General features: G+C 39.5%; 51 protein-coding genes and 4 pseudogenes (1 of these 55 running past the window's edge). 20 read left to right on the top strand and 35 right to left on the bottom strand.

Annotated features, from left to right (window positions below):
- Positions 1–364, top strand: partial view of a DNA polymerase III subunit alpha gene (gene dnaE, locus ACT8YW_RS03800; RefSeq protein ID WP_444104058.1) — the 3' portion only. It extends 3,443 nt beyond the left edge of the window; the window shows 364 of its 3,807 coding nt (coding positions 3,444–3,807); its start codon lies off the left edge, out of view; the stop codon is at positions 362–364.
- 286 nt (positions 365–650) lie between these two features.
- On the opposite strand, the gene ACT8YW_RS03795 is transcribed toward dnaE, so the two are convergent.
- The 6 genes from ACT8YW_RS03795 to ACT8YW_RS03770 are packed head-to-tail and all read right to left on the bottom strand — an operon-like array spanning position 651 to position 11,681.
- Positions 651–2,993: a glycoside hydrolase family 3 C-terminal domain-containing protein gene (locus ACT8YW_RS03795; protein WP_074638008.1), complete on the bottom strand. Its 2,343-nt coding sequence runs from the start codon at positions 2,991–2,993 to the stop codon at positions 651–653.
- 16 nt (positions 2,994–3,009) lie between these two features.
- Entirely contained in the window at positions 3,010–4,689 is a 1,680-nt protein-coding gene (locus ACT8YW_RS03790; RefSeq protein ID WP_444104057.1) for a sulfatase family protein, read from the bottom strand.
- A 45-nt stretch (positions 4,690–4,734) separates the two neighbouring features.
- Positions 4,735–6,225, bottom strand: coding sequence for a sulfatase (locus tag ACT8YW_RS03785; RefSeq protein WP_081352717.1), 1,491 nt, complete (start codon positions 6,223–6,225; stop codon positions 4,735–4,737).
- A gap of 19 nt (positions 6,226–6,244) precedes the next feature.
- Positions 6,245–7,972, bottom strand: a complete 1,728-nt coding sequence (locus ACT8YW_RS03780) for a sulfatase family protein (RefSeq protein WP_074638009.1) — start codon at positions 7,970–7,972, stop codon at positions 6,245–6,247.
- Between the two features lie 7 nt (positions 7,973–7,979).
- A complete protein-coding gene (locus ACT8YW_RS03775; RefSeq protein WP_074638011.1) occupies positions 7,980–9,383 on the bottom strand; it encodes a sulfatase-like hydrolase/transferase in 1,404 nt (467 codons plus the stop codon).
- Positions 9,384–9,410: 27 nt separating this feature from the next.
- The gene (locus ACT8YW_RS03770; RefSeq protein ID WP_074638013.1) at positions 9,411–11,681 is read right to left on the bottom strand and encodes a hypothetical protein; all 2,271 of its coding nucleotides are present in this window, start codon (positions 11,679–11,681) and stop codon (positions 9,411–9,413) included.
- Positions 11,682–11,952: 271 nt separating this feature from the next.
- On the opposite strand from ACT8YW_RS03770, the gene ACT8YW_RS03765 reads away from it, so the two are divergent.
- The 4 genes from ACT8YW_RS03765 (at position 11,953) to ACT8YW_RS03750 (ending at position 18,144) form a co-directional block, all read left to right on the top strand.
- The gene (locus tag ACT8YW_RS03765) at positions 11,953–15,975 is read left to right on the top strand and encodes a hybrid sensor histidine kinase/response regulator transcription factor (RefSeq protein ID WP_444104056.1); all 4,023 of its coding nucleotides are present in this window, start codon (positions 11,953–11,955) and stop codon (positions 15,973–15,975) included.
- Positions 15,976–16,009: 34 nt separating this feature from the next.
- Complete coding sequence (locus ACT8YW_RS03760) at positions 16,010–17,239, top strand: anaerobic sulfatase-maturation protein (protein WP_444104055.1); 1,230 nt, start codon at positions 16,010–16,012, stop codon at positions 17,237–17,239.
- A gap of 215 nt (positions 17,240–17,454) precedes the next feature.
- The gene (trxA, locus tag ACT8YW_RS03755) at positions 17,455–17,769 is read left to right on the top strand and encodes a thioredoxin (RefSeq protein WP_004306576.1); all 315 of its coding nucleotides are present in this window, start codon (positions 17,455–17,457) and stop codon (positions 17,767–17,769) included.
- Between the two features lie 39 nt (positions 17,770–17,808).
- Positions 17,809–18,144 carry a hypothetical protein gene (locus ACT8YW_RS03750; RefSeq protein ID WP_004306577.1) on the top strand — a complete coding sequence of 112 codons (336 nt, stop codon included), beginning with the start codon at positions 17,809–17,811 and terminating at the stop codon, positions 18,142–18,144.
- Positions 18,145–18,357: 213 nt separating this feature from the next.
- Here ACT8YW_RS03750 and ACT8YW_RS03745 read toward each other — a convergent pair whose 3' ends face one another.
- Positions 18,358–19,083: an RDD family protein gene (locus ACT8YW_RS03745; RefSeq protein WP_444104054.1), complete on the bottom strand. Its 726-nt coding sequence runs from the start codon at positions 19,081–19,083 to the stop codon at positions 18,358–18,360.
- Positions 19,084–19,184: 101 nt separating this feature from the next.
- Here ACT8YW_RS03745 and ACT8YW_RS03740 point away from each other — a divergent pair, with 101 nt between their 5' ends.
- The 6 genes and pseudogenes from ACT8YW_RS03740 (at position 19,185) to ACT8YW_RS03715 (ending at position 25,446) form a co-directional block, all read left to right on the top strand.
- Entirely contained in the window at positions 19,185–20,147 is a 963-nt protein-coding gene (locus ACT8YW_RS03740) for a stage II sporulation protein M (protein ID WP_004306579.1), read from the top strand.
- Positions 20,128–21,066 carry a hypothetical protein gene (locus ACT8YW_RS03735; RefSeq protein ID WP_004326239.1) on the top strand — a complete coding sequence of 313 codons (939 nt, stop codon included), beginning with the start codon at positions 20,128–20,130 and terminating at the stop codon, positions 21,064–21,066. Before ACT8YW_RS03740 ends, ACT8YW_RS03735 begins: the two co-directional genes overlap by 20 nt.
- A gap of 16 nt (positions 21,067–21,082) precedes the next feature.
- Positions 21,083–21,700 (top strand): DUF4129 domain-containing protein, encoded by a 618-nt coding sequence (locus tag ACT8YW_RS03730; protein WP_444104053.1) that lies wholly within the window; start codon positions 21,083–21,085, stop codon positions 21,698–21,700.
- A complete protein-coding gene (locus tag ACT8YW_RS03725) occupies positions 21,697–22,968 on the top strand; it encodes a DUF4350 domain-containing protein (protein WP_444104052.1) in 1,272 nt (423 codons plus the stop codon). Before ACT8YW_RS03730 ends, ACT8YW_RS03725 begins: the two co-directional genes overlap by 4 nt.
- Positions 22,969–22,979: 11 nt before the next feature.
- Positions 22,980–23,954: pseudogene (locus ACT8YW_RS03720) on the top strand (AAA family ATPase).
- Between the two features lie 181 nt (positions 23,955–24,135).
- Positions 24,136–25,446, top strand: a complete 1,311-nt coding sequence (locus ACT8YW_RS03715; protein ID WP_444104051.1) for a DUF58 domain-containing protein — start codon at positions 24,136–24,138, stop codon at positions 25,444–25,446.
- On the opposite strand, the gene ACT8YW_RS03710 is transcribed toward ACT8YW_RS03715, so the two are convergent.
- The 6 genes from ACT8YW_RS03710 to ACT8YW_RS03685 all read right to left on the bottom strand — a co-directional run bounded on the left by ACT8YW_RS03710 (position 25,441) and on the right by ACT8YW_RS03685 (position 28,075).
- Positions 25,441–25,818 (bottom strand): HepT-like ribonuclease domain-containing protein, encoded by a 378-nt coding sequence (locus ACT8YW_RS03710; protein WP_004299262.1) that lies wholly within the window; start codon positions 25,816–25,818, stop codon positions 25,441–25,443. The genes ACT8YW_RS03715 and ACT8YW_RS03710 overlap by 6 nt on opposite strands.
- On the bottom strand, positions 25,802–26,095 hold the full coding sequence (locus ACT8YW_RS03705) for a nucleotidyltransferase family protein (RefSeq protein WP_004299263.1): 294 nt from the start codon (positions 26,093–26,095) through the stop codon (positions 25,802–25,804). Before ACT8YW_RS03705 ends, ACT8YW_RS03710 begins: the two co-directional genes overlap by 17 nt.
- 71 nt (positions 26,096–26,166) lie before the next feature.
- The gene (locus ACT8YW_RS03700; RefSeq protein ID WP_004299265.1) at positions 26,167–26,394 is read right to left on the bottom strand and encodes an immunity 17 family protein; all 228 of its coding nucleotides are present in this window, start codon (positions 26,392–26,394) and stop codon (positions 26,167–26,169) included.
- Positions 26,391–26,804 carry a tRNA (adenosine(37)-N6)-threonylcarbamoyltransferase complex ATPase subunit type 1 TsaE gene (tsaE, locus tag ACT8YW_RS03695; RefSeq protein WP_004299267.1) on the bottom strand — a complete coding sequence of 138 codons (414 nt, stop codon included), beginning with the start codon at positions 26,802–26,804 and terminating at the stop codon, positions 26,391–26,393. Before tsaE ends, ACT8YW_RS03700 begins: the two co-directional genes overlap by 4 nt.
- A gap of 13 nt (positions 26,805–26,817) precedes the next feature.
- Positions 26,818–27,627, bottom strand: coding sequence for a metal ABC transporter permease (locus ACT8YW_RS03690; protein ID WP_004307944.1), 810 nt, complete (start codon positions 27,625–27,627; stop codon positions 26,818–26,820).
- Between the two features lie 4 nt (positions 27,628–27,631).
- Positions 27,632–28,075 (bottom strand): hypothetical protein, encoded by a 444-nt coding sequence (locus ACT8YW_RS03685; protein WP_004299271.1) that lies wholly within the window; start codon positions 28,073–28,075, stop codon positions 27,632–27,634.
- Between the two features lie 114 nt (positions 28,076–28,189).
- Between ACT8YW_RS03685 and ACT8YW_RS03680 the strand changes: the two genes are divergently transcribed.
- Positions 28,190–29,317, top strand: coding sequence for a leucine-rich repeat domain-containing protein (locus ACT8YW_RS03680; RefSeq protein WP_444104050.1), 1,128 nt, complete (start codon positions 28,190–28,192; stop codon positions 29,315–29,317).
- Positions 29,318–29,353: 36 nt separating this feature from the next.
- A complete protein-coding gene (locus tag ACT8YW_RS03675) occupies positions 29,354–30,355 on the top strand; it encodes a M28 family metallopeptidase (RefSeq protein ID WP_444104049.1) in 1,002 nt (333 codons plus the stop codon).
- A gap of 56 nt (positions 30,356–30,411) precedes the next feature.
- On the opposite strand, the gene ACT8YW_RS03670 is transcribed toward ACT8YW_RS03675, so the two are convergent.
- From ACT8YW_RS03670 to ACT8YW_RS03635, 8 genes and pseudogenes are all read right to left on the bottom strand, one after another.
- Positions 30,412–31,161 (bottom strand): GNAT family N-acetyltransferase, encoded by a 750-nt coding sequence (locus tag ACT8YW_RS03670; protein ID WP_444104048.1) that lies wholly within the window; start codon positions 31,159–31,161, stop codon positions 30,412–30,414.
- A gap of 190 nt (positions 31,162–31,351) precedes the next feature.
- Positions 31,352–31,813, bottom strand: a pseudogene (locus ACT8YW_RS03665) (SDR family NAD(P)-dependent oxidoreductase); the annotation flags it as partial.
- A 31-nt stretch (positions 31,814–31,844) separates the two neighbouring features.
- Entirely contained in the window at positions 31,845–32,357 is a 513-nt protein-coding gene (locus ACT8YW_RS03660; RefSeq protein ID WP_444104047.1) for a DUF4251 domain-containing protein, read from the bottom strand.
- A 71-nt stretch (positions 32,358–32,428) separates the two neighbouring features.
- Positions 32,429–33,076, bottom strand: coding sequence for a hypothetical protein (locus ACT8YW_RS03655; RefSeq protein WP_444104046.1), 648 nt, complete (start codon positions 33,074–33,076; stop codon positions 32,429–32,431).
- A 495-nt stretch (positions 33,077–33,571) separates the two neighbouring features.
- Positions 33,572–33,676, bottom strand: a pseudogene (locus ACT8YW_RS03650) (Crp/Fnr family transcriptional regulator); the annotation flags it as partial.
- A 99-nt stretch (positions 33,677–33,775) separates the two neighbouring features.
- Positions 33,776–34,492: an SDR family NAD(P)-dependent oxidoreductase gene (locus tag ACT8YW_RS03645; protein WP_444104045.1), complete on the bottom strand. Its 717-nt coding sequence runs from the start codon at positions 34,490–34,492 to the stop codon at positions 33,776–33,778.
- Between the two features lie 74 nt (positions 34,493–34,566).
- A complete protein-coding gene (locus ACT8YW_RS03640; RefSeq protein WP_444104044.1) occupies positions 34,567–35,136 on the bottom strand; it encodes a Crp/Fnr family transcriptional regulator in 570 nt (189 codons plus the stop codon).
- Between the two features lie 12 nt (positions 35,137–35,148).
- On the bottom strand, positions 35,149–36,378 hold the full coding sequence (locus tag ACT8YW_RS03635; protein WP_444104066.1) for a 3-phosphoshikimate 1-carboxyvinyltransferase: 1,230 nt from the start codon (positions 36,376–36,378) through the stop codon (positions 35,149–35,151).
- A gap of 207 nt (positions 36,379–36,585) precedes the next feature.
- Between ACT8YW_RS03635 and ACT8YW_RS03630 the strand changes: the two genes are divergently transcribed.
- Positions 36,586–37,638 carry a winged helix DNA-binding domain-containing protein gene (locus ACT8YW_RS03630; protein WP_008650113.1) on the top strand — a complete coding sequence of 351 codons (1,053 nt, stop codon included), beginning with the start codon at positions 36,586–36,588 and terminating at the stop codon, positions 37,636–37,638.
- A gap of 586 nt (positions 37,639–38,224) precedes the next feature.
- Here ACT8YW_RS03630 and ACT8YW_RS03625 read toward each other — a convergent pair.
- Positions 38,225–38,896: a DUF1349 domain-containing protein gene (locus tag ACT8YW_RS03625; RefSeq protein WP_181884944.1), complete on the bottom strand. Its 672-nt coding sequence runs from the start codon at positions 38,894–38,896 to the stop codon at positions 38,225–38,227.
- Between the two features lie 87 nt (positions 38,897–38,983).
- On the opposite strand from ACT8YW_RS03625, the gene ACT8YW_RS03620 reads away from it, so the two are divergent.
- Complete coding sequence (locus ACT8YW_RS03620; RefSeq protein WP_074559156.1) at positions 38,984–39,763, top strand: response regulator transcription factor; 780 nt, start codon at positions 38,984–38,986, stop codon at positions 39,761–39,763.
- Between the two features lie 74 nt (positions 39,764–39,837).
- Here ACT8YW_RS03620 and ACT8YW_RS03615 read toward each other — a convergent pair whose 3' ends face one another.
- The gene (locus ACT8YW_RS03615; RefSeq protein WP_004316267.1) at positions 39,838–40,530 is read right to left on the bottom strand and encodes an HAD family hydrolase; all 693 of its coding nucleotides are present in this window, start codon (positions 40,528–40,530) and stop codon (positions 39,838–39,840) included.
- A 187-nt stretch (positions 40,531–40,717) separates the two neighbouring features.
- Here ACT8YW_RS03615 and ACT8YW_RS03610 point away from each other — a divergent pair, with 187 nt between their 5' ends.
- Complete coding sequence (locus tag ACT8YW_RS03610; RefSeq protein ID WP_444104043.1) at positions 40,718–41,782, top strand: DUF2027 domain-containing protein; 1,065 nt, start codon at positions 40,718–40,720, stop codon at positions 41,780–41,782.
- Between the two features lie 65 nt (positions 41,783–41,847).
- Here ACT8YW_RS03610 and ACT8YW_RS03605 read toward each other — a convergent pair whose 3' ends face one another.
- The 10 genes and pseudogenes from ACT8YW_RS03605 to hemW all read right to left on the bottom strand — a co-directional run bounded on the left by ACT8YW_RS03605 (position 41,848) and on the right by hemW (position 50,997).
- Positions 41,848–42,204: a hypothetical protein gene (locus ACT8YW_RS03605; RefSeq protein WP_004299310.1), complete on the bottom strand. Its 357-nt coding sequence runs from the start codon at positions 42,202–42,204 to the stop codon at positions 41,848–41,850.
- 292 nt (positions 42,205–42,496) lie between these two features.
- Complete coding sequence (locus ACT8YW_RS03600; RefSeq protein ID WP_004326224.1) at positions 42,497–43,105, bottom strand: lysine exporter LysO family protein; 609 nt, start codon at positions 43,103–43,105, stop codon at positions 42,497–42,499.
- A complete protein-coding gene (locus tag ACT8YW_RS03595; protein ID WP_118032508.1) occupies positions 43,102–43,389 on the bottom strand; it encodes a LysO family transporter in 288 nt (95 codons plus the stop codon). Before ACT8YW_RS03595 ends, ACT8YW_RS03600 begins: the two co-directional genes overlap by 4 nt.
- A gap of 2 nt (positions 43,390–43,391) precedes the next feature.
- Positions 43,392–44,162 (bottom strand): hypothetical protein, encoded by a 771-nt coding sequence (locus ACT8YW_RS03590; protein WP_444104042.1) that lies wholly within the window; start codon positions 44,160–44,162, stop codon positions 43,392–43,394.
- A pseudogene (locus tag ACT8YW_RS03585) lies at positions 44,159–45,153 on the bottom strand (DUF4249 domain-containing protein). The gene ACT8YW_RS03590 and the pseudogene ACT8YW_RS03585 overlap by 4 nt, the downstream one beginning before the upstream one ends.
- 7 nt (positions 45,154–45,160) lie before the next feature.
- The gene (locus ACT8YW_RS03580) at positions 45,161–47,863 is read right to left on the bottom strand and encodes a TonB-dependent receptor domain-containing protein (RefSeq protein WP_444104041.1); all 2,703 of its coding nucleotides are present in this window, start codon (positions 47,861–47,863) and stop codon (positions 45,161–45,163) included.
- A 1-nt stretch (position 47,864) separates the two neighbouring features.
- Positions 47,865–48,743, bottom strand: a complete 879-nt coding sequence (locus ACT8YW_RS03575) for a FecR family protein (protein ID WP_444104040.1) — start codon at positions 48,741–48,743, stop codon at positions 47,865–47,867.
- A gap of 27 nt (positions 48,744–48,770) precedes the next feature.
- Positions 48,771–49,205 carry a hypothetical protein gene (locus ACT8YW_RS03570; protein ID WP_004299320.1) on the bottom strand — a complete coding sequence of 145 codons (435 nt, stop codon included), beginning with the start codon at positions 49,203–49,205 and terminating at the stop codon, positions 48,771–48,773.
- Between the two features lie 87 nt (positions 49,206–49,292).
- Positions 49,293–49,847: an RNA polymerase sigma-70 factor gene (locus ACT8YW_RS03565; RefSeq protein WP_008650130.1), complete on the bottom strand. Its 555-nt coding sequence runs from the start codon at positions 49,845–49,847 to the stop codon at positions 49,293–49,295.
- A 19-nt stretch (positions 49,848–49,866) separates the two neighbouring features.
- Positions 49,867–50,997, bottom strand: a complete 1,131-nt coding sequence (gene hemW, locus ACT8YW_RS03560) for a radical SAM family heme chaperone HemW (protein WP_444104039.1) — start codon at positions 50,995–50,997, stop codon at positions 49,867–49,869.
- Positions 50,998–51,545: 548 nt separating this feature from the next.
- Here hemW and ACT8YW_RS03555 point away from each other — a divergent pair.
- From ACT8YW_RS03555 to rprY, 3 genes are all read left to right on the top strand, one after another.
- Positions 51,546–53,702, top strand: a complete 2,157-nt coding sequence (locus ACT8YW_RS03555) for an elongation factor G (protein WP_151934592.1) — start codon at positions 51,546–51,548, stop codon at positions 53,700–53,702.
- Positions 53,703–54,046: 344 nt separating this feature from the next.
- The gene (locus ACT8YW_RS03550; RefSeq protein WP_004299325.1) at positions 54,047–55,603 is read left to right on the top strand and encodes a sensor histidine kinase; all 1,557 of its coding nucleotides are present in this window, start codon (positions 54,047–54,049) and stop codon (positions 55,601–55,603) included.
- Position 55,604: 1 nt separating this feature from the next.
- Complete coding sequence (gene rprY, locus ACT8YW_RS03545; RefSeq protein ID WP_004306608.1) at positions 55,605–56,306, top strand: response regulator transcription factor RprY; 702 nt, start codon at positions 55,605–55,607, stop codon at positions 56,304–56,306.
- Positions 56,307–56,383: 77 nt separating this feature from the next.
- On the opposite strand, the gene ACT8YW_RS03540 is transcribed toward rprY, so the two are convergent.
- Positions 56,384–56,560, bottom strand: coding sequence for a hypothetical protein (locus ACT8YW_RS03540; protein WP_004299327.1), 177 nt, complete (start codon positions 56,558–56,560; stop codon positions 56,384–56,386).
- 140 nt (positions 56,561–56,700) lie between these two features.
- The gene (locus tag ACT8YW_RS03535) at positions 56,701–57,147 is read right to left on the bottom strand and encodes a MarR family winged helix-turn-helix transcriptional regulator (RefSeq protein ID WP_004299328.1); all 447 of its coding nucleotides are present in this window, start codon (positions 57,145–57,147) and stop codon (positions 56,701–56,703) included.
- 160 nt (positions 57,148–57,307) lie between these two features.
- Here ACT8YW_RS03535 and rpsF point away from each other — a divergent pair, with 160 nt between their 5' ends.
- Positions 57,308–57,652 (top strand): 30S ribosomal protein S6, encoded by a 345-nt coding sequence (gene rpsF, locus ACT8YW_RS03530; protein WP_004299329.1) that lies wholly within the window; start codon positions 57,308–57,310, stop codon positions 57,650–57,652.
- The last annotated feature ends 19 nt before the right edge of the window (positions 57,653–57,671 follow it).

The following is a 57,671-nucleotide window of genomic DNA, read 5'->3' as shown; positions in this document are numbered from 1 at the left end:
ATATCTCAATGAAGGGACGTTCTTGTATATCAAGGCACGCTGTCAGGCCAAGCAATGGCGGCAGGATGAACTGGAAGTGAAAATCACCTCTATGGAACTTCTTCCCGACGTGAAAGAAGAACTGGTGCAGAAGATCACGATCGTCATTCCCCTGTCTGTCTTGAACTCGGCCTTGGTCACTGAACTAGCTACTCTGACGAAAGAACATCCGGGAAATACGGAACTATACTTCAAGGTGACAGATGATGCTGATATAACTCATATGTCGGTTGATTTGATTTCCCGTCCGGTTAGACTTTCAGTAGGCCGAGATTTAATAACATATTTAAAGGAACGTCCCGAACTGGGATTTCATATAAATTGAGTATTTAATAATAATCAGTCATACATAATTTATTTCAATGATAATTAGATTGTCTATTAGTTATTATTGATTGAAGTAAATTGTGAATACATTTGGATAGAGAAAGCGAAGGGAGACAAATGTTGTGTAAAAGCACTTGTCTCCCTTTCTTTATTTATAGTTTTATGTTTATATAATAATGAGGGTCTTTTACAGTAAAACTGAGGTGTTCTTACCAATTAAATAGAGTAAAGTGTTGGTTGTCTGTTATGGGTAAACTTAGTAATCATAACACATTGGAATATTGTTAATTACTTAAACGTCTAAAAACGGTTCGTTGTTTTAAAATATCATTTACATTTTTTTTCTGCATATCAACATTTGCCTCTAAGACGGCTTTGATATCTTTGGAAGAAGTTCCCAATTTGAATTGATAAATGCCGGTATCAATCACCCATGAATGGGATGTTTCTTCATAAGATGCTAAGTCTGTAGCTTTCACCTTTAAGGCAACAACTATCTTTTCTCCCGGTTTCAAGCTCGTTGTTTTAGCGAAATCTTTTAGTTCTTTTTCAGGCTTGGACAAGGTTTTACTGTGCGGTGCTGAAACATACAATTGTACAACTTCCTTTCCCTCATAATTACCCTTGTTTGTTACCTCAATTGTTATGGTGAAAATACCATCTTTTTGTTCTAATTTGGGGTTTGAATATTCAAAGGTAGTGTAAGAGAGCCCGTAACCGAAGGGATAGGAAACTTTTTTGTCGTATGTATCAAAGTAGCGGTATCCTACATAAATATCTTCCTCATAATTTGTGTAATCCCAATTCTTAATTTCGTCCTTTTTTGCACCATGATCATCTAAATTCAAATCTCCAGTTTTTCCTTCTGTTGGGAAATTGTTGGCAGATGATACATCTTCATAGCAAACAGGAAAGCTCATTGTCAATTTTCCGGAAGGAGATACTTTGCCACTTAAAATATCGGATACACTATTACCTCCTTCTTGTCCGGCTTGCCAAGCTAAGAGTATAGCATCCGGCATATTTTTCCATGAAGCTGTTTCAATAACCCCGCCGATATTTAATACTACAACCACTTTTTTTCCTTGTGCATGAAATGTTGTACAAACATTTTCCAGCATTTTCTTTTCAGATGGTTTCAGATTGAAGTCTTCGAGTGTACGGTCCACAAATTCACCAGAGGTTCGTCCCAATGTAATCAATGCAACGTCTGTTTCTTCGGCCAGTTTTTTAAGTTCGTCAGAGGTGAAAGATAATTCGTTAGGACGAGGTACTGGCATATAAGAAGCTATCTTATCTTTAGGTTGTTTTCTTTGCCGATTGACTGATGTAATATGTTGTTCATAATTTTTTCTCAAATCATCATTCAGTATATATCCGGCCTTTTTTAAACCATCAAGTAACGAAACGGTATAGGCGCGGTTCACATTTCCCGAGCCGGTGCCACCTGCTATGAAATCATAAGAAGTACAACCAAACAATGCTATTCTTTTTATTTGGTTGGAAAACGGCAATATCTGTTTTTCATTTTTAAGCAATACCATTCCTTCTGTAGCTGATTGTCGTGTCACTATGGCGTGAGCTTTCAAATCTGGTTTGTTTGAGTATTTATATCCTTTGAAACGAGGAGTCTCTAATATCATTTCCAATATTCTCTTCACATTTCTATCCAATATAGTCTCATCCAATTTTCCTTCGCGTAATGCCTTGATAATCATATTATACTGCTTGGACGTTCCCGGTTGAAGCATGTCGTTTCCTGCTTCCATCTGTGCAACAGCATTTGTACCACCGAACCAGTCTGTCATGACTAATCCTCCGAAACCCCATTCATCTCGTAGGAGGGTAGTGAGTAACTCTTTATTTTCCGAAGCATAAACCCCATTCAGGTAGTTGTAAGATGACATTACAGTCCATGGCTTTGCTTCAGTTACTGCTATTTCAAAACCTTTCAGATAAATTTCTCTTAAAGCCCTTTGACTGACATGAGCATCGTTAGACATACGATTACTTTCCTGATTATTTACGGCAAAGTGTTTGATAGAGGTTCCCACTCCATTGCTTTGTACCCCACGTATATAGGCTGCAGCTATCTTACCGGATACTACAGGATCTTCCGAATAATACTCAAAATTACGCCCACAAAGCGGATTACGATGAATGTTCAGAGCCGGAGCTAACAATACGTCTGCTCCATATTCTAATACTTCATTACCAATGGCTTGTCCCACATTCTCTACCAATTCTTTATTCCAGGTAGATGCCAATAAAGTTCCAATTGGAAAATGGGTACAATAATAAGTGGCTGTATCATTTTCGCGTGTAGCAGAGATGCGAAGACCCGCAGGACCGTCCGCCAATACTACAGCCGGAATGCCTAGCCGAGGAATAGGATAGGTAGTTCCCGCTGCACCGGGTACTATGCTTTGTGTTTCACCAATTACGGCACTATCGCCAGAGGAATTTTTCATTCCTGTACCTATAACGAAATGTGCTTTCTCTTCTAGTGTCATTGCTGCAATTACTTCATTTAATGAAGCTTCTCCCAATTGTGGGACAGGAGGCCTGCATGCTGTAAAAAACAACATACCAGTAACGGCCATTCCTAAAAGTCTAACTTTTATCATAAGATTGTTTTAATGATTAATATTCTTCTACTTTCAGGGTTTTACGATAATTGTCAAGTAACTTCTGAAGGTCTGCTATGATTACCTCGTAACCAGGTGTTCCGTATAGATTGTTTAGTTCCTGTGGATCAGTTTGTAGATCATACAATTCATTATAATTAAGATCTTCACTTGCAGTAGGAAAATAATTAGCATTCTTCAGCATATTGAAAGTACGATTCTCGCGTGTACCCGGTTTCAACATATTCGAAGTTGCACCGTTCTCCCCACCTTTCCCATAAAAATGAATCAATTTGTAACGGTCGGTACGTATTCCATCATGGCGGCGAACCAAATGAAATGTAGGATAATCATAATAATGATAATAAATACTCTTCCGCCAGTCTGCAGGTTTTTCACCTCTAAATAAAGGTTGTAATGAATGTCCTTCCATTGTTTCAGGCACTTTAACACCAGCAACATCCAATAATGTTGGAGCAAAATCAATATTTTGAACTAAAGCCTTACATTCGCTACCTGCAGCTATTTTTTTCGGATAGCGGATAAGTAAAGGAGTACGGAAAGACTCCTCGTACATGAAGCGCTTGTCGAACCATCCGTGTTCTCCCATCCAAAACCCTTGGTCTGATGTATAAACAATGATTGTATTATCCAGTTGGCCTTCTTTCTCAAGATAGGCAAGTAATTCGCCTACACTGTCATCTACAGATTTGATACAACGGAGATAATCCTTCATATAGTTCTGATATTTCCAAACGGCCAGATCCTTACCGGTCAGCTTGGCATCCAGAAACTTTTTGTTCCTTGGTTTATAATGTTTGTCCCATGCCATACGCTCTTCGGAAGTCAGACGTCCCAATTCCCCCATCAGGCAGAAATAAGAAAATTTATCCTCTATCTTTGTAGAATCATATAGTTCCTCTACCTTGAGATCCTGAATTAACTCCATAGCGTTGGCTATATTCAATTTCTGTGTGTGTGCGGCTACTCCACGTGTTTCGTAGTCATCCCAAAAGGTATCAGGAATAGGAAATTCTACATTTTCGTATAGATCCAGATATTTTGTTTCCGGCATCCAGTTGCGGTGTGGAGCTTTGTGATGAACCATAAGGCAAAAAGGTTTATTTTTATCCCGATTATCCAGAAAATCGATAGCATGTTTGGTGATGAGAGAAGTAGCATATCCTTTCTCTTGTACAAATTTTCCATGCGTCTCTTTACTTTTAAAAGTCGGGTTATAGTATTGTCCTTGGTCATTTAACACATGATAGTAGTCAAAGCCTTTGGGTTCACACATCAGATGCCATTTACCCACAATTCCCGTCTCATAACCACTTTCCTGCAACAGTTCTGTGAAAAAGGTTTTAGTAGAATCGATACCCTCACATAACTGTTTCTGACCATTTTGGTGACTATATAACCCCGTCATAACACAAGCACGACTAGGAGCTGACAATGAGTTTTCTACAAAGGCGCGGTCGAACAACATCCCTTCATTGGCTAAACGGTCAATATTGGGGGTAGGAGCTAACTTTGCAACAGCACTTCCATAAGCACTGATCGTTTGGTAAGAATGATCGTCACACATTATATATAATATATTGGGACGACTATGTTGGGTTACCTGTTTACTTCCGCAGCCAGAGAGGGCGGCTGTGGAAAGTAACAATAAATTTAGTTTCGGGAAAAAGTTCATCTTTAATTAGATTTTAAAAAATAGGAAATTAGTATATGATAAAAACTATTGAGGCATTTTGCTTCTGAGTCCCAATTTTAGTTCTTCTTGTATCTTTCTATACTTAGGATTATTGTACAAATTATTATTTTCATTCGGATCTACCTGATAGTCGTAGAGTTCTCCACCTTTTTCACCATTATCCCATTCTGTATATCTATAACGCTCTACACGGATACTTTTGCCTATGACCTTTTCACCCTTTTTCATATATTTAATAGAAGGATTTCCTGTACGCACCACTAGACTTGTTGCAACATCGTCCCATTGAGCATTTACATCTTTCAGTAAAGGCATAAGATTTCGTCCGTCCAAATCTTGTGGTATATGCTTTAATTCACACAGATTAGCTAAAGTGGGATATATATCCAACATTTCTACAATACGTGATGATTTGGCTTCTTTATTAGTTATGCCTGGTACAGAAATAATTAACGGAGTACGGGTGGTATGTTCAAACAATGCTTGCTTCATCCACATACCATGTTGTCCCAAATTATAACCATTGTCACTACAAAATACAACGATTGTTTTATTTATCAGTCCTTCTTTCTCCAATGTTGTTAGTAATTTCCCGATTTGTGCATCCATAAATGAGATAGTGGCATAATAGGCACGTTTAGCTTCTTTCAACTTGTCTTCGGCAACTCCCCAGTTGATAGGATCTGTAAAACGTTCATATATGGGTCTATTTTCCCAGTCATTTTCCGGGACTTCCGGTAAAGTGATTTGTTCTATTGGGTATAAATCGAAATATTTTTTAGGGGCCACATAAGGTGAGTGTGGACGATAGAATCCCATAGCAATGAAGAAAGGTTTATTTTTGTTTTCTTTTATCATGCTGCAAGCAATATTGGCACCAATCGCATCTGTATGTTCATCATCTGATCCATTTGTAATCATAAAGCTTAAGGCACTTCCCAGCGGACGTTGCGGAGTATAGTTAATAACCTTATCTTCCTCTGTCTTATCAATACCTATTGGATTGAAAGTATCCACCCATGATTGCGGATCGTCTTTACCTGCTTTGCCAATATCATTAGGTACTCCAGCATGGAACACTTTGCCTACACGAGCTGTGAAATAACCATTTTTTTTATAAAGTTCTGGCAAGGTGACTGCTGCGGGCAAATTATCACGAAAATTAGCTTGTAGGTCTATGACTCCGGTACGATTCGGTGAATATCCCGTAAGGAAAGATGCACGACTAGGACCAGAAAATGGATATTGACAGTAAGAGTTGTTAAAGCGTACGGCATGTTGTCGCAATTTATCCAAGTTGGGTGTTTTTACAATCGGATCATCGAAACACCCCATATCACAATTTAAATCATCAGCAACGATGAACAACACATTATATTTAGTATCTGCATTATCCGGTGCATTATTTGCTTGTGCTTTTACTTGAGCAAAAACATTTCCATGATTACATACCAACATTGAAAATAGAACTGCTGTTTGCGTTCTTGCATAGAACTTGAAATCAAAATTTTTCATATTTGAATTTTGTTATTTATTAAAAATCAAAGGTCTTTGAAGCTTCTTCATAGCCAATACGCCTTGCGTTGACTAACAGCCTTTCACCTGGCTTCAACTTCAATACCATCCCTTCTTTATAAATATTCCATGGAGTGTTGACTTGTATTTCCACTCCATTAGGTTGGTGTTTTATTATATAACCGGCATCAAAAGAGTTTCGAATGGATTTTACTTTGGTATCTGTTTCTCCTATTTTTAGTATTTTATAGCCGATAGAGGCACCTTTTGTCGCACAAGATAAGGTATATCCTCCATCTACTTTATGTAATTCCGGCATTTCTGTATAGGGAGCATGATTTTCACCATTCCACCAATTAATTACCATCTCTTTCTCTGGTATATATGATAAATCTCCCACTTCATTCATCCACATCCGAAATACCTTTCTTAATTCTTCTAATTTGTTTCTGTACATCGGATTTTCTGCAAGATTATGTAACTCATGAGGGTCATTCACAACATCATATAACTCTTCCATCGGTTTGGTTGGTTTAAACCAGTCTTCCTGATGCTGGTTTAACTTCCCTTCTTTGTGCAGTTCCAGAAGTTCCTTCATCATTGGAATATTCAGGCGATAAGTTACATTCATGTATTTAGGGCGGTCTGGCATAAAATTAAAAATATACCTGAACTGTTTATCACGTACACTGCGTACACGATCATAGCATTCGTCCAAACGGTCGCGTCCGGCAAAAACATATTGCCGCTTTTCTTTAACGGCCTGTTTTCCTAAAAAAGCCTTTCCCTGCATATAATCAGGTATAGATATGTCAGCCAGTGATAGGATTGTCGGAGCGAAATCGACAGCACTAATCAGATCTGTGTTTACTGTGCCTGCATTCTTTCCTTTGGGATATTTCACAATAAAGGGAATGTGCGTACCGCGTTCCAATATTTCACGTTTCATCCATGGCATTGTTCCTCCATGATCGCTGAAGAAAAATATATAGGAGTTATCATATACACCGTCTTTTTTTAATTGATTGATTATTTGCCCTACTTGATAATCCATCAGTTGGACATTACTCAACATGAGAGCCATGCATTTGCGAGCTTCCGGTGTATCTTTATAATAAGGTGGTAATGATACTTTTTCTGGATTAACCAATAAGTCTTTATGCTCCTCAAACCAAGGTGATTGCTTGAATAGTTGAGACTCATGCGTAATGAACAAATTGAAAATACTAAAGAAGGGTTTACCTTTGGGAGCCTTCCGATAGGTGGCGGCTGCACTACATTCGTCCCAGACTGTTACCGGTTCAATAAACTGATAATCGGTCTTCAGATTATTGGAAGTGTAATAGCCATTAGTACGTAAATATTCAGGAAATGCCTTTACATATTCCGGTAAAACTGCAGAGTATTTAGGAACCCCGATTTTTTGACTTACAGCCGGAGTTTCAATCAAAGTGCGCATATGCTGTGTACCTATTGACATGGGATACATACCGGTTATGATGCATGAACGACTTGGAGAGCTGACTCCAGCTGTTGTATATACACTTTGGAATTGTTGTCCTTCGATAGCCAGTTGATCAATATTAGGCGTTTTAACTACTCTGTCCCCATAGGTTTCCATGTAAGGCGAGATGTCCTCACAAGTAATCCAAATGATATTAGGGCGCTCTTCCTGTGCTTGAAGCCAAGTGCCCTGGATAATCAGGGCACTACTGGTTAGAATAATTGATTTGGAGAAACATTTCATAGGAGCACTATTTTTTATCTGGCTTTATATAATCGCGACCTACTCCGACTACTTCAGGTTCCAATCCTGGTAAGATAACCATTGGAACATTCTTGGAGGTTAAGTCCCATTTGGGCAACTTATCCATTAGTGCTTGAAATTTTTCTTTGACTGCTTTTGCTTCGGGCGACAATTTGGTCATTGGACGGAGCTCTTCGGGATCTTCAACGAAATCAAAGAACTGCCCATTTGAATATAATTTGTAACGATGATCTTTGAAATAGCGGGCGGCATATTTTTCAAGACCACTTTGAGGTACATGGTTGGCTTTATAATGTACAAATACCCATTCTCTGGCATTGGGATTGTTCTCTCCTTTTAATAACGGAAGGAAACTGACGCCGTCCGTATCCCAATCAGTAGGAACAGTGATATTCATAGCTTCAGCAAAAGTTGGCAGGAAGTCAGTAAAATCAACCAAATCTGTTGTTGTATGTTTCAGATATTCATATTTTCCCCATTTTGCAAGCATTGGAACAGCTGTTCCGGTTTCCAGTGTCGTAGCCTTGCCACCCTGGACTACAGAACCGTCTTTCATCGGAGTGTAAATGTATCGTGCCGTACCATTATCTCCTACAAAAATAACAATTGTGTTATCTGCTATCTTCAATTCGTCTAACTTGTTCATAATTTTACCGAATAGTTTGTCGGTATAGCTCACCATATCCGGGAAATACTTGTCATCCGTGTTAAAGCGTAGTTTGGGGTCGATATCCCAATCATCGCTCTCGGGGGTTGCATTGAACGGATCGTGTACCAGAGTCATAGCATAGTAAGCCAAGAATGGTCGATCTTTATTCTCTTCCATAAAATCAAGCAGATAATTGGAAAAGTAATCAGGACCATAATCATCTTGCGTACAATTGTCATGCATAACCCCATCTACTTCGAAAAGAGGTTGTGCATACTTTTTACCTTTATATTTCAGATGGTATAGGCAGTAGTTGTCAAAACCGAAATGAGCCGGTAGCTTACTGTTTGTACCCAACTGCCATTTACCAGTAATCATAGTCTTGTAACCTGCTTGTTGGGCTAATTGTGCAAATGTATGCTGATCTTGATTTAGAAAACCAAATTTGGAATAATTTTTATGGTTATATCGGCCAGTGAGCAACTCTACACGTGAGGGAGTACTTAAAGGTTGTGAAGTAGCATAATTGAACCTTATTCCTTCTTCTGCAAACTGATCCAGATTGGGGGTATGGTAAGTACTTCCGTATGCACCCAAACACTCTTTGCCCATATCATCAGCTAAGATCAATAAAATGTTAGGGCGATCTTCTTTCACTTTTTTATCCTGCTTGGCTTGTGAAGTAGTCGGGATAAAGGCCAGGCATCCTCCGACGAGACATGATAAATAATTCAGTTTCATAATTCTTTTATCTATTAGGATTATACATTAAAATCTGATTTGTGTTTTAAATTCTACAGTAAACGGACGGATATAAGTTCCTGCAACTGCTGTATTATAATAAGGTGTCGGATCGATGGCTGTGTTTGTTCCAGAGATACGTCCTTGAGCACCAGTTTGATTTAGCAGATTGACAACATTGACGCTAAAGTTGATATGTTTGTTATGTTTGTAATCAAACCCAGCAAAAGTCTCCCATCTTGACGGGAAATATAATGTTGCAGGATAGCTACAGGATTGTTTGCTGAAATAACGTGCACTAGCCCATATCCGGAATTTCTTCCACTGATAGCTGGGATCTATTTCAATCAAAGTTTTGGAAGTGACGCGAGCCGGAAGACCATTGTAGTTATAGTGTTCGCCAAAGACGTCAAACTCAAAGTTGTCCATTGTTGGATTCTGCAATGTCAACATTAAATGTAGCTGAAAACCTTTGAATGGGGTAATATTAGCATCGGTAGTCCAGCCGATAGTTTTTATATCATAGTTAAAACTCAATTTTGTATTCTCACCCGATGAATTGTTGAAACCACCGGAAGCTACTAAATTGGAGCGGCTAATCTTGCTAACACGTGAGATAAGACTAACCCATTTACTATTGAAGAATACACCTCCGGCAAAATAAGGAACTACATTAGTTTTTGCCAAAGGATCATTGGCTGTCTTGTAAGCATTCAATCCATCTGTAGCTTCAATATAGTACGCGTCTCCTATTAGTCCAAAGTTTTTCAAGATGTTCCAGGTCAGTGTAGCAGTGAAACTTTTGTTAAATTCATCTTTCTTAATTTTTTGTGTTTCGCCTGATACATAAGTTTTATCTGTCCAAACATCATTTCTAACGGAATTTGGTGCCCAACTGCCATCTATCTTGTGCCATTCAAAACGTGCACCCAAATCTAACGTCAGACTCGGTAATATTTTCCATTTTTCGGTAGCGTAAATGGCATTCTTATATTCTGAACCATCGTAATAAAACATTGATTTATTATAATTCCACTGTCCATACTCATCGGCTTGTGCATTTTTCCATACACCATCCACATTCTTCTGTAAGATAACTCGTTGAGGGTTTTCAGCTACTTCCTGCATAAACGTAAAAATGCCATTGGTATATTTATCTGCATTATAGTAAGAAGTATTGAATCCTATCAACCATTGGTGTTTATTATGTTTTTTGCTTAATTCAAATTTTCCTACTAATGTATTGGTGGGAACATTACGCGAAAACTGTAGTGTCGTATTTTGTACAAGTCCTGCATACACTTGTGTTGTGTTTTTATCAGCGTAGATATACCTTTGGTTATCAGGTAAATTGCTGGCATCCGTAATGGCGGAGTAGGCAAAAGAATTTGAACCGGCATGGGCATTTTGGTATCTGAAATTATATTCCAGATTCATACCATTGTTAAACGTATGGTTACCAAAAATGTCGAACATATGTGTTTTGGAACCTGTGTCATCCATTAAATTGATATCCTGATATTCACCTGTCAGAGGATCTTTAATATGCCAAACTGCAGAATTGCCTAAATAATTTCCATGAGCAATATCAAATCCTTCTAAGGCATCTACCTGCTTTCCATCACGATATATGTAAGGTGACATTTTGGTATTGATCATCTTGGAGTCAGCATACTTATATTGAATGTTAAGCTCGCCGTTTCTGTATCGTTTAGTCAGGATTCCTTTGTATATCTGTGTTTGGTCTAAGAAACGGGTGAAATTTACATTTGTAGTTCCCGGATCAAGATTAACAAACGCATTTACAGCATATGCCCACCCTTTTTTTATTGGACCACTTAGAGAAAGGTTACCATTCATCATTCCAAAGGAATTTGTTTTAAAATTAAAAGTCCCGGAAAAATTATCCCCTCCTCTTTTGGATATGGTACTCATGGAAACGCCCACACTACCAAGTTTAATAGCTGTTTCTGCCAAATTACGAGACTCTCCTTTTACAAAGCTCCCGTCTTGTCTCCATGCTTGATTGATTCTTAAGGCATTTGTGTCGTAGCTAACTTCCATTCCATTTTCTGTTACTACGGTTCCACCAGTTGCTTCGGGTAGCCCTACATTAATAAAGCGTGGTGTACTTTCATCAGATGCATTTAGCATCATGTTGCTTGCCCCTCGAGCTACAGTTGTGATCACTGTGTCTTTTTCGGCAACTTTACTTTTCTTTTTTTGCGCATTCGCAGAACCTGTACAAGTAGCTAACAGGATTACTGCCGCTAATAATTTTGTATTCACATTTTTCATAATGTATTAGTTTGATAAAATGTTGTGAGTATTATCTTCGGTGCAAAAGTGAGGAATAATAATCGAAACTCTTTTTTTACTCTTCCAAATGATTTGTGATTCATGAATCTGCTATTTTCATTTTCTTGCAATTCTTTATGCTATCTATTAAAAAAAAGACAGTAAATTGTTGATTATTAATGGGTTGTTTATTTATAAAAATGAGGAGAATACTAATTTGTTTTTTCTCATTATTTAAAGTTTTATCTTTGTAGAACTTAAAATCCGATTTATGAAAAAAGTTATTTCATTTTATTTTTATATTTTTATTCTGTTATGTTTATGTATATCCTGTACCACAAAACATACTGAACTAAAGAACCTGTCGGTTCCAATTCTTTCTTTCACCTTATCTTCCGAAGATGTAACAGCGTTTGTGATGGACAAGAATGGTTATATGTGGATTGGAACCTCTGACGGATTAAATTTGTCTGACGGGAAATATTATCGTCAATACTTTTATGTTCCGGGAGATTCTTCCAGTCTTGCTGGTAATCAAATAGAGTTCCTTTTTAAAGATAGTTGGAACAGAATTTGGATAGGAACTGAAAGTGGTGTATGTCAATATGTAGGTGACGGTAAATTTAAAACCATTCCTATTCCACAAAAGTATGGAAAAACTTTTCAGATAATAGAAAACAGCCAGAAAGAGATTTTCTTTGTAACAAGTGAAGCATTGCTATTATATGACAAATCCGTGAATCATTGCGAAGAGGTATTGCGGTATTCGGCCTGCGGTTATAATACATTGAAATTTTTTATTGATAAAGATGATAATTTTTGGGAAATAACAATTCCGTCTATCCGTTGTTATACGCGCCAATTCAAGGAAGTATTTACTTTGCCTAATTCTGCAGCACTAAATATTGTCAATGCAATAATAAAAGATAATTGTATTTGGAGCGCTGGAGGAAACGGACTATTGAAATATGATATAAGCAATAGAATGACCACTATAATACAAGATTCTATCAATTTTAATAAATCAGATATCGTACCAAGAAATATAGTTGCTTACAAAGATAAAATATGGTTGGTCGCTAAAAATAGTATTTATTCCTACAGTGAAGAAACACATGACTTTTTATGTGAAGATGAAATGACAAGTCTCCTGCTTGAGCATTATTCGTCACTTGTATCAACTATGTATGTAGACTCTCATAATGATCTTTGGATAGGATTTCCGAATGGGGGATATACCAATCTGAAACGATTGTCTAATAATGCAGCACTACACCATCATCTTTTCATTGATAGAGTTAAAGATGCGTCTATACGCTCTTTATCTGTAAATGAGAATTTCTTATGGGGTATCCAAGGTAATAATGATGTATTTGCTTATGATCTGTCTTTAAATAAATTTTCATTATTCAAAGGGACTAAAGATATAGAAGGTGTAGCAACGCGGCGTTTTCAGCATAAATTGAATGATATATGCTGCATTCAGGATAAAATTTGGTTACTTGCTGGTACCCGGCTAATGCGTTACAATTATACAGCGGGAAAATTAAATTTGGAAAAAGTCATCCGGTTGGGAATGCAAAATATATCAGTTGGTAATTTCTGCACAGACGGGGATCATAATCTCTATGTGACGACGAATATCAACAGTCTGTTCAAACTATCTCCCGATAAAGATCAAATTGATAAGATTCCGGTTTCTTTGCCTGCCTATAGCACAAGCAGTTGTATCCGGGCGTTGTCTTCCGGGCAAATTCTTATTTGTACGCATGATATGCAATTTGCTTATTATCAGATGGGTAGTGATACCATACAATCCCTTGATATTACCACAATAAGCCATACTAAGGGCGTTATTCCTACTTGTATTTATGAAGATAAACAGAAAGGTATCTGGATAGGGACTAACAAAGGACTTTATTTCTTGGATATTCATACCAATAAATTAACTCATCTTCATTCTGTTCCCAATATATATATAAGTAGTATTGTGGAGGAAAAAAAAGACAAGTTTTGGTTGGGGACGCATCAGGGAATAGTTGAATATATCCCACACAAAGATAAAATAATATTTTATCCCACAACCGCCGCCTCACAAGAAAAATATAGAGTTTTTAATCGTAACAGTGCTTGTATGTTGCAGGATTCCATATTCTTTTTCGGACATACCCGAGGTTGTTCTGTTTTTACTCCTTCAGCGATGGCTCAAAGTTCTATGCCTGTAGTGCATCTTGAAAAAATCTTGATAAGTAGGGCTAATGAGATATCGGGAATTGACATTCAGAGCAATCCGGTTGAATCCATCCACTTGAAGTATAATGAGAACGATCTGACCATTTGCTTCAGTACAATTAATTTCGCCTTTACTCCCCAGTTTTCATGTTTTTATAAAATGGAGGGCTTTGATCCCGATTGGATTGAGAGTAATGAAAACCTTCAAGCTATCTATTCTAACCTTCCGGCAGGTAGTTATACATTCAGAGTAAAACTGGCATTATCAGAAGAAGATGTCTTTTCAGAACAGCAAATCCAAATTGCTGTCGACAAGGCTCCGTGGGCCTCAACTCCTGCTGTCATTTTTTATATAGCAGTGATAGTGGGGATTGTATTTTACATTAACCGATTATATCTCCATATCAAGTCTGACCGGATGGCTATGCGGATGCTTCAACGTGATAGAGAACGTGAACATACAACCAACCAAATGAACATGGACTTTTTTGCCAATATCTCACATGAATTTAGAAATCCATTGACTATGATTCTTGGTCCGGTTACCACCATGAAGTGTGACAAAAGCTTGTCGATGCAAAATCATCAAATGCTTAACATTATATCACGAAGTATCAGCCAAATGCTTAAACTTATTGACCAGATGCTTGATTTCAATAAGTTGGAGAATGACGCTTTAAAGATGCAAGTTGGTCAATATGATATTGTTGATGAAATCGCTAATTGGGTGGAAACTTTCCGGGTAAGTGCTATGCAAAAGAGTATAAAAGTGGAGTATTCTGGTTTAGAAAGTTCTTTCTTTACATGGCTTGACAAAGATAAACTGGATAAAATTTTAAGTAATTTGTTTACTAATGCTTTGAAGCATACTCCTCAAAATGGTAGCATAAAGATAGGTCTTGAGTGTGTATCATATGACAGGGCAATGCTAATAGTAGGACGATTGCCGGTAAAAGCAGAACGATATATTTATATTTATGTACAAGATAGTGGTAGAGGAATTCCTGATAATCAATTAAATGATATTTTCAAGAGATACTATCAGATCGATAATAAGTCCGGACTCAAGTATGCTAATTGGGGGACAGGCATCGGACTTTATTATGTGAAAAGATTAGTGCAGTTGCATCATGGAGAGGTTAAAGCTGACAATGTGCAAGAACCTGAACATACTGGTGCGATTTTTCATGTGCTCTTTCCCATTGATGAGGAAGCATATATAGTAGATGAAAGACAGACTGAAGATAAAAAGAATCTGGAAATTTTAGAAATGTCTTCTTCTGTTGTATATGTACCTCCCTGTACAGATCCTTCCAAACCCTATATGTTGATAGTAGATGATGATACGCAGGTTGCTTTCTATCTTAAGACTTTATTTGATGAGGATTATAATGTAATCAATAAATATAGTGCAGAATCTGCGCTTGCTGCATTGGAAACAGTGGAACCCGATATCATTTTATCTGATGTGGTAATGGGAGAAATGTCAGGGTATGAATTTTGTCGAAATTTAAAAGAGAGTCGTCTTCATTGCCATATCCCAGTCATTTTGCTTACGGCAAAAACACAGATAGGAGAACAAATAGAAGGTTTGAACATAGGGGCCAGTGCTTATGTGACAAAACCTTTTGACCCTAATTACCTGAAAGCTCTTGTGAAATCTCTTTTACGTAATAGAGATAGCATACGTGCTTTACTGTTATCTTCATCATCTACGTCTCAAATAGTAACAAATGCTTTATCTCCTCAGGATATGGCTTTTATGAAAGATTTATATGTTTTGATGGACAGTATGATTACCCAAGATAATTTGAATTTTAATATGGTTGCAGAAAAACTATATATGAGTCGTTCCAAATTCAATTATAAATTAAAAGGGTTGACAGGCGAAACCCCTATACATTTTTTCTTAAAATATAAATTGAATAAGGCGGCTGAATTGTTGAAAAGTGGAAAATATAATGTGTCTGAAGTGGCTGATATAACAGGGTTCGGCACTTTATCCCATTTTTCTGTCAGTTTTAAAAAATATTTTGGTGTAAATCCCAGTGAATATAAATAACTGTAAATAAAAACTTTATAAAAAATAATATATTATGGCTACATTCGCTCCTTTTGCCCGCCCACTCTATGTTATGTTAAAACCAGTGGGAGCACTCTGTAATCTAGCTTGTGACTATTGCTACTATCTTGAAAAGGCTAAACTCTATCAAGATAATCCTAAGCATGTGATGAGTGATGAATTGCTTGAAAAGTTTATAGAAGAGTATATTAATTCCCAAACTATGTCGCAAATACTTTTTACCTGGCATGGTGGAGAAACCTTAATGCGTCCTCTTTCCTTTTATCAGAAAGCAATGGAATTACAGCATAAATATGCTAAAGGCCGTACCATTGATAATTGTATACAGACTAATGGTACTCTGTTAACTGATGAATGGTGCAAATTTTTTCATGAAAATAACTGGCTGGTAGGGGTATCTATTGACGGCCCGCAAGAGTTTCATGATGAATACCGGAAGAACAAACAGGGTATGCCTTCATTTGTAAAAGTAATGCAAGGTATCAATCTTTTGAAGAAATATCAGGTAGAATGGAATGCATTGGCTGTTGTTAATGATTTCAATGCCGACTATCCATTAGAATTTTATCACTTTTTTAAAGAAATAGATTGTCGATACATTCAATTCTCACCCATTGTAGAACGTATCTATCATCATACGGATGGTCGTTATTTAGCAGCGGTAGAAGAAGGAGATAATGAGCATCTGGCCGATTTTTCCATTACTTCCAAACAATGGGGAAATTTCCTTTGTACAATTTTTGATGAATGGGTAAAAAATGATGTTGGTGAATATTATATTCAATTGTTCGATACAACCCTTGCCAACTGGATGGGTGAACAACCTGGTATTTGTACATTAGCCAAGACCTGCGGACATGCTGCAGTTATGGAATTTAATGGAGATGTATATGCTTGTGATCATTTCGTCTTTCCTCAATACAAATTAGGGAACATTTATCGCGAAACGTTGGTAGAAATGATGTATAGCGAAAAACAACAGAAATTTGGTCAAGCCAAGCAAGATGCTCTACCTACTCAGTGTAAAGAATGTCAATACTTGTTTGCTTGTAATGGTGAATGTCCCAAAAATCGTATTTGCAAAACAGAGACTGGAGAGTCCGGATTGAATTACCTCTGTAAAGGTTATTATCAGTTTTTTGATCATGTTGCTCCTTATATGGATTATATGAAGCGAGAATTAATGGCTAAGAGGGCACCTGCTAATATCATGGAGGCTATTCGGAAGAAAGATCTTAAATAGATGAAGACAATTGTTGTTCTCTGTAATACCCTCCTGTGTATCGAGATTCTTTGGAACGTTAAGAAGCTTTTCGGGTATGTTATGGCTTTTATTATAAATGCTTCTTGTTCTATCATAAAACACTAAAATAGATGAGCGCCAATTGGAACAAATTGATTATATTTGTGGCGCGAATAAGCTAACGAAATAACATTTAATAATTAATACTTAAAAAAATGGCTTTAGAAATTACAGACAGCAACTATAAAGAGGTTCTTGCAGAAGGAAAACCGGTTGTTGTTGATTTTTGGGCTCCTTGGTGTGGCCCTTGTAAGATGGTGGCTCCTATCATTGAAGAATTGGCTGCGGAGTTTGAAGGACAAGTAATCATCGGTAAGTGCGATGTAGACGAAAATGGTGATATGGCTGCTGAATATGGTATCCGTAATATTCCTACTGTATTGTTTTTCAAGAACGGTGAGATAGTAGACAAACAGGTAGGTGCAGTTGGCAAACCGGTATTCGCAGAAAAGGTGAAGAAGCTTTTATAGTCGATAATACTTAATACTTATCACTTAATACTTAAAAAAATGGGACTGGAAGACGATTTTTTATTAGCAGATGCCGATGACGAAAAGACCATCGAGTTTATCAAAAACTATCTGCCTCAAGAACTGAAAGAGAAGTTCTCAGACGATGAATTGTATTATTTTCTCGATTTAATCGACGAGTATTACTCTGAAAGTGGCATTCTCGACGCTCAACCCGATGAAGACGGCTATGTCAACATCGATTTGGAAGAGGTTGTGGCTTACATTGTAAAAGAAGCCAAAAAGGATGAAATAGGGGAATACGATCCTGAAGAAGTCCTCTTTGTGGTTCAGGGAGAAATGGAATACGGAAACTCTCTGGGACAGGTGGACTAAACGACGTCCGGTCTCATTGCAGATAAAATTAAGATAAGGGGTGTGCTCTGTGAGTATACCCCTTTTTTGTGCGGTGCTTTTTCTCAAACATTCTTATGCCTATGAGAAAAAGTTCTCACTACAATGAGAAAAAATACTCATTGCGATGAGAATTAATTCTCACTACAGTGAGAATAATCCCTTGCCTGAATAGTCTGAAACAGCGTATTCTGGTTATATTTCTTCCAATGCATAATACTGATAATCGCGAAGTATCGTCTGAAGAAATTTCTCTTGATTACCCTCACGGGGAGTAACGGAAAGCAATTCCTGTACTTTTTTGGCAAGTGCCGTGATACGTCTTGCCCGGTCTTTCTCACCGGATTCCAAAGTCCGGGTAATTACATTCACTTGTTCGAGAGATAAATCAGCCGACTGGGGATATACCGGATGATAATTTTGGGTCAGATAGTCGAATTCATCCAGGCTGACATGTATCTTACGATAGTTTTTCTCTTTAATCACCATAGTGCCGGCAGCTAGATCCCCTAATCGTTGATTGTTCTTATTCAATAAAACGACCAGAAGTCCAAGGCCACTTGTGATGGGACCATCAATTGGGAAAAGAAGCCATCGTAACAGATAAGAGCCGATGCTTGGAGTAGAACCGTCTACTTTTACGACACGGATATTGATGAGTTTTTTGCCAAAGCTCTGTCCGTGATTGAACATTTCGCAAAGAAAAGAATAACCGAGAATCGGTAAATAAACGACGCACAGAAAAAAGAACAAACTGAATCCTGACGGTAAACTTAATTTAGACAAGAGCGTAATAGTGGACAAGATGTAAAGCCCGATCAGAAAATAATCGATGATTAAAGCCATCAGTCGTTCGCCGATACTGGCGGGCGTTTGGCTGATACGAACGAATTGTCCGGTTATTATCGTAGATTCTGCCATTTCAGGTTAAACATTTTTAGGATTCCGTTGCAAATATATCATAATTCTCTTATTTTTGCTTCCGGTTTCGGACAAAACTTATCCGAAATCTATTGAAAAGCATGAAAGAAGTAACGTTTATTCGTCGGAACATTGAAAAATGGAAGGAGACAGAGAAAGTTGTGGAGCGGGCGGCAAGTCTGTCCCCCGACCAACTGGCCGATGCGTATACGGACTTGACAGCTGACCTGGCATTTGCCCAAACACATTTCCCAACTTCCCGTATTACTATTTATCTGAATAATCTGGCTTCAGCGTTGCACAACGAAATCTACCGCAATAAACGCGAGAAGTGGACACGGATTATTACCTTCTGGACACAGGAAGTGCCACGAACCATGCACGATGCACGGCGCGAATTATTGACCTCCTTTTTGATTTTTGTTGCCAGCGCATTAATCGGCGTATTATCAGCAGCGAATGATCCGGATTTTGTCCGGCTGATATTGGGAAACGGTTATGTGGATATGACACTCGACAATATTGCCAATGGTGAGCCGATGGCCGTATATAATGGTTCTTCCGAAGTACCGATGTTCTTGGGCATTACACTTAATAACGTGATGGTATCTTTCAACTGCTTTGCCATGGGATTGCTGACTAGTTTCGGCACAGGGTATATGCTTCTCTCCAATGGTATCATGGTAGGAGCTTTTCAAACATTCTTTTATCAACACGATTTGTTGTGGGAATCCAGTCTTGCCATCTGGTTGCACGGAACGCTTGAAATCTGGGCGATTATCGTAGCCGGTGCCGCCGGATTGGCTTTGGGCAACGGCTGGCTGTTTCCCGGCACTTATTCCCGACTGGAATCTTTCAGAAGAGGAGCGAAACGAGGCTTGAAAATAGTGATCGGCACTGTTCCGGTATTCATTATGGCAGGCTTTATAGAAGGTTTTCTTACCCGGCACACAGAACTTCCCGATGTATTGAGGCTTGGCGTGATATTCACTTCTCTGGCATTTATTATATTCTACTATATTTATTTACCAAATAGAAAAAAACATGGAATCACAGAAACCTAAGATTGCGATGTATGTGAAACGTCCTTTCGGTGAGAAGTTGAACGCTTCTTTTGATTTTATAAAAGAGAATTGGAAACAATTGTTTAAGTATTCAACTTATCTGATACTCCCTATATGCTTAATTCAAGCCGCAAACTTTAGCGGTTTAATGGGAAGTATGACAGATATTACTGCTATGCAGGCGTCCGGAGGAATAAGTGATAATCCTTTAGCTGCTCTGGGACCTTCATTTGCACTGAATTATGCAGGAGTTATCTTTTTTTCATGTTTGGGAGCTTTGTTGATGACTTCCTTGATTTATGCGATGGTACGATTGTATAATGAACGGGAAGAACGCCTGAACGGGGTTGTATTCGGCGATATAAAATCGTTGTTGCTCCGTAATATTAAAAGACTGTTTTTGATGGGGATCGCCTGCAGCTTTTTATTCATCTTTGCGGTGATCTTTATTGTCTTATTGGCTGTATTGACACCTTTCACACTCATTCTGACCATCCCGCTTTTATTCGCGTTTATGGTTCCTTTGGCATTAATGGCTCCCATCTACTTATTTGAAGACATTTCGTTGGGTGAGGCATTTGCAAAAACATTCCGGTTGGGATTTGCTACTTGGGGAGGCGTCTTTCTAATTTTAATTGTGATGGGGATTATTGCCAGTGTGTTACAAGGAATCGTTTCTATACCCTGGTATGTGATCTATATTGTAAAAATGATCTTTACGATGAGTGACGGAGGTGCAACCTCTTCATCAGTCGGACTGAACTTTGCGCAATATTTGTTCTCTATCCTGATGTTGTATGGTTCTTACTTATCGGCTATATTCGGTATCGTCGGTCTGGTTTATCAGTATGGTCATGCATCGGAAGTGGTGGACAGCATAACGGTAGAAAGTGATATTGACAATTTTGATAAACTCTAAACCAAACCTCCACTAGATGAATCTTACTTCCCCGGCTGATACACTAGTTTGTGATACGGCGCAGATTGCCCTCTGGCAGTCTGATCCGGCATACAACTATAACCGTGAACTGATTACTCCGGAGATGAATGTCTTTGAGTGGATCAGCCGACAGTTTGGGGAGTTGTTGCGCAAAATATTCGGCAGCCATTTTGCTGAAGAGTATTCAGGGCTTATCCTGGTATGTATTGCCATTCTTCTTTTGTTGCTGATTGTTTGGTTTGTCTATCGGAAACGCCCGGAATTGTTTATGGTCTCGCATAAAAATGCGTTGTCTTATACAGTTGAAGAAGACACCATTTACGGAGTAGATTTTCCGGGAGGGATTGCGGAAGCGCTTTCCTGTCAGAATTACCGGGAAGCAGTACGTTTGCTCTATCTGCAAACTTTGAAACAACTTAGTGACGCTGAACGTATTGACTGGCAACTTTATAAAACGCCTACCCAGTATATCAATGAAGTCCGGCTACCGGCTTTCAGGCAACTGACCAATCATTTCCTGCGGGTACGTTATGGCAACTTTGAGGCGACGGAAGAACTCTTCCGAGTAATGCAGGCCTTGCAAGAAGAAATAGGGAAAGGAGGCGTTTCATGAAAGGAAGTCGTTGGTTCATTGTTTTTATCGTCGCTTTTCTATTCATCATGTTTGCAATAGAATATCATTTGCCGAAGAATTTTGTGTGGAAGCCCACTTTCGGACATCATGACGAGCAACCTTTCGGATGTGCAGTGTTCGATAGTGTGTTGTCTTCTTCTTTGCCACAGGGGTACACTTTTTCGAGGAAGAGTCTCTATCAATTGGAGCAGGAAGATACGACGCAACGCAAAGGTATATTGGTTATCTCTGATAATTTGCGATTGTCGGACGTCGATGTAAACGCTCTGTTGAAAATGGCGGAACGCGGAGATAAGATCATGTTGGTGAGTACCTTGTTCGGCAGGTATTTGGAAGATACCTTGCAGTTCAGGTCTTACTATTCTTACTTCAGTCCGATGGCTTTGAAGAAATATGCAACTTCATTTTTGAAAAAAGATAGCTTGCATTGGATAGGAGATTCGACGGTTTATCCCCGTCAGACTTTCTATTTTTATCCCCAGTTATGCTCCTCTTATTTTTGGGGAGATTCACTTCCGGAAAGGGTGTTGGCACAAAGAGTTTTTGAGTCGAATGAGTTCCGGTATGAAACAGAGATGGACTCGTTGACAACGGATAGTCTTGTTTATATGCCTGTAGCGATGTCCCGTCGGTGGGGGAAAGGAGAAGTTATTTTAGTTTCCACTCCTTTGATTTTTACCAATTACGGAATGTTGGACGGCAAAAATGCAACCTATATCTTCCGTTTGTTGTCGCAGATGGGGAAGCTTCCTATCGTTCGCACGGAGGGGTACATGAAAGAAACTGCACAGGTGCAGCAATCACCTTTCCGTTATTTTCTTGCACATGAACCGCTTCGTTGGGCTTTGTATCTGACGATGATTACCATCATACTCTTTATGATATTCACAGCGAAGAGGCGGCAACGGGTGATCCCTGTTATTCACGAGCCGGCCAATAAATCTCTTGAATTTACCGAACTGATAGGCACGCTTTACTTTCAGAAGAAAGACCATGCGGATTTAGTTCGCAAGAAGTTTTCCTATTTAGCCGAAGAACTTCGGAGAGAGATTCAAGTGGATATTGAAGAAGTGGCCGACGATGAACGCTCTTTCCACCGGATTGCCCGAAAAACCGGAATGGATGTCGGAGAGATTGCTAAATTTATCCGCGAAGTCAGACCCGTGATTTACGGAGGACGTGTTATTGATGCGGAGCAGATGAAGGTATATATCGATAAAATGAATGAAATAATCAATCATATCTAAAGAAGAAATTTATGGAAGAGAATACAGAACAGCGAGTAGATTTAACTCTCTTTTCCGAGAAGATACAAGAGTTGAAAGACCGGATTGCTTCCGTCATAGTAGGGCAGGAGCAGACAGTGGATTTGGTACTGACGGCAATTTTGGCGAATGGACACGTATTGATAGAAGGTGTTCCGGGAGTTGCGAAGACACTGTTGGCCCGTCTGACAGCTCGTCTGATTGATGCAGACTTCAGTCGTGTTTAGTTCACTCCGGACTTAATGCCGAGTGACGTATTAGGTACGACTGTGTTTAATATGAAAACGAATGGTTTTGATTTTCATCAGGGACCGATTTTTGCGGATATTGTATTGGTCGATGAAATCAACCGTGCTCCTGCCAAAACACAGGCTGCCTTGTTTGAAGTAATGGAAGAGCGCCAGATCAGTATTGATGGAACGACTCACCGGATGGGAGATCTTTATACGATTTTGGCTACCCAGAATCCGGTAGAGCAGGAGGGAACATACAAACTTCCCGAAGCACAGCTCGACCGTTTTCTGATGAAGATAACGATGGATTATCCTTCATTGGAAGAGGAAGTGAATATCTTGGAACGTCATCATACCAATGCCGCATTGGTGAAGTTGGACGACATCACTCCCGCTATTACCAAGGAAGAACTGCTGTCGCTTCGTGCTTTTATGAATCAGGTATTTGTAGACCGCACGTTACTTCAATATATCGCATTGATTGTGCAGCAGACCCGTACCAGTAAGGCCGTATATTTGGGAGCTTCTCCACGTGCATCTGTAGCCATGCTGCAATCGTCAAAAGCGTATGCTCTTTTGCAGGGACGTGATTTTGTGACACCGGAAGATATCAAGTTTGTAGCTCCTTATGTACTTCAGCACCGTCTGATCCTGACTGCGGAAGCTGAAATGGAAGGCTATTCACCGGTGAAAGTGACACAACGCTTAATTGATAAAGTGGAAGTCCCGAAATGAAAAGATTTATGATTTATGAATTCTGATTTATGATTTGGGCTGCGCGTTGGATGTCTGACCCTATTCATAACATAAATCGAAGAAATCATAAATCGTAAATTATAAACTGTACGTAAATTGTAAATTGTAAGTTGAAGAAATCGTAAATCCAAGAAATTATAAATTATAATTCATAAATTATTTGTTTCTAACTCGTCGTTTCTATATTGCCCTTGTCCTGGTTATCCTGTTGTTGGGTAGCGGATATGTTTTTGCTCCGTTCTTTGTTATCGGGCAGTGGGCACTCTTTGTCTTGCTTTTGGTGGTACTGGCAGACGTATATTCTCTTTATCGTATTCGTGGAATCCGTGCTTTCCGTCAGTGTGCCGACCGTTTCTCTAATGGCGACGAAAATGAAGTAAGTATTCGAGTAGAAAGTAGTTATCCGCATCCTGTATCTTTAGAAATCATAGATGAGATCCCTTTTATCTTTCAGAAACGTGATGTCGACTTTCAGGTGAAGCTTGGAGCAAACGAGGGAAAAACAGTTACCTATCGTCTTCGACCTACTCATCGTGGCGTTTACTCTTTCGGTCATATCAGAGTTTTTGTGACCGGAAAAATCGGCTTTATATCCCGGCGCTATACTTGTGCAGAATCTTTGGATATCAAAGTGTACCCGTCATATCTGATGCTCCATCAATATGAATTGCTGGCAATAAGTGATAACCTGACAGAATTGGGAATAAAACGTATTCGCCGGGTTGGGCATCATACGGAGTTTGAGCAGATTAAAGAGTATGTAAAGGGGGATGATTACCGTACGATTAACTGGAAAGCAAGTGCCCGCCGGCATGAACTTATGGTGAATGTGTACCAAGACGAACGTTCACAGCAGATTTATAATGTGATCGATAAAGGTAGAGTGATGCAGCAAGCTTTCCGTGGAATGACCTTGCTAGATTATGCAATTAATGCTTCGCTGGTGCTTTCGTATGTTGCCATGCGGAAAGAAGATAAAGCTGGATTAGTGACTTTCGATGAACACTTCGATACTTTCGTGCCTGCTTCCAAGCAACCGGGATATATGCAGACATTGCTGGAAAGTCTTTATAGCCAGCAGACCACTTTCGGGGAGACAGACTTCTCGGCTCTTTGCGTTCATTTGAACAAACATGTCAGTAAGCGTAGCCTGCTGGTACTATATACTAACTTCTCGAGCATAGGAGGAATGAACCGTCAATTATCTTACCTGAAACAACTAAACCGCCAGCACCGTTTGCTCGTAGTCTTTTTTGAAGATGTCGATTTGAAGGAATATATCGCCCAACCGGCAAAAGATACGGAAAGCTACTATCGTCACGTGATTGCAGAAAAGTTCGCTTACGAGAAGCGGCTGATTGTATCTACTTTGAAACAACATGGAATCTATTCTTTATTAACTACACCGGAGAATCTTTCGATTGATGTGATTAATAAGTATCTGGAGATGAAGTCACGACAACTACTATGATAAGTCTTTTATAATTTGTTCAACTGTTTCTTTTAAAGGAGGAAGATGTTTTTGTATGACTACCCAGATAATCTCGTAGTCAATGTTAGCATATTCATGAGAAATGATATTTCTTAATCCAATAACCTTTGCCCATGGAATTTGGGGATAATCTTTAAGAAAGTTCTTTTGTGTTTTGTCGTCAACAGCCTTAATCGTTTCTCCTATTACTTGGATTCGCATGATGCATGCGTCTAAGATGGTCATTCCCCAAGGTGATAACAAAAAATCATCTACGTTCTGAATGTTCTTACACCTTTCTTCAATGATAGATATTGATTCTGATATTTGGAGAAACTTGTCTTGGATTTCTTCTTTAAGCGTATATTCCATCTCTTGCTATTCTTTGGGAAATAAGTGAACGGAGGTTTTTACGCAAACGAAGGAGGTCTATTTTGCAGTTACATATACGTTCCAGTTCTTCTTTAATATCAAACATAATAAAAGGGTCCGGATCCTTTAGTTCAACAAAAACATCCAAATCACTCTCTTCATGTTGCTCTCCACGGGCAACAGAACCAAAAATACCAATAGAAATAATTCCATATTTCTCGGCAAACTGTTGTTTGAATTGGCGAATTTTTGTAAGATATTCATTGGTTGTTTTCACTTTTCTATCCTCCTTTCATACAAAAATAGTAAAAAATGGGAAGAAAACAAAAGGATTCTCTTAAAAACATATTATCCTCCTATGGCTTTCCGTGTTTCCACAAAGAAGAATACAGCCATTCCAATGATGATAATTCCCAGTATTCCATAGAAGAGCCTTGCCCGGTTGCGTCCTACATTCCGGACAATGGTTTGTGCGTTGCGCGTTGTAAAGAACCAGTCCCAGTTCAGCAATGACGCCAACAGGGAGACGATTCCTGCTAGCGCAAAGATTCCTTGTACGATATATTGTCCGGTCATAGTTTGATTACTCTATTTCCGTCTTCCAGTTCTTCAATCGTTACTTTTACGGCATTTCCCGGAAGTAATTCTTCTACCAGTTCCGGCCATTCGATAAAGCAGAGAGCGCCACTGTAGAAATAGTCTTCGTAGCCCATGTCATACACTTCGCTTAGTTTCTTGATGCGGTAAAAATCGAAGTGATAGATTAACTCTCCGGTTTCGTCCGAACGGTATTCGTTGACAATAGCAAAAGTAGGAGAAGTGATAACATCCGTTACGCCCAATTCTTCGCAGAGTGCTTTGACAAATGTCGTTTTGCCGGCACCCATCTTTCCGTATAAAGCAAATACAGTGTTGTCGCCCATAGCAGCGATAAATTCACGGGCTGCTTCATGGATACTTTCCAGTGATTGAATTTTGATTTCCATATACTATCTATTATTATGACTTTTTCCTGCAACAACTCTTTCCGATTTTACAAACAGCGTAAATCAGGATAGAGAAGAATATGATGGAAGCTCCCGAAGGGACTTTCCAGTGATAAGAAATAAATAATCCACCCAGGCAGCCCAAGAAACCGATGCCAATTGATAACCAGATAATCTTCTTGAAACTATAAGTGAACAAGTTGGCTGTCATCTGTGGAATGGTGAGAAGAGAAATGGCCAGTACGATGCCTACCATACGCAGGCAGGCTACAATTGTCAGCGCAATGAACATCATCAACACATATTCGAATATCTCTACCGGAATCTTTTGCGAACGTGCAAACTCACGGTCAAAAGCAATATATACGATAGGGCGGATAAACAGATAAAAGAATCCGGTCAGTATCAGTGCCAATATGCCGAGCATCCATAAGTCAATTTGGTTGATAGTCAGGATATTGCCGAAGAGGTAAGCTGATAAGTCAGGCGCAAATCCCGGCGACAGGAAGCTGAACATAATTCCGAGTGCCATCCCTAACGTCCAGAATACTGCAATGGCAGAATCTTCGCGCATATCTTTCCGTCTGCTAAGCCACTCGACACCAAAAGCCGATAATACCGAGAATACGGCTGCCGAGAGTATCGGAGAAATTCCGGCAAACAATCCTAACCCGATCCCTCCGAAAGAAGCATGAGTGATTCCTCCGCTGATAAATACCAGGCGGCGGGTTACAATATATGTACCGATAATCCCACAGGCAATGCTTGCCAGCAGACTTCCCAATAGGGCGTGTTGAAAGAATGTATATTGTAGTAAATCCATCACATCACCTGTCATCTGCCTTTTTTACTTCTATGTTTCTTCTTTCTCCGATAATCAGAAAAACTTCGTCTTTGAGATCATCCGGTAGTTCAATGCCACGGAGCTGAAGGCTACGTACCCATCCGGCCACTTCTACATCCAGTGTCGTATACAATACATCCCGAAACATTTCTGTTTCTTCTTCTGTATACGCATCTCCTGCCTTGCCAATGAACTGGTCCAGTTCTTCGTCATCGTAATATTCTATCTTTTTGCTGACAGCTGCCAGCAGGCTATCCCGTTCGCATACTTCGTGTTGTCCGCAGCATTCCACATCTACTTCCTTCACTTCCGGCATACGGTCCAGTTCGCCCTTTTCTATTTTCTTTTGCAGTCTTTTGTTGCGGATAATTCCGGCTATCAGCGCAATGACACCCAGCAACACCAGACTTATAATAAGTATCCACATGACAATATAACAGTTACCAATCAATTTTGTGCAAAGTTACTTATAAATTTGTATTCTATCGTGTATGCTATCTATTTCTTTCGTACTTTTGTATGTTACTAACTCAAATATAAGATGAAAAGACAGAGTATATTATTCGTTCGGAGTATGTGGGTGGTTATCTTATTCACTACCCTTGCTGCCTGTAAAGATACGGATAACAGAGTGTTTGGAGATGATTTTGAATTTCCGGCATTGACAGATGAAAACACGATTCGCTTTACAGTGAATGTTGTAGGAGACTGGCGGCAGTTGGACATTGTAGCAAGTGGGGGACGAATGGTGATAGATTGGGGAAACGGTCGTATACAGAAAATAGAAGATCCTTCTTCAATGAGTGGCGGAGTGGTATATAGATATGGAAATAAAGGGTTATATGAAGTGAGGATTTGGGCTGAAGAGCTGCAGCTTATCGATATAAGTGGTTTGCTTCTTCCTTTGAGTCATCTTTATTTGGGAAATATGCCGCGAATGAAATCACTGGCTTTGAATAGCATTTCTGATACTCGCGAATTGGACTTGAATACCTTCTGTCCTAATGCGGAAAGTATTAATATCGGTAGTTTCACTGATTTGGAGCATTTGGAGATTGAGGATTGTTTCCGATTGCGATCTATACAAGTTTATTCTAATCCCAAATTGACTTCAATAGAGTTTGGTAGTCATCCGGAAGCGGAAAGTTTATATTGTTCTTATAATGGTTTTTCTTCCCTTTCCCTTAAAAGCTTGCCGGCATTGCGCGATATTGATTTGAGTTCTAATGAAGTATTGTCACATCTGGAATTGAACGAGAAGACTTCAATTTCTGCGATATTGATACAAGGATGTGCTTTCCAATCAATTACTGATATATTGAAATGTTGCCCTTCTTTAAGGGAATTAAGTTGCTCATACAACAAATTGATCGAACTTGATCTGTCCGATAACTCTAATATTAGTGAATTGCGTTGTGAACATAATCAGCTAACTCGTTTAATGGTACCGCAAGGAAGTCTGTTAGAACATCTTTATTGTCACTCGAATCAATTGGATGAGGATGCCTTGAATACACTGTTTGATTCCTTGGGGCAAGTGCTGGAACCTGCTATTTATTATCCGACTCCTCCCCGGCAATATCGGATTTCTTTTAATGATAATCCGGGAGCAGATGATTGTAATAGAAATATCTTGAATGATAAAAACTGGATAGTTGAAAATAAGTAAAGTATGGACGATTGTTTCTTAAATCTTATATAGATCATGAAGAAAAACATTCTGCTTCTCTCTTTTTTGTGTAATTTTTCATTGTTGTTATCTGCCCAAACTAACGTAGAAAAAGGGTTGCAGAGTATCAACCGTTCCTCTGCCGAAGCTACTATCAACTTTTTGGCTAGTGATGAATTGCAAGGCCGTGAGGCAGGTTTTCATGGTTCACGTGTGACCTCGGAGTATATTGCTTTTTTATTACAATGGATGGGAGTATCATCTTTGGCTGACAGCTATTTCCAGCCTTTTGATGCTTACCGTAAAGAACGTCAGAAAAAAGGACGTCTGGAAGTGCATCCTGATTCCATAGTTAAACTGAAACAGGAAGTTCATCAGAAGCTTTCCATGAGGAATGTATTGGGAATGATTCCTGGTAAAAATACCAAAGAATATGTGATTGTGGGGGCGCATTTCGACCATTTAGGTATTGATCCTGCACTCGATGGCGACCAAATATACAATGGTGCTGACGATAATGCTTCCGGTGTATCGGCAGTGCTGCAAATAGCAAGAGCCTTTTTAGCCAGTGGACAGCAACCCGAAAGAAATGTAATCTTTGCTTTTTGGGATGGAGAAGAAAAAGGACTGCTTGGCTCAAAATATTTTGTACAAACTTGTCCTTTCCTGTCTCAAATCAAAGGCTATCTGAACTTTGACATGATTGGCCGTAACAACAAACCTCAACAACCCAAACAGGTCGTTTATTTCTATACATCCGCCCACCCGGTCTTTGGGGATTGGTTGAAAGAGGATATCAGAAAATACGGTTTGCAATTGGAACCGGATTACCGCGCCTGGGAAAATCCGATAGGAGGAAGTGATAATGGTTCGTTTGCCAAAGTAGGTATTCCGATCATCTGGTATCATACGGACGGGCATCCTGATTATCACCAGCCTTCCGATCATGCCGACCGATTGAATTGGGATAAGGTCGTAGAAATCACCAAAGCCTCTTTTCTCAATATGTGGAAGATGGCAAATGAGAAGTCCTTTTAATGAAGCTGATAAAATACAATCCTGATAATTAATGGGAAAGGTCAGGATTGTATTTCTTATTTTTTGAGTATTCTTTTTAAATAGTCGATAGTTGGCAAATTCACAGTCTCAAAACTTCCTTTATAAAATACAGCAAAATTATTAAAAACACACGGTAACTCTTTTGCTTTCTGTAGCGTATCTACCTGAATAAAAGAAACAGGGACATCATTTGTTTCACAATATTGTTTGATCATTTCAATGTATTTATAGATATAGGGGCATTGCATATCATAATAAATCGTCAGTTCCTCACTTTCTATTTTCAGATTCTTGGCATTTGGCGCAAATTGCGGTACTGTTCCGTCAAAAGAAAGAGCAAGCAATTCATATCCGTTATCAGTAGTGTCAACCACCTCAAAACCAAATTTCTTTGCAAATGATTGGTCGGAAAGCCAGCTCTTCTGTTTTTTTGCCCCAAGCATACAAATGCCGTATCTACCTTTTTCTTTGGCATCAGCTATACAGTACTCTATTAATGCTTTCCCATATCCGTTTCCTCGGGGGCTGCCTAAGACCCATAAACAATACAGATAATAATAGTTGTTACCGATGATGGGAACCCAAGCTGTTTCAAGAGGGGCATATTCCATGAAGACTGTAGCTTTTGCATTTAACTTTCTAAAGACATGGCCTTCATTCAGCCGGTCGGAAAGCCATTGTCGCTTTGCTTCAATACCAGGATGAGACTTTTTGCTGCGGATAAGGCAACATAAATGCTCATTAGAAAGATTTTCTGTTGTTAAGTTTACGAAATCAGTATTCATATATACCTTTGTTTCAAGTTCGATATTGTCAATCGGTTAGTGTAGTAATTGTAATTCTTTATGGGTCTGTTGATAGAGTACCTTTGCAAAGGTAGTGAATTTGTGCAGATAACCTCTCTTGCCAGGTTGTAGAATTCACGAAAGTTTCTTTTCTTACTATAATATAGAGAGGTGGCGAACAGGCAGAACTTTACATCTGGCAATAAATAGCAGATGGCAACAGACGAAACAGGATAGTTACATATCTCCATCTTTTGGAAATGAAAGCTACTTTTTTCTTTTTAGAGATAGCCTTTTTAATTTGTTTCACAGCTTTCTCAACGGGAGTAACCCAGAACAATCCTTCTCCTTTTGCCATGGCGGTGTCTACAAACCCGGGACGAATATCGGTAGTGTAAATAGAATAAGGAGATTTAGTTGCTTTCTGTCGTAGTCCTTCCACATAGTTGATTTGATAGGCTTTCGACGCGTTGTAGGCAGGAGCGATGCCACTTCCGCGCGTACCTCCAACAGAGGAAATGGTAACCAGATGCCCGCTTTTTTGCTGTTCGAAATATCGGAAACTCCAGTCTGCGATGTTGGTGAATCCCATCACGTTCGTTAGTAAGGTGGGTTCTTCCAATTGGTAGGATAGTTCGGGATTTAGTTCTCCGAAACATACTTCGATAAAACACGCCTTTTCCTCATTCGGCTTTAGTGTAAATATTTCCCCTAAAATTAATTATATTAGTTCCGGCACGATCATTAACCTGCACAAAACATTGGTTGGTATTTTTATACACAGTAATCAGAATTCTTCTTTTTAACCATTCTTGATTTCCCTCTATTTTCATGTCGAACTGAAGATCACCATTTGTTTTAATTTTCGCAGTTTTTATTTCGGCTGCAGTATCTTCTATCTTTAGGTACGGCCATGGATCGCCAGGAAAAACATCAGGAGTGAAATTGATTATAGCGTATTGTCCTAACATGGAGATATAACTTCCGATAGATGATTTTATAGAAACTTTTGAAATCGGCAAGTATAGTTCGGTCGCCTCAATGATAAATTTATGATTTTCCAATGCATCCAAAGCTTGTTGATAAAGAATCATAGACTTACTATCACTTACTTTTGCAACTGATTCAGCAGTATGACAACTAGCCAATAGTAAATTTAGAATAAGTATAGGTAATATTCTTATTATTGTTTTCATATTGAATTCATTTAGTTTGTACAAAAGCTGTTCAACATCATATGAGCAGCTTTTGTTTTTATATTTATGAATTAGCGATATGCTTTAAATGCCTTAATGGCAGCCTTAGTTCCATCTTTTATTCCAGTTCCATTTTTTCCTCTTAGCTCTCGTCCGGCACCCACTGACCATTTATCATAAGCGTAGTCTAAACTAGAAATATTTGTAAGTTTAGGATATAATATCCGCACTGTCCTGTACCAACCAAATTCCACGCCTTCAGCATATTCTTGTGATGCATAGTAATTTATTGTTTTGAGAGCTTCATAATATGTAAGTGAATTACTAGTTTCATACCAAGGTTTTGCAGCGGGTATAGGGATAATAAAAGTTGGTAATTCTATGATACGATCCAGACTTTCATTACCTATCCCCCCAATAGTAGTAGAATAGTGAATAGCATCAGATATTATATCATAGAAGGTAATTATTAAATCTCCATGTAATGGACTATAAGCTGAATGACACTCAGTACATTCGAATTGCCATCCTGCATTAAGAAATCCACATTTGGGACATCTCCAATGCCATGAAGATTCTGCTCTTGTCTGAATCTGTGTATTATTGAGTGAGAATTTTTCCATGACTGGATTTTCTTGACTACAACTATTGATAAACATACCGCCTATGATCATAAGTAGTATAATACATAAGTCTTTGAATTGTAGATGTGCTTTCATTGTTTTGTTTTTTTGGTGAATAAATTGAAACGATAAAATCTGATACATATTTTATCATTATAGTTTTGATGAGAATAATAGCAAGTAATGCAACTCCTTTCTTTTTAATATGCATTATTTTCATTTTGTACAAACTTAATAAAAATAATACATATATCAAAGTGTTCAAGTAAATATCTAGTGCAACCGCACCAAAATTTGTAGTGAGTATATCTGATATATTACAAATTGGAGCAGATAGTGCATTACTAACCAGTTACCCTTTTCTGAAGTATATTTCGTAACTTTCAGTTTTTCAATATAGTATCTTACTGTGTTATAGTAGTGGCGAAGGTATGGTTAATCCTGCAATAGTATTTTCAAACTTCATATTTTATAGAACTGGCAGACATCAAATGGTATTTGCTGGATATAGCTTTAGCCTTTTCCTCGGCAGCTATGGTCATAAAAATAGCCCGTTGCTTTTCAGGCATTTGATACAATTATGTTTCGTAGGTATTCTCCTTTTATATAATAGGTTGGTTTTCCCTGTTGCAACATAAAATCCACAATAGGGGAATAGTTGATACGGGGAGTATATTTATTGAAACCTTTGTAAATATAGTGAATTTGTGCAGATAATCTCTCTTGCCAGGTTGTAGAATTCACGAAAGTTTCTTTTCTTACTATAATATAGAGAGGTGGCGAACAGGCAGAACTTTACATCTGGCAATAAATAGCAGATGGCAACAGACGAAACAGGATAGTTACATATCTCCATCTTTTGGAAATGAAAGCTACTTTTTTCTTTTTAGAAATAGCCTTTTTAATTTGTTTCACAGCTTTATCAACGGGAGTAACCCAGAACAATCCTTCTCCTTTTGCCATAGCGGTGTCTACAAATCCGGGACGAATATCGGTAGTGTAAATAGAATAAGGGGATTTAGTTGCTTTTTGTCGTAATCCTTCCATATAGTTGATTTGATAGGCTTTCGACGCATTGTAGGCGGGAGCGATGCCACTGCCGCGTGTACCTCCAACAGAGGAAATAGTAACCAGATGCCCGCTTTTTTGCTGTTCGAAATATCGGAAACCCCAGTCTGCGATGTTGGTGAATCCTATCACGTTCGTTAGTAAGGTAGGTTCTTCCAATTGGTAGGAGAGTTCGGGGTTTAGTTCTCCGGTCCCGGCACAGATAATCAATATATCCATTCCACCCATCTTTTGAGTGAGAGTTTCGAGGGATGAAATGGTAGCTTGTGTATCGGTGATGTCGCACACTTGATAGAATAGTTTGTCTTTGTCCCGGGCGCATACCTCTTCTAATAGATTTTCCCTGCGACCGGTAATGCCGATAAGATAATCTTCTTGAGAATAGACTTCTGCCAATCCACGACCGATGCCGGAAGTTGCACCTATAATTATAATTTTTTTCATGAAATACAATATACTTTGTTTGCCCGCAAAAGTAAGGGTAGGGAATAAATAAACTCTTGATTGAAATCAAGAATTTATTTTTGTACGACTTTTCTTCGGATACGACTTAATGTTTCGGGACGAATGAGAAGATAGGAAGCCAGTTCTTTTAAAGTTATCAATTTCAGTAAGTCGGGACAACGGTTGATAATTTCAAGATAGCGTTCTTCCGGTGTCAGGCTGTACATTGAAATCATCCGGTCGTAGACTTCCCACAATAACGTTTCTGCGATGCGACGTCCTAACTTTTGGTGAACGCCGTTGGTATCGTAGAAGTCTGCCATTTGCTGATAATTGATTACGTATACCGAACAATCACACAAGGCTTGTATATCTACATTTGATTTGTCCTGTAACTGAAACGCCGGATAGTTACCAACAAAAGAATGATCGAAAGTATAGCCTACAATGCTGTTTTCGCCTACACTGTTGGTGCAACAGTACCGGAAAGAACCGGAACTGACGAATCCCATTGTTTTGCATACTTCTCCTTGGCGGGAAAAGTAGTCTCCTTTCTTATAATAGGTCTGCTTCCCCTGTTGTAATACAAAATCTACAATAGGGGAGTAGTTGATGTGGGAAGTATATTTGTTGAAATCTTCCACAGCGTATGAAAATTAGCCTTCGTTTATAACCTGAAATCCGGCCTGTTTCAAATCTTCCCAATATCCGGGATATGATTTGGTAACGACTTGCGGATCGGCAATAAGTAAATTAGGATGGCGGATAATTGCCGGTGCAAATGCCATTGCCATCCGATGGTCTTCGTAGGTTTCAATCACCGGAGTTTCCTCCGGTTCACATCGTTCGCCATTCCACATTAATATACTGTCATTTTCTTCCTCGATCACATATCCCAGCTTTTTAAGCTCGGCTCGCAGGGCGGCAATACGGTCAGTCTCTTTTATTTTCAGGCTTTGTAATCCGGTGAAACGGAAAGGGATATTCAGCAAGGCACAGGTAACAACGAATGTCTGTGCCAAATCCGGAATGTCGACAAAGTCTTCTTCCAGTCTTTCCGGCGCTTTGCCTGTTTTTTTCAGTTTCACACCTTGCGATGTAAATTCGGTAGTTATACCTAAGCGTGAGAAAACTTCTGCTCCCCGACTATCTCCCTGATAACTGTTAGGAAACAACTCCAATAATTCAATTTCTGCTTTGGGAGATAAGGCGGCAATCTGATACCAATAAGAAGCTGCGCTCCAGTCACTTTCCACTTTGAAAGGAATGCTCTGATAGAGTTGTGGAGCAACGGAAATGCTACTGGGAGAAGTCCATGCGGCTTTGGCTCCAAAGTCCTGCATCAGTTGCAATGTAAGATTGATATAAGGGCGGGAAATAATCTCTCCGCTTAAATGCAAAGTCAAACCGTCTTTGAGTGCCGGACCTATCATCAATAGAGCAGATATATATTGGGAACTTACATTTCCTTTCAAGGTTATTTCATTTCCTTTCAACTCTGCACCTTTGATACATAAGGGAGGATATCCTTCATGGTGGACATACTCTATTTCAGCTCCTAATTCCCGAAGCGCATTGACTAATATCTGTATCGGGCGTTGCTGCATACGGGCTGTTCCTGTGATTGTCCGTTCCCCCGGAGTCACACTTAAATAGGCGGTAAGGAAACGCATAGCAGTGCCCGCAGCCATGATGTCAATCGTCTCTTTCCCTTCTGTGAGAGCTTTTATCATCACCTGCGTATCGTCACAATCGGACAGGTTTTCAGGAGGATAAATACCTTTGCCCAGCGCATTGATGATTAATGCACGATTACTGATACTTTTAGAAGCCGGCAACTGGATAGTTGCTGTTACTACTGAAGGAGGGATGAGTTTATAGAGCATCATTTCTATTTTCTTTGGTTTGAGATGACAAAAATAGACATAAATTGGTATATATGCAGTTATAAAGTCAGAAAAACAATAGAAAATTTGGAATGGGGAAATTGCAATCGTATTTGAAGTAGAGGATAAAATCTCAAGAAATTACAATTGTATTTAAAATAAATGCTATATTGGTGACGAATTACAATTATATTTAAAAGGGAGCAAATGAAAATACCGAATATACGTTTACTTAATCAACAGTTATTAAGTCCTCTTTTTTCTCAACCAAAGGAACTTGTGTCCTGGATGGGAGCTATGCAGGCACAGAATTATTCTATGGTGAAATGGGCAGTAGGGATGCGTTTGAAGTCGGCAACGATTCAGACAGTGGAAAAAGCTCTCCGTGATGGTGAAATCCTGCGGACTCATGTAATGCGTCCGACATGGCATCTCGTAGCAGCAGAAGATATCCGATGGATGTTGAAACTTTCCGCCGGGCGTATTATATCTGCTAATGAGTCTTATGCGAAAGGGCATGACTTGGAAATTTCTGAAGAACTCTATACGAAAAGTCATAATCTGTTGGAGAAAATTCTTTGTGGGAAGAAAAGCTTGACGAGGCAGGAGATTGCCGAGCATTTTAACCGTTCGGGGATTGTAGCGGATAATCATCGTATGACCCGCTTTATGGCTCGTGCGGAGCAGGTGGGGATTGTATGTAGTGGGGAAGATAAAGGAAGTAAATGTACGTATGCGCTTTTGGAAGAGCGTGTTCCGCCGATGCCGGAATTGACCAAAGATGAATCTTTGGCTCGTTTGGCTAGAAGCTATTTTCGTAGCCATGCTCCTGCTGTTTTGCAAGATTTTGTCTGGTGGTCGGGGCTGCCTATTACAGATGCACGTCAAGCTATTTATTTGATTGATTCGGAATTAACGGCAGAAGAATGGAATGGACAAACATGGTATATTCATGAAGATTGCCGGACTCGTGGAAAAGTTACCGGCAGTTTACATCTTCTTCCTTCTTATGATGAATATTTGCTTGGTTATAAAGACCGGACAGACGTTTTGCCTAAAGAGCACTACTCGAAAGCATTTACCAATAATGGTCTGTTTTATCCGATTGTTCTTCATGAAGGACAAGTGATAGGAAACTGGGATAAGTCTGTTAAAAAGAGAGGCTCATTGATAGAACATTCATGGTTCCGGTTGGATGATTGTGTCGATGAAGGTGCGTTGGATCGTGAGAAAGATAAGTATATACGGTTTTGGCGATAATATGAGAAAACATATATTTTATCGTTGCATAATTCCATATATGCAGGATATATTTAGGTATGAGTTGAAAATGAGAAGGATTTGCTGTTTTCGAATTTAGAAAAGAAATAAATCGATTGCGTTTTGGAATAATTTGTTTTAGTCTGTGTCTTTTATGGAATAGATGTATAGAACTTACCTTTGTTTTGTCTCAAATTGATATGTGGAGTGTTGGCTGTTTCAGGTGTAGGTTAGCTCTGGGATAGCACTTAAAATAAAGTTTTATATGCTCCTTTTAAAGGAATAAAGTGTTTCTCACCGATCAATGAGTCGTTTCTTTAAAAGGAACTGGTTATTCCTTTTAAAGAAACGATTGTCAATAAGTTTATTTATAGTGTATCTTTTGACTGTTTTTATGTAAAAAACTCCTCTGAAACTGTATATTCTTGCATTATTTTATACAACAGAACTGCTGGAAGAGGAAATCCGTGTGATGCTATTTATACTCATCATATTAAAAATAGAACATTTAAAGTAAGATATACTACCATATTTATAGTATAAAGAGCTTTCTCTCTATTTAAATAAATAGCATCAGGACTGATTTTTATTTGTTCATTTGCCTTTTTGCCCATTCCAGTCTTCGTTGATCGGCTAATGGAGTCACTTTAAATTCTTCGAATGTAGCGGTGAACCCTTTCCCGTCCGGACAAGCTCCCATTAATCCTACCATGACAGGACAATTATCTTGCAACCAACAAGTGCGCATCATAATATATTCTTTATCATCACGTGAGAAAAATATTTCTACTGCATCCAGGCGACGGACTGCTTTTATCCATATAGAGCGGGGAGCATCCGGCAATTGTACTACACTCCAGTCACTGGTTCGGTGTGTAACTACGGCACTTACATTCTGTTTGCCATCAACGTATTCCACACCTGCTTTTATCCAGTTCTCATGGTCGATGCGCAGCATTAATCCCATTTGGTCAAAGGTGGTGACATAGTTGCCGGTTATCTTTACTTTGGCTTCAAATTCTCCACCATAAGTCGCATAATAGAAAGGTCCGTCGTCCACTGTGAATCCATAATGAGAAATCCTCCAAAAGTCTGTTTTTGCAGGAACATCCATCACTAAGGTTTTGCTATCTTTTATTTCCCACTGTTGAGGCTCGTTCAGCCAGTTCATCTTATTCAAACTTTGTGCCATAGAAGAAGTTGCTACTGCCATAAAGGCTATTGACATGATTTTGATTTTTAAATGTTTCATGATCATTTCTAATTTGATTATCTTTATCTTTGTGGTGCAAAGATAGGTCATACCTCCGTGTGCAACAATACTGAATAATAACCATTTTATAAGATGGACGTATTACAAAAGGAAATAGATGAAGTTTATGCGACACAACTGATAGCCGATGAAATATTGGACAATGGAGTTGTAGAGCAACATCAACGCTTTATTCATTCATTGACGGAGATTAATGGTGGATGTGCTGTTATTTCAGATCTTTCGAATAGGAAAAGTTACATTGCCGTTCATCCTTGGGCGCATTTTCTAGGGTTGACTCCCGAAGAAGCTGCTTTAAGTGTGATTGATTCTATGGATGAAGATTGTATTTATCGGCGTATTCATCCTGAAGACTTGGTAGAAAAGCGGTTATTGGAGTATCAGTTTTTTCAGAAGACCTTTTCGATGTCTTCCGAAGAACGGTTGAAGTACCGGGGAAGATGCAGAATACGTATGATGAATGAGAAAGGAGTCTATCAGTATATTGATAATTTAGTGCAGATTATGGAAAATACTCCTTCCGGAAGTGTATGGTTGATTTTTTGTCTTTATACCTTGTCTGCAGATCAACGAACGGAGCAGGGGATATATCCCACTATTACCCATATGGAACGTGGAGAAGTCGAAATGCTCTTTCTTTCGGAAGAACATCGCAATATCCTATCCGAACGCGAAAAGGAAATACTTCGCTGTATACGTAAAGGACTATCTAGTAAAGAAATTGCAGCTGCCCTTTATATTAGTGTGAATACAGTCAATCGACACCGCCAGAATATTTTGGAGAAACTCTCTGTCGGTAATTCGATAGAAGCGTGTCGGGCTGCTGAATTGATGAAACTGTTGGATTTGTAATCCAATAAGATGGCATTGTTCACTGATTTCTTTCTTCAGATTTAAAGCTTATCTGAAGAAAGAACAGAACTTATTTAAAACAAAAGTAGCAACTCATCAAATCTTTTCACCTGTTTCAGATGGTCATGTGTGAATGTGTCTACTACTTCGTGTTTCCACATCACTTCAAAAGGAATATGTATACCATATCCTCCCAGCGATAGAACAGGTTGAATGTCCGATTTCAGAGAATTGCCAATCATGACAAATTCGGAAGGAGCAATCTGTAAGATATTCAACATTCGTTGATATTCTTTCTCTGTTTTATCGGACATCACTTCAATGTGATCGAAATAAGAGGCTAATCCGGAACGTTCCAGCTTATTCTCCTGATCGAGTAAGTCTCCTTTAGTGGCAACTACTAATTTGTATTTACCCTTCTCTTTCAACACTTTAAGCGTTTCTTTTACTCCCGGCAATAGTTCAATAGGCATTTTCAGTAATGATTTGCCTAATTCAATAATATGTTGGATGTCTGTACCTGAAATCTTTTGTCCACTCACATGCAAAGCTGTCTCTACCATAGAAATGGTGAAGGCTTTGGCTCCATAGCCGAGATATTTCAGATTATTCATTTCTGTTTGAAATAAAGCGGCTGAAATATCTTCAGAAGTGCCATAAGGCTTTAATAGGTCTGTGTATTGTTTCTCTATTTCCTGGAAAAAAGGTTCATTGCTCCACAAGGTATCGTCTGCATCAAAAGCAATGACTTTAATAAGTTCTTTCATCGGTTTTCGTCGTTAATGGTGAATTTTAGATTATATGTTTGGTATTTCGTCGGGTGCAAAGTTACAATAAAAAGAGGAATAAAGGCAGACGGTTTGTTTTTAGAACCGAATCTCCATTTAATTTCATAGAAATCTCTATCTTTGTTACTCGTTTTTTTGAGTTTGAATTTTAATTGGATATACAATAATGAAAATAGGAGATAAAGTACGCTTTCTTAGTGAGGTAGGCGGTGGAATCGTAACTGGATTCCAGGGAAAGGATTTTGTGTTGGTAGAAGATGCAGATGGGTTTGATATTCCAATGCCGATACGCGAGTGTGTCGTGATTGAAACAGATGACTATAATTTGAAGCGTAAACCGACTTCTTCTGCTCCGAAACAAGAGGGACCTGCTAAACCGGTAAAACCGGAGATGCCCGTCATTCAACGCCAGCCGGAAGTGAAGGGGGGAGATACGCTGAATGTATTTCTGGCTTATGTGCCTGAAGATGCAAAGGCTATGATGACTACTCCTTTCGAGACTTATTTGGTAAATGATAGCAATTATTATTTGTATTACACTTATTTGAGTGCAGAAGGAAAAGCCTGGAAGAACCGTTCGCACGGGTTGGTGGAACCTAATACGAAATTGCTGTTGGAGGAGTTTACAAAAGATGTACTGAATGATATGGAGCGGGTGGCCGTTCAGTTGATTGCTTTCAAAGATGGTAAGCCTGCGGCTATCAAACCGGCTGTCAGTGTGGAAATGCGGATTGATACCGTGAAGTTCTATAAACTTCATACCTTTAGCGACTCTGATTTCTTCGAAGAACCGGCGTTGATTTATGACATTGTGAAAGATGATATGCCTACCAAGCAAGTATATGTTTCGGTAGAAGAACTTCAAGAGGCTTTGCTGCAGAAGAAATCTGTAGATAAGCCCAGATCACAACCTATTGTGAAACCGAATCATGCTCATGGTGGAAAGAGTGAGATTGTTGAAATAGATCTTCATATCGACTCTCTACTGGATGATACTCAAGGAATGGGTAATGCTGAAATACTGAACTATCAATTGGATAAGTTTCGCGAAGTGATGGAAGTCTATAAGAACAAACGTGAGCAGAAGATTGTCTTTATTCACGGCAAAGGAGATGGTGTGCTTCGGAAAGCTATCGTTGATGAATTGAAACGGAAATATAGTAATTGCCGTTATCAGGATGCTTCTTTCCAGGAATATGGGTTTGGAGCTACGATGGTGACTATTAAATAATGGAATAAAAAAAGTGGAAGCCCAAACTGGCTTCCACCCTCTCTCTCTTTTGCATATTACTCATTTTACTTATTCAGTTCAATACCTTTATTCTGTAAAGTGATGTTCATCAATGCAGCATACTTGGCATACTGTTCAGCACTAAGAGTCTTTCTCATCAGCTTCAAGTTACCATAAACAGCGTTACGCAATTTAGCTTCTTTATCTTTCTTTGCTGTTGTGGCTCTTGACATCTGTTCGGAGAAATAATCGCAGATGTTTGCAACCTCTTCACTCTGAACTGAATTCAAGTTCAAATATTTACCTAATTTACTAACATTGATGTTACCTTCCCATTTTGCAGTTGTAGGTTGATTTCCGGCTGCAAATGTTGTAGCAGCAAGGCAGAGCGCTGCCACTAATGTTAATCCTAAACGTTTCATAATACCTACTTTTTTAATTGTTATACCTAAAAACTATTCCTAAAAACAAATCTAATACCTATTGAAAATTAGTCTAAGCGCTTAGTTTTTTCTTTTTACCTATGCAAATATAAGAATATGTTTTATAGCATAAAAATAAAGAAAAGGAAAAGATTCTATTTAGCCTCATTTCTTGATGTAAGTCAAGAGATGATATGCTTTTTGATACAAAAACGGTTCTTTATGAAACATATTTGTAATACGTGTGCGAAAACGATAGTGGAAATAATCTGCTTTTTAGGATTTATTCCTATTAAAATGATATTGAACAAAGGAACGTGACTAGGAAAGGAACACTGAAATCAACAACAAAACCATGGAAAATGGAAATGATTACAAATTCTTTTCCCGAATATCGGGTAATAATAGGAAGAGTGGTATCCATTGTAGTGGCTCCACCAACAGAAATAGGGGCTAGCTTTCCGAAATACTTCACTAATAATGGCGCACACAGCAAAGCGATAATTTCACGCATGATATTGGAAAGTAACGCAATAGTTCCCAGTTCGGGACCCTTGTATTCGGTAATGAAAATGCTGGAAAGTGAATAATATCCAAATCCGGCTCCGACTGCCATACAGTCTAAAGGACCTCGTTGGCTCATAAAGGCTCCTGCTACGGCGCAGCCTGCTAATGTGCCAATGATCGTCATGATGGGAAGGAATACAAGCCGCGGATTTAGGGAGCGAAAACTCTTCAAAGTATTCGGATCGTTGCCGATACTGATGCCTACGCAGAACATGAGTCCGCAGAGGGCATAGTAACTGAGCTTGCTGTCGGTGAAGTCGTATGGAATAAGATGATAAACTCCACAAAGAGTACCGATAATGAAGAAAGAGACGATAATCAAACTACCTTTCATGCTTTTGTCTCCTTTCCTCCATTCCATTTATATAATAGGTACCATAATCCCCAGGCGCATAACGTACTTCCTGCAACGGCAGCTACCGTGATGATAATAGCTTCCAGTCCGAGAGTATGTAAACCTTTGATAATAGATTCGTTACCTCCTACATCTATTCCGAGAAGAAAGAGGAGAATCCATATAAGAAGAGTAATTATCTTGTGTATCCATGATAGTCTTTTACTGCGTAACAAGTAGCCAAGAAGCATGCCTGTCAGCATAATTCCAATAATGATAAACATAGTTAGTGTCTGCTTTTTGGCTGCAAAGATAGTATTAAATGTATATCCCGACTAATCTCCTCCACGATTTCTTTCGTAGCCATTGACAAACATTCGGTCATATCATCCAGGCAAGCGGCATTGGCGGACGGTGAATCTTCGAATCTTTGCGCTTTGGTAGTTTGCTGATATTCTGTAGAGTAGGTTTTATCAAGCAGGCAATCTTCCTTTTGAGTGAGGCGGATAGAAATGGCAAGACTGGAAGCTGCCGGGCGAATTTTGTTATTGACAACCTCCAACATTTCTCCCTCAAACCAGGGGATGCTTGACTGGTTGAGTTTGATTCTGCCACACGTCTCATTCTTTCTGATTTTTACTTCCAGCCGATAGGCGGAATCGGGAATCATTTTTCCTTTCTGATTATCTATCAGATGACAGCAGGTGCTACTGTTACATTCGGTAAGCAGTGCCTCCGTCAGAAATTCCCGATAGAGTTGGGTGAGAGAAGACTCTCCTAACCGAAGATGGAAAAGCTCACCCTCATAGTTATATAGCAGTAGCGGAATATATGCAGACTTTTTTCGTTTCACGCTGGTGTAATAATCCATGTTGGAGTAGTCGATGAAGTCCAGATATATGGTTTGATCTGCTTTCTCCTGATAGATAGGAGAAGTGAGCTCGTAATACAAGCTGGATTTTAAGGCTTGTATCTCCCTTAGCATACTCCGGCTGCTTCGGCAGGAACAGAACAGCGGTAATGCGATGAGTATAAATAGTAGGTGATGAGTTTTCATATCCATGGCTTTTCTATATGAATGATTTTGCTTGTCTCCGTACTGATCCCGACAATCCCGACCCCTCCGTGCACATTGCCGGGATATTTGATTGGTTCGTTTATTGTCTCATCATAAGCGTCGGAATCTGCCAGGTTGAGTGCTTTCAGATAGTAATATTCGGTTTCTGTAATGCTTAACAGACGCACAATAATATCCATCTTTACATTCGTTCCATATTTGGAAAGCCCCTCAACATTTGTCTGGTTGTAAACTGTCATGGTATAAGATGTATTTTTGAATCGTGAGTCGTCAAATACCCCATATATATTCTTCACGGTGTCGAACATGCCATTATCTTCGTCATCGCTGTTGGTAGGCTGTCCGTCCGTCAACACAATTCGCGAGATATAAAATGATAACGGTGTGTGGTTTGAGTGACATATTCGCCTATTTCATTATTATAGTCTTTCACTGTCATTTGCTTATCCATGATAAGTCGATAGAAATTATTTTCGTCGGGGCGATCTTTGATGTTGATTTTATACCGGAGATAATTCTGTGTATAATAATACTGTGTCAGTGGAACAGTGACCGTATCGATATCAGTTATTTCGTTGGGACGCTGTGGAACGGTAACTTCAGCCCATGCGTGATACTGCCCGTCGTCAGTGAGAGCGTCGATACGTACTACATCTCCGGGAGAGAACTTGCCGGAAATATTGAAGCGGCATTGCATGTCTCCTTCCGCCTGTGGTGGGAGCGGACGTAAACTTTCTGACAACTGCCCGTTAACACGTACTTCCACAGTGGCTTTTTCTGCATGAGTGGCATATCCTCTTCCCGTGAAATTGAGGTAAAGAACATTGGTCAGACTATCTGCGTTGATTAGTGCATTCATCACTAATTTGGGTGGATTGTCCTTTACACTAAACGGGAGTTCGTTTTCGCAAGATACTGTTGTCAGTAATGCTATTAACAGGATAAATGGATAATATATACGAGTTCTCATAATGGGTTTAGAATTTATAAGTGTAAGTGAATGATGGAATTAATGGAAGTATAGTATACTTCTTGATAATCGGTTTGTAGGGATCGTTTTTGCTGGTGCTGCGATATACGAAGGTAGGATTCATCGCATTATATGCATTATACAGACTGATATTCCAGGTACGCATACCATGTTTGGTCTTTTTGTTGAAATTGACTCCCACATTCAACCGGTGACTGGCTGGTAACCGGTAATTATTACGATGCTCCACATACGAAGCTTCTCCGATGGTGGGTGAAGTTATGCCTGAATCAAAATAATCTCCATATCCATATCCTCCTCCAAATCCGTTGTTTGTGCCATCGCTAGGACGGATGACAGCGGTTTTCTCTTCAGGGATTGTACTTGTTCCACCTGTATAAAACACCCAGGAAGCACCGATGTCGATACGTTCGCTGAACTTATGGTTGATTGTCAGGTTGATATTGTGTCTTCGGTCATATTTATATGGAAACCGTTCACCGTTGTTGATACCGCCTTTGGCAAACTGACGATCACTTTTGGACAAAGTGTAGGACAGCCATCCCGTCGTTCTTCCAAGTGTCTTTTGTGCCATAAACTCAATACCTGCCGAACGTCCCTTGCCCATTTCCACTTTATTTTCCCAACCGGCAGAAGAACCGAAGAAGCTGACTCCTTCCTTATACTCCAATACATTATACATATCTTTATAATAGCCTTCTACCGAGAATTCCCATCCCTCGATTCCCGTATAGTATCCGCCTAATGAATATTGGTGAGAGCGCATCGGTTTGATTTTTTTAGTCACGGGAACCCATAAGTCCGTAGGCATTGCGATTGGCATGGATGATAACAGATGTACGTATTGGCTCATTTGTGTATAAGAGGCTTTCAGAGTTACGTCTTTTCCTAGTTGATAACGGGCGGAAACTCGTGGCTGCAAAGAAGAATAACTCTGTTTCTGTACCTGAAACAAGGAGAAGTGTAATCCGAGATTCAGACGCAGACGGTCATTCACCTTGATGTTGTCTTCCAGGTAAGCCGATAGCTCATGTCCGTAAATCCGGCTGTTGGCGATGCTGTGGTAAGTGGTGTCGCGATCTACTTTGTCTCCTGTTTTTTCGGAGATTTTGGATGTCATGACTTCCGGACGGAACCGATGATAGATATATCCTGTACCAAATTTAATGTGGTGTGTGGGAGACGGGTTATAATCGAAATCGATCTGATAGCTCCAGTCATTGATTCCCGAACGATAATCGGCTGAATATCGGTTGATTATCGAAGCTCCCATGCTGTTAGCATATTTATTGTTGTTGTATGAGTTGACGTCGAATAAATAGTTGTTGTAAGAGACGGTTGTGTTGCTGAACAGACGGTTGTTGAATATATAGTTCCATCTGGCGGAAACAATGGTATTTCCCCAATTCATTGTGCTTCCATCTTTGGAGTCGGTATCTCCATCATAATTGGCGGCAAAATGATCTTTTCCATTGTAAACGCTTAGATAGATACGGCTCCGGTCGGAGAATTTATGATTGATTTTGGCATTGATGTCATAAAAGTAATAACCATATTCTTCATCATTCGGCATAAATGGCTTAGCGATGAGATCGACATACGAACGTCTGGCGGAAATGTTGAAAGAGGTTTTTCCTTTCACAATCGGGCCTTCCAGATTGATTTTGCTGGTTAGTAATCCGATACTAAGCGTACCGTGGTATTTCTGCATGTCTCCGTCATTGGTGCGGACATCAATGACGGAAGAAAGACGTCCGCCGAAACGTGCCGGAAAGGAGCTTTTGAATAGTGTTACCTTTTTGACGGCCTCCGGAGTAAAAACCGAAAAGAATCCGAACATGTGGTCTACGTTGTATACAGGAGTTCCATCCAGTAGAATAAGATTCTGGTCCGGACTGCCGCCGCGTATATACAGTCCGGCTGAACCGTCTACTCCTGCCTGTACGCCAGGCATCAACTGGATGGCTTTCATGACATCTGCTTCTCCCAGTATGCTCGGCGTATTTTTAATCTGTGTCATCGGAATTTCGATAGAGCCCATCTGGGTAGCTACGGTGCCCGTTTCAGTTTTATCGGAAACGATCACTACCTCCTGCAACTGCGTGTTTCCCTGCATACGGATATTCAGCAATGTATCTTGTGAGAGCGTAAAATGATGCGCTTCTGTGGCATAACCCAGATAGGAGAAACGCAGTTCGGTTTCTCCTTCGGGCAAAGTGATGCTGTAAAAACCGTAAGGATTGGTGGTTGTTCCTTGATTCTGATGACTCTCAATGATATTGGTTCCAATCAACGTCTCGGAAGACGTTCCATCCGTGACATATCCGCTGATAGTGAACTTACGGCCTACGGTTTTTGATTCTTTTTTCTTTTGCAGTAGAATATGGCGGCCGGTGAACTGATAACTGATCTGCTCATTCTTGAATACGAGGTCAAGTATTTCACGCAATGGCTTATCCTTTACCTGCAAATTGATTTTATGTTTGATGATAATTTCCTCGCCATAGATAAAAGAATATCCGGTTGAGTTTTCAATCCGCTTGACGAATTCTTTTAGTGTGGCGTTTCGTAGTGTCAGCGAAAGCCGGGCTTCCGCATTTTGTGCATATATTTGAGTAGTGATAAGGAGTGCCACCCCTATCAGAACAATGGTTCTGACAGGGAAGCGACCTTGGAATATTATATTCATCTTAGTCCGGTTTAGCAGTGATAATAATCTGTTTATTGTTTTGTGAGTAGTTGAAATAACCGGCATTATGTAATACAGATAAAATAGTTGCCAGATCTTCTCCATCGCGGAATCGTGCTGTGATCCGGTAATTTTGCAAAGTTGTATCGGCTATCTGGATCGTCGCTCCGAATGAGTTGGACAGTTCGCGGGCAATCTCCTGTAAAGGCAGGTCGTCGAATATAAACTCTCCTTGTCGCCAGGAAATTTCATCTTCTGCATTCTCTAAAACCTTGCGGGTGAGTTTTTCTTCTACCTTATTATATATAGCAATCTCGTTAGGCTTCAAAACCATACGAACAGATTTACTTTTATTGCTGACTGCTACCGAGCCGGACAATAATGTTGTCTTTACATCGGGATTGTCATGATATGCATCTACATTGAAATGGGTTCCCAGCACCTGAACGTCAATCGTTTCAGTCTGCACGATAAACGGATGCTTTGGGTCCTTGCTTACTTCAAAATAGGCTTCTCCATTTAGCTCCACTTCCCGTTTGTCCGATTGGAACTTTTCCGGATAAGAAAGCGAAGAATAATGGTTGAGCGTGACGGAACTACCATCAGGGAGGCGGACAGTACGTGTCTCTGCCAGAGTGGAAATCGTTTGTATTGCAGCAGGTTGCATATATAAATAAGCTGTCCATACCGATAGGCAAAGTAGAACTACTGCCGCTGCTGCCGAGAAGGTGCGTATCAAAGTCAGATGCCGGGTATGCGACTTCAGTCTTTTTTCTAGTTCCGGGTAACTGGCTGCTGCTGAAAAACGCCCTCGCGGTGAACGCGTGGAAGCAATGAGCTGATTCAGTATTTCTTCTAATTCCGTATCGGTGTGTTTCATATTTTTTTCTGTATTACTCTTGATCCATTATTTTCGTTTCAACAGAATGGTCAGTTTGCTGATTCCTCCTTCTTTCCATTGGGGAGTGCAGGATAAAGTGACATTCTGTTTATTCAATACCATCTGTTTGGGATAGATTTTAATGATAGTCGTAGCCGACTTCTTACCCGCTTTGATGATTACTTTCTTTTCCGTCAGTTGTATGACTGCTGCTTGCCCTGTTACCGGAGGAGGTGCGGCAAGTACTACCGTCCGGTCTTCTTTCGCTTTCTCCATCGCCACAATTTTAATTTCCAATTCACACTCTGATTTGTTTCCTTCACATTCTACTGTTTCCTTCGAATGTTCGAATCCTGCATAGTCTTTGGGCAAATTGTCGTTGTCATTGTTGCATGAGAACAGGCACAGGCAAGTTGATAGAAGAACAAGGATTCCAATGTTTGCGTCATTTAGCTTTTTCATTTTTCTGTCTTTTTTAGTGATTGATTTATTTGTTGATAAAGACCGGAGGGTGACAGAAACTCCCTACCCTCTTTTTCTAAATAATTGTTAATCTATTTCTGCCCGGCTAATCATCTCTTTGAGTCGTGTGATTGCTTTCTGAAGTTGTGCATCCACTGTATTCATGCTGATACCTAATTCTTCCGCTACTTGTGCATAACTTTGTTTTTCTTCGCGGATGCGAATGAATACTTCTCTGCAACGTTCCGGAAGCCGGTCGAGTGCCTTTACGTAAAGAGCAAATAATTCTTCACTAATGAGTGATTCTTCCGGTGAATAGCTCTGTTCCTGTGGCTCAGGCAGAGAATCAGGATGAATGTAAGTGTGTTTTGATTCTTTTTCCAGATAATTGAGCGAAGCATTTTTGACGAGAATGAAACAATAATCTTCAATGTTTCTCACATCAAGCAAATTGCTGCGTTGCTTCCATAGTTTCAGGAATACATCGAGAACGATTTCCTGCGACCATTCTTCCTGTTTCACATAATAATAGGCAATACGAAAGAGACGGTCGTAAGTCATGTTGTAAAAGTCCCGGAAAGCAGTTTGCGAATCCAGTTCTTTCATTTGCCGCAATAACTTTCTTACTTCTGATTCGGTCATCGGCTTCTTGTTTGTTTGGTTAGTCTACCCAAAGTAAATCACTCATTATACTGTCGGAAATGAAAATACCTTCACGCGTCAGGCGCAAAGCCCCGTTGTATTCCTCCAGTTTACCATTTTTCAGATAAGGTGCAGCCATTTTTTGACAATATTCCCACATTTCATTGCCGAACATCTGTTTTAGTTTCTCTATAGGTGTTCCCCATACGGTACGTATGGTAGTGATAATAAATTCGTTGTAGCGGGTGGTTGGGTCCAGATACTCTGTCTCGAAAGCACGGCAGTCTTCTTCTATACCTTTTATATAGGTGTCGATTGAGGACACATTCCATTCCCGTGTCATTCCGTCAAAAGAATGTGCCGATGGTCCGCATCCCAGATAAGCTATTCCTTTCCAATAGGAAGTGTTGTGGCGGGAATATTTTCCGGGGCGGCAGAAATTGGAAATCTCATAGTGTTCAAATCCTGCTTTCTGCAAATGCTCTATCAGTAATGTGAAAAATTCTAAACTGGAGTCTTCGTCTACCTCGGATATCTGGTGCTGTTTTAACATATTATATATAGGTGTATCTTCCTCATAAATCAAGTGATAGGCGGAGATATGCTCTACATTCAGACTGATAGCCTGGCAGAGATCGTTTTCCCATCGTTCTTTTGTTTCTCCGGGCAATCCGTAAATTAGGTCGATACTGATGTTCTGGAAACCGGCTTTCCGGCATCTGTCAATTGCTTCGATGGCTGTACGGGCATTGTGGCGGCGTCTCAATAGTTTGAGCGTAGCGTCATCAAAAGTCTGTATTCCCATGCTAAGACGGTTGAAAGGAAGTGAGGAAAGCATTTCCAGATATTCCTGTGATAAATCATCCGAATTAGCTTCCAGAGTGATTTCCTGGCAATGATTCAATCCGTAGTACTCGCGGATGGTATCAAAAATCTGTTCAAAATCCTCTTTTTCCAGTTGAGACGGGGTTCCGCCACCGAAATAAACTGTTTCTATATCTTCTCCTTTCAGGTATTCTTTACGCATCGCCAACTCCCGGCAGAGAGCCTGTACATAACGGGTTTTGAGTTCGCTGCGAGTGGTTGAGTAGAAGTCGCAGTAGATGCAGCGCGTTTTGCAAAAAGGAATATGAAGATAGATACCTGCCATAGCTATGCTGTTTGGGTTTGTGGGTGTAAAAGTAAGACTATTATTAGATATATCAAAAAAGCTGTTGACGGAAATTATTTATAGTGGGGCAGGAATACGCTAAATAGATAATTCTCCCATCGATTAGTAGAAGATAATTTCCTGCAATGCTGAATTTAAGATCTTTTCTTTTATAAATAAGATTCGAACTTGTAGCCAGGTTTTCGTTTGACAGTTGTCAAGCGATAGAATGACAATTGTTGAACTATCGCTTGACAACTGTCAAACGAAAACTGATTAGGCAACGGGGGAACTATTGTATGAAAGGAAAACAACTAAAAATAACATCGTGCCGGATTACTCGTTGCAACTATGAAATTAGTTTATAGCCATGCGAAAATAATTTTTAACCCGTTTCGAAAATGTTCATGTTAAAGATGTGTTACATAACATTGTTTAGTAACACTGCCATAAGTGTTGCTTTTCCCCCAATTAATCCCTAATTTGCGCATCACAAAATTAATGGTATGTGAGAAACATACTGAGTAATTACTAAAATCTTATATATTATGAAAGTATATCAGACTAATGAAATCAAGAACATTGCCTTGTTGGGAAGTTCTGGCTCTGGGAAAACCACTCTCGTGGAAGCGATGCTTTTCGAGAGTGGTGTTATAAAACGTCGCGGATCTGTTGCCGCAAAAAACACAGTTAGCGATTATTTTCCTGTTGAACAAGAGTATGGTTACTCCGTTTTCTCCACCGTTCTCCATGTAGAATGGAATAACAAAAAACTTAATATTATTGACTGTCCGGGATCGGACGACTTCGTAGGCAGCACAGTGACTGCACTAAATGTGACCGACACAGCAATTATCCTTCTCAATGGCCAATACGGCGTCGAAGTCGGTACACAAAATCACTTCCGTTATACAGAAAAGCTGAATAAACCTGTTATTTTTCTAGTCAACCAGCTTGATAATGAAAAATGCGATTATGATAATATCCTCGAACAGCTGAAAGAGGCATACGGCTCTAAAGTTGTTCCCATCCAATATCCGATAGCTACCGGTCCGGGCTTTAATGCGCTGATCGACGTATTGTTGATGAAGAAATACTCGTGGAAACCCGAAGGAGGGGCTCCGACAATCGAAGATATTCCAGCAGAAGAAATGGATAAGGCTATGGAAATGCACAAAGCATTGGTAGAAGCTGCTGCCGAGAATGATGAAAATCTGATGGAGAAATTCTTCGAGCAAGATTCCCTGTCAGAAGACGAAATGCGTGAAGGTATCCGTAAGGGATTGATCGCCAGGGGTATGTTCCCTGTATTCTGTGTTTGCGGGGGGAAAGATATGGGCGTTCGCCGCTTGATGGAATTCTTGGGCAACGTTGTTCCTTTTGTATCTGAAATGCCGAAGGTACAGAATACGGAAGGTAAAGAAGTGGCTCCGGACTCCAATGGACCGGAATCTCTTTATTTCTTCAAGACAAGTGTGGAACCGCATATCGGTGAAGTTTCCTATTTTAAAGTAATGAGCGGTAAAGTTCATGAGGGAGACGATTTGCTGAATGCCGACCGTGGTTCGAAGGAACGTATCGCGCAAATCTATGTGGTAGCCGGTGGTAACCGTGTCAAGGTGGAAGAATTGCAGGCCGGTGATATCGGTGCTGCCGTGAAACTGAAAGACGTGAAAACCGGTAATACGCTGAACGGTAAGGATTGCGACTACAAATTCAATTTTATCAAATATCCGAACTCTAAATATACCCGTGCCATTAAGCCGGTGAATGAAGCGGATGTGGAAAAGATGATGAGTATCCTGAACCGTATGCGTGAAGAAGATCCTACATGGGTGATTGAGCAATCAAAAGAACTGAAACAGACTTTGGTACACGGTCAGGGAGAATTCCATCTTCGTACCTTGAAATGGCGTTTGGAAAACAACGAAAAACTTCAGGTAAAATATGAAGAACCGAAGATTCCGTATCGTGAAACGATTACAAAGGCTGCCCGTGCCGACTATCGTCATAAGAAACAGTCCGGTGGTGCCGGTCAGTTTGGTGAAGTTCACCTGATCGTAGAACCTTATAAAGAAGGTATGCCTGTGCCCGAAACGTATAAGTTCAATGGACAGGAATTTAAGATTACTGTAAGAGGTACGGAAGAAATTCCATTGGAATGGGGTGGTAAACTGGTGTTTATCAACAGTATCGTCGGTGGCTCTATCGATGCCCGCTTCTTGCCTGCTATTATGAAAGGTATTATGGCTCGTATGGAGCAAGGTCCGTTGACGGGTTCTTATGCTCGTGACGTGCGCGTCATTGTTTACGATGGTAAGATGCACCCGGTAGATTCGAATGAAATCTCCTTTATGCTTGCCGGACGTAATGCCTTTAGTGAAGCGTTCAAGAATGCCGGTCCGAAAATTCTGGAACCGATTTATGATGTAGAAGTGTTCGTTCCGTCTGATAGGATGGGAGATGTGATGGGAGATCTTCAGGGACGTCGTGCCATGATTATGGGTATGAGTAGCGAAAAAGGTTTTGAGAAACTGGTTGCTAAAGTACCTTTGAAAGAAATGTCGTCTTATTCTACGGCGCTTAGCTCTCTCACGGGTGGACGTGCTTCGTTCATTATGAAATTCTCTAGTTATGAGCTTGTTCCGGCAGACGTTCAGGATAAGTTGATGAAGGATTTTGAAGCTAAACAAACTGAAGAATAGAAATGAGGATAGTTGATAAATAGTATGTGATAGCTGATTGAAAATTCACTATAATATTCGGTATTTATCATCTGTTAGGCATAAAGAATCAACCAAAACGTTAAAACCGTCGCCTTTTTTAAGTAAAAGGGGGCGGTTTTTGTTTAACTATGATTAATAAAGATAGAAAAACGCAAGGAAAAGATTTAATTTTTTATTAAATTTGCAAACCAAAGGAGGGGTTTTATTGTTGTAGTAATCAGAATACAACCTAAATAGCTCCTTACGGTTAATTTCCGGGAAGTTCCGGTTAAATCAAGTTAATGCATTAGGAGTGTTAATTAGGGAGTGTTAATTTTGTTGCTATGAAGAAGTCAACAATTTGGATATTAGGTATTGTAATGGGGCTTTCCTTCCTTAGCCTGCTGTATTTGCAGGTAAGTTATATAGAGGAAATGATGAAAACCCGTAAGGAACAGTTTGATTCGGCTGTACGCAATAGCCTGGATCAGGTTTCCAAGGATGTGGAATATGCAGAGACCAGACGTTGGTTGATCGAAGATATTTCAGAAGCAGAAAGAAAAGCGCTGATTGCGAATAATGCTTCCATACAACAAGACAACTTGATTCAGCAAACGCAGCGGTTTACAGTGAAGTCTAAGGATGGAAAAGTATATTCGGATTTTGAGCTGAAAGTGATGACCACTAAGCCCTCCGAGCTTCCGAAGGCTATGATTTCTCCTTACAGGGGGACAAAGACCATTCCGGAAACTTCGCGTTCATTGGTGGAAGCTATCAAGAATCGGTATATGTATCAACGGGCATTACTCGATGAAGTGGCCTGGCAGATGATTTACCGAGGAAGTGACAAGTCGATTGGAGACAGAGTACGGTTTAAAGAACTGGATGACTATCTGAAATCGAGCTTATATAATAATAGTATAGATTTGCCTTATCACTTTACAGTGATCGACAAAGACGGCAGGGAGGTCTACCGTTGTGCGGATTATGAGGCAAAGGGAAGTGAAGACGCTTATCAGCAGGCATTGTTCAAGAATGACCCGCCTGCCAAGATGAGCATATTGAAAGTGCACTTTCCGGGTAAGAAAGATTATATCTTTGACTCAATCAGTTTCATGATTCCGTCGTTGATATTTACGCTGGTATTGTTAGTGACATTCATCTTTACGATTTATATCGTATTCCGGCAAAAGAAACTGACGGAAATGAAGAATGACTTTATCAATAATATGACGCACGAATTTAAAACACCGATATCTACCATTTCATTAGCAGCCCAGATGTTGAAAGATCCGGCGGTGGGAAAATCTCCACAGATGTTCCAGCATATATCGGGAGTGATTAATGATGAAACCAAGCGCTTGCGCTTCCAGGTGGAAAAGGTGCTCCAGATGTCGATGTTCGAACGTCAGAAGGCAACTTTGAAGATGAAGGAGATTGATGCGAATGAATTAATAGCAGGAGTTGTCAATACCTTTGCGCTGAAAGTGGAACGGTATAATGGTAAGATAACATCGAACCTTGAGGCCACCGATCCTGTTATATTTGCAGATGAGATGCATATTACGAATGTAATCTTTAATCTGATGGATAACGCGGTGAAGTATAAGAAACCGGAAGAGGATCTGGAACTGAAAGTGAGAACGTGGAATGAGTCGGGTAAACTGATGATTTCGATACAGGATAACGGTATCGGTATCAAAAAGGAGAACCTGAAAAAGATATTTGAAAAGTTCTATCGTGTGCATACGGGTAATCTGCACGATGTGAAGGGCTTTGGACTGGGATTGGCTTATGTGAGAAAAATTATATTGGATCATAAGGGAACCATCCGGGCGGAAAGCGACCTGAACGTGGGAACTAAATTTATTATTGCATTACCTTTATTAAAAAATAATTGATATGGACGAGAAACTGCGTATTTTATTGTGCGAGGATGACGAAAATCTTGGCATGCTTTTAAGAGAATATCTACAGGCAAAAGGTTATTCTGCTGAGTTATATCCTGATGGAGAAGCCGGTTATAAGGCTTTCTTGAAGAATAAATATGACTTGTGCGTGTTTGACGTAATGATGCCTAAAAAAGACGGCTTCACACTGGCACAGGATGTCCGTGCAGCAAATGCTGAAATTCCTATTATCTTCCTGACGGCCAAAACGCTGAAAGAAGATATCCTGGAAGGTTTTAAAATCGGTGCGGATGATTATATCACCAAACCGTTTAGTATGGAAGAATTGACATTCAGAATTGAAGCGATCTTGAGACGTGTTCGTGGAAAGAAGAACAAAGAAAGCAATATCTATAAGATTGGTAAGTTTACTTTCGACACACAGAAACAAATTCTGTCGTCAGATGGCAAACAAACTAAGCTGACTACCAAAGAGTCTGAACTGCTCGGATTGCTTTGCGCACATGCCAATGAGATTTTGCAACGTGACTTCGCTCTGAAAACAATCTGGATTGACGATAACTATTTCAATGCCCGTAGTATGGACGTGTATATCACGAAATTGCGTAAGCACCTGAAAGAAGACGATTCAATCGAGATTATCAATATTCACGGAAAAGGCTATAAGCTGATTACTCCGGAAGTTGAATCTTAATGATTGCGTTTGAGATAACCCCAAATAAAAAATCCCGGGAACATTCGTTTCCGGGATTTTTTATTGATTTTGCGAAATTAATCAGCGATCTTCTTATTAATAACAATATAAGAAATGAGTCCCAGTACTACAAGTACTACTGAAGTACCCAGGATGGCGTTGTTGTTTACATTTCCTGTAAAGGAACAAGCCAGCAGGATGACTACTCCGACCAAGATTAATATCAATCCTAAGTTCTTTAATAAGCCTTTCATGTGTGTGTATTTTAATAGATTATAATATTCCAGTCACAAATTAAAGCATAATTCTTTAACGGGCGAAATTATTTGGATAAAAATTCCATTATAAATGCACGATTTAGTGGATTTTATGATTTAAAGAGAGGTTTGTCTACCTAATCTTTCGTATTGTAGAATACCTTTTTCAGCACCTCCTGCCCAATGCTCAATTCGTCGAGAGTAATACCGTGAAGAGCCTCTTTCAGAGTCTGTCCGGCAATGACACGCGCTTTTTCTTCCAGTTCTTTCCCGTCTTTAGTCAGGTGGATCAGGTTGGTACGGCGATCTTTTTTGTCGGAAATGCGTACAACGAGATGCTGCCGTTCCATATTATCTATCAAACGGGTCATGCTGGGCTTGTCTTTAAAAGTTGCATTACACAACTCTTGTTGCGTCACACCGTCTTTTTCCCATAGGAAAATGAGTACCGTCCATTGTTCGGGACTGATTTCCAGTCCGTTCTGACGAAAGTTACGATACAGTTTCCGGTTGATTGCCGCAGAAACTTTGCCATTTAATATGGCAAATATAAGTCGAATATCGAAATTAAATTGCTCTATCATGAAATTATTGTTTAAACAACTTTGCAAAGGTAAGTCTCTTCCCGGATAAATCCTATCTTCGGATACAAAAAAAGATTAAATATTTGTAGTTCAAAATAAAATGTCTAACTTTGCACCCGCATTTAAAATCAAATAATTTATTTATTTAATTAAACGAAGTATGAATCAATACGAAACCGTTTTCATTTTAACTCCCGTTTTATCTGATGTTCAGATGAAGGAAGCGGTAGAAAAATTCAAAGGCGTTCTTCAAGCTGAAGGTGCTGAGATTATTAATGAAGAAAACTGGGGACTGAAGAAATTGGCTTACCCAATTCAGAAAAAGTCTACAGGTTTTTATCAACTGATTGAGTTCAATGCAGATCCTACTGTAATTGACAAGCTGGAAATTAATTTCCGTCGTGATGAACGCGTAATCCGTTTCTTGACTTTCAAGATGGATAAGTATGCTGCTGAATACGCTGCAAAAAGAAGAAGTGTTAAATCAAACAAAAAGGAGGATTAATCATGGCACAACAAGTTCA

This window comes from Bacteroides sp. (assembly GCF_052357945.1).
Taxonomy (GTDB): Bacteria; Bacteroidota; Bacteroidia; order Bacteroidales; family Bacteroidaceae; genus Bacteroides.
This window is presented reverse-complemented; position numbering and strand designations above follow the sequence as displayed.

Bases quoted from the DNA above. Each gene is read 5' to 3' on its own strand.
- ACT8YW_RS03795 (WP_074638008.1), bottom strand. From the start codon at position 2,993: ATGATAAAAGTTAGACTTTTAGGAATGGCCGTTACTGGTATGTTGTTT.
- ACT8YW_RS03790 (WP_444104057.1), bottom strand. From the start codon at position 4,689: ATGAACTTTTTCCCGAAACTAAATTTATTGTTACTTTCCACAGCCGCC.
- ACT8YW_RS03785 (WP_081352717.1), bottom strand. From the start codon at position 6,225: ATGAAAAATTTTGATTTCAAGTTCTATGCAAGAACGCAAACAGCAGTT.
- ACT8YW_RS03780 (WP_074638009.1), bottom strand. From the start codon at position 7,972: ATGAAATGTTTCTCCAAATCAATTATTCTAACCAGTAGTGCCCTGATT.
- ACT8YW_RS03775 (WP_074638011.1), bottom strand. From the start codon at position 9,383: ATGAAACTGAATTATTTATCATGTCTCGTCGGAGGATGCCTGGCCTTT.
- ACT8YW_RS03770 (WP_074638013.1), bottom strand. From the start codon at position 11,681: ATGAAAAATGTGAATACAAAATTATTAGCGGCAGTAATCCTGTTAGCT.
- ACT8YW_RS03765 (WP_444104056.1), top strand. From the start codon at position 11,953: ATGAAAAAAGTTATTTCATTTTATTTTTATATTTTTATTCTGTTATGT.
- ACT8YW_RS03760 (WP_444104055.1), top strand. From the start codon at position 16,010: ATGGCTACATTCGCTCCTTTTGCCCGCCCACTCTATGTTATGTTAAAA.
- trxA (WP_004306576.1), top strand. From the start codon at position 17,455: ATGGCTTTAGAAATTACAGACAGCAACTATAAAGAGGTTCTTGCAGAA.
- ACT8YW_RS03750 (WP_004306577.1), top strand. From the start codon at position 17,809: ATGGGACTGGAAGACGATTTTTTATTAGCAGATGCCGATGACGAAAAG.
- ACT8YW_RS03745 (WP_444104054.1), bottom strand. From the start codon at position 19,083: ATGGCAGAATCTACGATAATAACCGGACAATTCGTTCGTATCAGCCAA.
- ACT8YW_RS03740 (WP_004306579.1), top strand. From the start codon at position 19,185: ATGAAAGAAGTAACGTTTATTCGTCGGAACATTGAAAAATGGAAGGAG.
- ACT8YW_RS03735 (WP_004326239.1), top strand. From the start codon at position 20,128: ATGGAATCACAGAAACCTAAGATTGCGATGTATGTGAAACGTCCTTTC.
- ACT8YW_RS03730 (WP_444104053.1), top strand. From the start codon at position 21,083: ATGAATCTTACTTCCCCGGCTGATACACTAGTTTGTGATACGGCGCAG.
- ACT8YW_RS03725 (WP_444104052.1), top strand. From the start codon at position 21,697: ATGAAAGGAAGTCGTTGGTTCATTGTTTTTATCGTCGCTTTTCTATTC.
- ACT8YW_RS03710 (WP_004299262.1), bottom strand. From the start codon at position 25,818: ATGGAATATACGCTTAAAGAAGAAATCCAAGACAAGTTTCTCCAAATA.
- ACT8YW_RS03700 (WP_004299265.1), bottom strand. From the start codon at position 26,394: ATGACCGGACAATATATCGTACAAGGAATCTTTGCGCTAGCAGGAATC.
- tsaE (WP_004299267.1), bottom strand. From the start codon at position 26,804: ATGGAAATCAAAATTCAATCACTGGAAAGTATCCATGAAGCAGCCCGT.
- ACT8YW_RS03690 (WP_004307944.1), bottom strand. From the start codon at position 27,627: ATGGATTTACTACAATATACATTCTTTCAACACGCCCTATTGGGAAGT.
- ACT8YW_RS03685 (WP_004299271.1), bottom strand. From the start codon at position 28,075: ATGTGGATACTTATTATAAGTCTGGTGTTGCTGGGTGTCATTGCGCTG.
- ACT8YW_RS03680 (WP_444104050.1), top strand. From the start codon at position 28,190: ATGAAAAGACAGAGTATATTATTCGTTCGGAGTATGTGGGTGGTTATC.
- ACT8YW_RS03675 (WP_444104049.1), top strand. From the start codon at position 29,354: ATGAAGAAAAACATTCTGCTTCTCTCTTTTTTGTGTAATTTTTCATTG.
- ACT8YW_RS03670 (WP_444104048.1), bottom strand. From the start codon at position 31,161: ATGAATACTGATTTCGTAAACTTAACAACAGAAAATCTTTCTAATGAG.
- ACT8YW_RS03660 (WP_444104047.1), bottom strand. From the start codon at position 32,357: ATGAAAACAATAATAAGAATATTACCTATACTTATTCTAAATTTACTA.
- ACT8YW_RS03655 (WP_444104046.1), bottom strand. From the start codon at position 33,076: ATGAAAGCACATCTACAATTCAAAGACTTATGTATTATACTACTTATG.
- ACT8YW_RS03645 (WP_444104045.1), bottom strand. From the start codon at position 34,492: ATGAAAAAAATTATAATTATAGGTGCAACTTCCGGCATCGGTCGTGGA.
- ACT8YW_RS03635 (WP_444104066.1), bottom strand. From the start codon at position 36,378: ATGCTCTATAAACTCATCCCTCCTTCAGTAGTAACAGCAACTATCCAG.
- ACT8YW_RS03630 (WP_008650113.1), top strand. From the start codon at position 36,586: ATGAAAATACCGAATATACGTTTACTTAATCAACAGTTATTAAGTCCT.
- ACT8YW_RS03625 (WP_181884944.1), bottom strand. From the start codon at position 38,896: ATGATCATGAAACATTTAAAAATCAAAATCATGTCAATAGCCTTTATG.
- ACT8YW_RS03620 (WP_074559156.1), top strand. From the start codon at position 38,984: ATGGACGTATTACAAAAGGAAATAGATGAAGTTTATGCGACACAACTG.
- ACT8YW_RS03615 (WP_004316267.1), bottom strand. From the start codon at position 40,530: ATGAAAGAACTTATTAAAGTCATTGCTTTTGATGCAGACGATACCTTG.
- ACT8YW_RS03610 (WP_444104043.1), top strand. From the start codon at position 40,718: ATGAAAATAGGAGATAAAGTACGCTTTCTTAGTGAGGTAGGCGGTGGA.
- ACT8YW_RS03605 (WP_004299310.1), bottom strand. From the start codon at position 42,204: ATGAAACGTTTAGGATTAACATTAGTGGCAGCGCTCTGCCTTGCTGCT.
- ACT8YW_RS03600 (WP_004326224.1), bottom strand. From the start codon at position 43,105: ATGAAAGGTAGTTTGATTATCGTCTCTTTCTTCATTATCGGTACTCTT.
- ACT8YW_RS03595 (WP_118032508.1), bottom strand. From the start codon at position 43,389: ATGTTTATCATTATTGGAATTATGCTGACAGGCATGCTTCTTGGCTAC.
- ACT8YW_RS03590 (WP_444104042.1), bottom strand. From the start codon at position 44,162: ATGAAAACTCATCACCTACTATTTATACTCATCGCATTACCGCTGTTC.
- ACT8YW_RS03580 (WP_444104041.1), bottom strand. From the start codon at position 47,863: ATGAATATAATATTCCAAGGTCGCTTCCCTGTCAGAACCATTGTTCTG.
- ACT8YW_RS03575 (WP_444104040.1), bottom strand. From the start codon at position 48,743: ATGAAACACACCGATACGGAATTAGAAGAAATACTGAATCAGCTCATT.
- ACT8YW_RS03570 (WP_004299320.1), bottom strand. From the start codon at position 49,205: ATGAAAAAGCTAAATGACGCAAACATTGGAATCCTTGTTCTTCTATCA.
- ACT8YW_RS03565 (WP_008650130.1), bottom strand. From the start codon at position 49,847: ATGACCGAATCAGAAGTAAGAAAGTTATTGCGGCAAATGAAAGAACTG.
- hemW (WP_444104039.1), bottom strand. From the start codon at position 50,997: ATGGCAGGTATCTATCTTCATATTCCTTTTTGCAAAACGCGCTGCATC.
- ACT8YW_RS03555 (WP_151934592.1), top strand. From the start codon at position 51,546: ATGAAAGTATATCAGACTAATGAAATCAAGAACATTGCCTTGTTGGGA.
- ACT8YW_RS03550 (WP_004299325.1), top strand. From the start codon at position 54,047: ATGAAGAAGTCAACAATTTGGATATTAGGTATTGTAATGGGGCTTTCC.
- rprY (WP_004306608.1), top strand. From the start codon at position 55,605: ATGGACGAGAAACTGCGTATTTTATTGTGCGAGGATGACGAAAATCTT.
- ACT8YW_RS03540 (WP_004299327.1), bottom strand. From the start codon at position 56,560: ATGAAAGGCTTATTAAAGAACTTAGGATTGATATTAATCTTGGTCGGA.
- ACT8YW_RS03535 (WP_004299328.1), bottom strand. From the start codon at position 57,147: ATGATAGAGCAATTTAATTTCGATATTCGACTTATATTTGCCATATTA.
- rpsF (WP_004299329.1), top strand. From the start codon at position 57,308: ATGAATCAATACGAAACCGTTTTCATTTTAACTCCCGTTTTATCTGAT.